The following is a 57,671-nucleotide window of genomic DNA, read 5'->3' on the forward strand; positions in this document are numbered from 1 at the left end:
TTGCTTGGTTCAGCATTGGTATTTGTCGCCACCATCACTTATTCAGTATTTTTGGTGGGTAGTGGTAAAATCATTCCAAAGGTTGGTGCGCGAAAGTTTACTGCATATGCCATGATTGTGTCGTGTATTGCTGTGATAATACAATTTGGTATCACCCACGACACAGCGAGCTTCAATCAGCCAGTAGAAGTGTATGCTTATGGATTTGCTATGGCTGTGTTTTCCACCGTGCTTCCTGCATTCATGTTGGCTGCTGCCATGCACAGGATTGGCGCAAGCAAAACATCCATCATTAGCGGCTTAGGCCCTGTAGCGACCATTGTGTTGGCTGCCATATTCTTGGCAGAGCCCTTAACCTTGATACAAGTGGTTGGCGCGGCATTGGTGATGGCTGGTGTGCATATTCTAGGCAAAAGTAAAAATAAGTAATTAGGGTTTGTAATTATTGTGGCACAGTTTCGACTGATGGCGCAATAATTACCTTGGAGTTTTCATGTTTAAAGTTTTATTCGTAACACTAATTGCGTTTGTTTCGCCTGCTATGGTAGGTGCAACAAACCTTACCTTGGGTGAGTTTTCTAAAGGTTCGCTTAGTGGTTGGGAAGAAAAAGAATTTGAAGGCAGCACCCAATACAGCTTTATATTTGATGAGCAAATCAAACAGCAAGTGCTCAAAGCTGAAAGCCATCAAGGTGCATCGGGTTTATTCCGTGAACAACGCATTGATTTAAACAAAACCCCATACCTTAATTGGTCTTGGAAAACATTTTCACACTTTCCAAACATTAATGAAAATGAGAAATCTGGCGATGATTTTGTTGCCCGTATTTATGTGGTTGTGGATGGGGGGGTCTTTTTCTGGAAAACCATAGCGCTTAATTATGTGTGGTCATCTGCCCATCAAAAAGATGAAAATTGGGATAATCCTTTTACATCTAATGCCGCAATGTATGCTGTAGAATCAGGGCGCTCCAACCTTGGTCAATGGCAATATTACAAACGTAATATCAAAGAGGACTTGAAAAATATTGTCGGCAAAGACACCCAATACATTGATGCCATCGCTATTATGACCGACACGGATAATGCGGGTCTAAAAGCCATTACATACTTTGGAGATATTTCTTTTACTTCTGAATAAACATCCTGTCATACCAACCAGTAGGAAAACATGCTTTAAGCAAGTACTGATTTATTCACTGTTTCCGTGCAATGACATTACCTTGCAAGCCATCTAAGCTTTGCCCATGAGTGTACGTATTGATAAATGGCTGTGGGCAGCTCGCTTTTATAAAATGCGTAGCCTTGCCACCGATGCATGCAAAGGCGGGCATATCATGGTCAATGGTATGCGTTGTAAACCTGCCAAACTGGTTCAGCTTGGTGATGAAATCCAAATTCAAAAAGAACAAGAGTCTTTTACTGTCATCATCACGGGCTTGGCAGAAAAACGCAGCTCAGCCAAAATTGCACAGGGACTCTATGCGGAAACACCAGAAAGCATCAAATACCGACACGATTTAAACGAACAGCGCAAATTTCAAACTTACCTTGCACCCTCCCCAGAAAAAAGACCAGACAAACGCGACAGGCGAAAGATTCAACAGTTCAAAGGGCGCTAATGTCCAGCATTAAAATATCTTAATAAAATTTCTTGTTTGTGACAAAATACCTGCTAAGAATTGCACTCGAAAAAGTAGGAACACCCTACTTTTTAATTGAACGCAAATATTTCTCGGAGGGGAACTCAATGAAACACATTTCAACTGCACTTGCATTAAGTGCAATGCTTGCAACACCAGCTTTCGCAAGCGACCACGGTAGCCATGAAGGAGGCATGCATGGTCATAAAGCAGTAGCTAATAGCGTGATTGCAGCGCAACGTGCAGCACTGGCTAAAAACACCCAAGGTAAAGGTTTTGGTCCCCAGTCACCACGTGATATCGATCATGCAGCGGGTAACAATAAACGTATCTTTAGCACAGCACCTGCCTACACCCACATGAACCTATGCAACATCCATTTCCATAAAAATGCAGAACATAAAGGTGGTGAATTCACAATTTATGCAGGTAACGGCAATGGTGAAGGTTATCAAAGTGGTTACCGCGCAGATATTTCGCACTACAGCCACGCAGAGCTAAAACCAACCAAACATGACATTTGTCCAAGCTCACACAGTCACTTGGTACCTGGTGACACCATTGAAGTTCATTATGTATACACCACTGCACAAGTAAAACCTGGTCCAACTTTGGGCGCTTGCTTGAGCGATGCAATCAAAAACCCCCAGCTTCGTGTTGAGACACAAGTTTACACTGTGGTGAATGATAAACATGCTGCAAATTTCATGGACTTAACCAAATACGGTAAAGTTGGTGCATACTACCAAGCAACCAACATCCCTAACAACACGGGTACGCCTGTAGCTTACGAAGGCTCAACAACTGGCCCTGGTTACAATGAAAAAGGTTCACCTTTTCAAGTATCTTGGAATGTTCGCCCGAAAGTGATGAAAGTAAATATCGAATCTGTTGGTGAATGGTGCAAAGGTAATGACTTTAAAGAAGACCATGCACATGGTGTTCGTAACCTTGTGAAAAACCCTGATTTATTATCTGAAATTAAATAATTCACACAAAATATATCAAAGCTGTCTTCTCATGGAGGCAGCTTTTTTATACCTGAAACATATTAGAAACGTCAAAAAACAAACATATCTTGCCAAATAAATTATCACTGTCATTATTTTGACCATCTGAACACCATCTCTGGAGGGGAAAATGAAGCAGTCGGCATATATGTTATTGGTTGATGATGAAGAAGAGCTTCGCGCCACCCTTCAAGAAACCTTAGAACTTGCCAACTACCATGTCATGACCGCCAGCAATGCAACCCGCGCCAAAGATGCTGTGGACAATGGTAAATTTGATGTTGCCATCCTTGATATTCGTTTACCTGACGGCAGTGGTTTAGACTTGCTCAAATCATTCAAAGAAAGCGACCCTGATATGGGTATTATTCTGATTACAGGTTACTCCGAGGTTGATTCAGCTGTGCAAGCCATTGAATTGGGCGCTGATGACTTTCTCAAAAAACCCTTTGAGCCTGATGAACTACTGATTCGTATTCAAGAGTTACTTAAAAAACGTGTTCTTAAGCAAGAAAACAAAAAACTCAAACAAGAAATTCGCTCTAGCAAAAGCCAACATGGGCTGGTTGGACAATGTGATGCTATCCAACGTATCCGAGATACCGCATTATTACTTGGGGATTCTGATAGCACGGTCTTAATCACTGGCGAATCGGGCACGGGCAAAGAAGTGCTTGCCAATATGTTGCACCAATCAGGCAGTCGCGCGGATAAACCCTTTGTATCCATCAACTGTGGTGCTATCCCTGAAGAACTTTTGGAGTCTGAGCTTTTCGGACATGTCAAAGGCGCATTCACAGGTGCAGTGCGTGCTCGCGCAGGACGTTTCGAAGTTGCCAATGGTGGCACCATTTTTCTTGATGAAATTGGTGATATGAGCCCTAAATTACAAGTGAAGTTACTGCGTGTACTCCAAGAGCGCACTTTTGAACCTGTAGGTAGCCACCAACCTATCCATATTGATGTACGTGTTGTTGCAGCCACCCATAGAGACTTAGAAGAAGAAATTGAACAAGGTCGATTCCGTCAAGATTTGTATTACCGTTTGAATGTTATTCCCTTAACATTACCTGCTTTACGTGAGCGTGAAGATGATGTCATTATTTTGACCGAAAAGTTTCTGGAAAACTTTAACAAGCTCAAAAATAGTAATATCACAGGTATTTCAGATGCCGCAAAAACTATTCTTCTTCGCTACAACTGGCCAGGTAATGTCCGTGAATTACAAAACTTAGTTGAACGTGTCACCACCCTAAAACGCAGTGGTAAAATAGATATTGAAGACCTTCCTTCACGCATGCTTGATGCCGCTGAACGTACCGTCCAAGGCTTTAGTATTGATGTAAAACAACATGATACCATTGATTTCAAAGGTATTGTTGATGAGTTTGAAAGCCACCTGATTACCAGTGCTTTAGACCGCTTTGGTTGGAACAAAAACCAAGCTGCAAAATTTTTATCTATGAATCGCACCACTTTGGTGGAAAAAATCAAAAAGAAAGGTCTAGTGCCCTCAAGCTAAGCAATACCATTTCACCCCCACTTTAAATTCGGCATAGCTCTTGCATTAAGCTGAATATGCCGAATATTTATCGTATCCTATTCTCATCCTTATGCATGGTGGTATTGCTACATATACCCACTTTGCATGCTGAAAATATTAAAATCACCAGAGCTGCATCCTTTTTACAACAAGGTGCCCCCAATAAAACCATCTCTTTTGCCCAGCAACTTCTCGCCACCCCTCAGCTAAGTGAAAGCGAGCGCAAACAACTCTTAGAACTTATTGCCCAAGCCGAAGTGATGATTGCATCAGCTCGCCACTATGAAGACGTTCATCGTGCTGTAGCTGCTATTGAAACCCTCATCAAAGAGTTTCCTGAGCAGGTAGATGAACCAACCCTACTAACACAAATCATTGATTTATACTGGAAACAAGATGCCCTAGAAGAAGCCCAAGCCAGTATTCTTGACTTACAAAGCAGGTTCCCTGCTTCACAACAAGCCCAAGATAGTATGCTGACCTTAGGTAAGATTTATTTTATTCATCATCGTCTAGCTGATGCTCGTCGAATGTTTTTACGTTTTGCACTTCATGTAAAGCGTGATTCAGCACAAGGTCGTGAAGTTCAGCTGTGGACAGCACTTGTCGACTACGAAGAAGGGCGATATGACCAAGCTTTGCCTGTATTCGAGAAGATTTACCGTTTAAAACCTGAGCTGATTACTGCACACGACAATATTTATGCCCGTTATATCAATTTATTAAACATCCAAGGTAAAAAACGCCAAGCATTGATTCAAACCCGAGATTTTCTCAAAACATTCAAAACCAGTTCACACTCTCCCTCCATCCGCTTATTACAAGCCGACCTATTACTTGGTTTACCCAACCCTCCTATTGAAGATGTGGCTCGGGTTTATGAGTTACTGGCAGATAAAGAAGCCAATACAGTAATAGGTAGAAAAGCTTTTATGCGTAAACTTATGATTCAAATGCGTGACAAACATACCTATTACGACATCAAACCCGCCATTATTGCTTTAAAGCGGATTGCCAACCAAAATCAAATGTCCATTGTTGAAGATGAAGCTTTTTTGCATGAAGCAGAATTATGGGAGAAAGTTGCCCAACACGACCCTAAAAATAGCCCCAAAGCTGCAGGTGATGCTGCTTTGCAACAGTTCACACGTGCATCTAAATCCATTGATCAACCCATTGCACAACAAGCCAAGGCTCTAGGGCATCAAAGCTTTAAGCGGCAAATGAATACGTTTATTCAACAGCAAGCATGGCTAAAAGCCATCACTTTATGGCAACGATTTCCCAACTTTAGACCTCCTGCACAAGATTCCACACAGTTACGTTTTGCTGTTGCCCACGGCTTGCGTTTATTGATGGAATATGAACAAGCTGAACAAATGCTCGCATCACTGCAGCAACAAGCCCAAGGCAGTGTATGGGGTGAAAAAGTGATGTTAGAACGCGCCAAACTTTGGTTGGACCGTCAAGACCCCCAAGGTATTCAAAAAGTGTTGCAATGGTTGGATAAACATGAGTACACATTATACCGACCTGAAATGTTGGTCATCGTTGCCCATATGCAAATTCAAAACAAGGATGCCACTTCTGCATCCCACACCTTAGATAGCGTTGCTCCCGAAGACTTGACAAAAGAAACCCGTGCTGAATATTGGAAGGTTCAAGCTTTAACTTCCGAAAAATTATCGCGTTGGCATGTTGCCGCACACGCATGGCGCATGTATGCCAAATACCAGCCTGATGACATCGACCAAGCCATGCTTAACCAAGCCAATGCCTTGTTTAAAGGCAAAGATTATCTACGCGCAGAACAATTATATCAGCAAACACCCCAAACCTTACAAAATCCTGAATGGCAATACCGTTACAGTGTTTGTCAACTCAAAAGCGGCAAGTGGAATCAGGCCATAGAGCGCCTCAAAACACTCAAAGCCAATCCCGATGCTGGTATTTACGCATCCATGGCATCGCTCACACTTGCTGAGCGCGAAGCCGAACGTTTAATCAAGGAGAACCCATGAACGAGCAACATCATATCGCCATTGTTGGTTTCCCTATGCAATACATCTCTGATGTACAAATCCAACTGGGCACATTGCTGCCCGATACACCTGTAGATGTACTAATGAAGTTTGAATCTGAAATGCTGGATCAATTCAGTCTTATCTTTCTTTGGGATGATGTGACCATACTTAGTGTAGTACACCGCATCTTTAAGCAACGCCCCCAAGCCAATATTGTCATTCTTGCTGAACATGGGCATGCCGAACGCGCCCAAGAACTGATGGACATGGGTATTATGGACTACCGTACTTTGCCGTGCCCTGATGAAGTCTTAGAAATTTATGTGCGCAAATCAGGGCATCAAACAGCCCTGCATTCGGTTGCCAAACAACAGCAACAGGGTTCAGATATTTTTGTCACTGAAGACATTGAAACCCGCCGTTTACTCGACCAAGTTGCACTGGTTGCCCCTAGCAACGCATCCGTGTTTGTGGTCGGTGAATCGGGCACGGGCAAAGAACGCATGGCACGGTATATTTATCAGTGTTCAGGGCGCAAAGACAATGCTTTTGTTGCCATCAATTGCGCCGCAATCCCTGAAAACATGCTTGAATCTGAATTGTTTGGTTATGAAAAAGGCGCGTTTACAGGAGCGGATAAAACCAAACCAGGCAAGTTTGAAATCGCCCACCAAGGCACACTTTTACTCGATGAAATCACCGAAATGCCCCTGCACTTGCAAGCCAAACTACTGCGTGTATTGCAAGAAGGTGAAGTAGATAGGTTGGGCGGTAATAAACCCATCAAGGTGGACGTACGCATCATTGCCACTAGCAACCGCAACTTAGAGCAAACTGTTGCTGAAGGAAAATTTCGCCAAGATTTATACTTTCGTTTAAATGTGGTGACCGTGGTATTGCCACCACTACGCTCACGTTTAACCGACATCAAACCACTTGCCGAACACTTTTTACAGCATTTTTCTACCATGTATAATAAAACAGCCCCCATACTAAGCCCTCAAGCGCTACAAACACTGATGCAACATGGTTGGGAAGGTAATGTTCGTGAGTTAGAAAACTGTATGCACCGCTCATTTTTGATGTGTACTCAGGGTGAAATCAAACCCGAACACTTGGGTATTGGTGGTTTGAGCACATCGGCTTCATCCAGAAACGAACAAAAAAGCGATGTACAAGCTGGCATGAGTATTCGCAATATGGAGCGCGCATTGATTGAGCAAACATTAGAACATGTACAAGGCAACCGCACCGAAGCTGCCAAACTGCTCGGCATCAGCATTCGAACTTTACGCAACAAACTCAAAGAATACCAAGGCGAAGCTGCGGCTTCTGTCGCTGTCTGAGGTTTTATTTAATATGAAAATTCAATCCACCAACAACAAACAACATGTAAAAAAAGCACAAAAAAAACAAACACCATCCACATCTTTTGGTGCCATGCTCAATGCTACATCCATGGACAATACACAAATCGATACCGAGCAATCCATTCAGCCCAAGGCAGACAAACACCCCGATTCAAACCCGCAACAAACACTAGAAACGCATATGCAAGCACTGGAAGATGCACTTCAGACTTTAGAAAAAGAGCCACAAAACTCAAAACATATGCAACAAACAATCGTTGATTTGCGCCAGGCGCTACAACAAAGCCAGCTCACACCACAAGCACTGGAAGATGCTGATACTTTGCTTGCCGTTGAAGCCAAACGTTTAGCCAGCTTAAACAAAAAAACACCTTAAATAACTTCAAAAACCCTATTTATTTTGTATGATTCATATTTCTTAACATAAACAACAAAATCAAGGATAAAAACGTGCCACAACAACGACTAGCAACCCGCAAATGCCCTTTAATATATAGTCTGTTATTGATGGTGACTTTTGTCATATTCAATGGTTGCTCACAACAAGAACAAACAACAGGAAACAGCAAGGAAACCATCAACATTGGGCGTTTGATTTGTGGTGGACATTTATCGCTCGCTGTGGTCGAAAACAAATACCAACAAGACTTTACAGACTTTACTTTAAAAACTGTACAAAATCATAATTGGGATGATGTGGTTCATGATATGAAAAGTGGTAAACTGGCGGGTACATTTATCTTATCACCCCTTGCCATGCAGCTGATTCGCCAAGGTTTGGATGCCAAAATTGTGATGATGGCAGATAGAAATGGCAATGGTTTCATCTTAGCCAAACAATACAAAAGCATTGAAGCACTCAAAGGGAAAAAAGCAATTATAGCCGTACCCCATTTGTATTCGCAGCATCATGTACTGCTATATTTATCGCTCCAACAACACGCTGTTCCATACACTGATGTGACTGTTGTTCCCATGCCCCCACGCGATATGATTACATCTTTATCACGTGGTGAGATTGATGGTTTTGTGGTCGGTGAACCCGAAGGCAATCGCTCTGTTTCTTTGGGTAAAGGTTGGATGGCAGCGATTTCCCCACAAATTTGGGAAAATCACATGGACCATGTGTTTCTAGCAAGCAATACTTTTATCAAAGAGCACCCACAACAACTTCAAGAACTGATGAACAGCTTAAAAAAAGCTGGTAATTTTATTGAAACACATCCCCATGAAGCTGCCATCATGGGCGAAGGTTATACAGGCGCAAGTGCTCAAGTATTTGAACAAGTGCTCACCACACCTGCCAATTGGATTGATTATTCAGACATGATTCCCAGTGATGCACACATACAAGCCATGGCAGAAGAGATGGTAGCGATGGGTTTATGGAAAGATATTCCAAATAACCTTAACTCTTATACCGATACCAGCTTTATTCAAAAAGCAACCGCACTCCACCCATAATGCCCGTTTTACCCCGTTCTATTTCTTTAAACAAAGCTTGGTATGCCCTCATCTTTGTCGCATCGCTGCTACCAGCGTTTATCATTGCGCCCTGGCTTGCCGACCAAGCACATAAATTATTACTCGAGCGCGCATTACTCCAAGAAAAAATCTACCACAAACAAATCGAAGTTTTGTTTTATGAAGAAACTAAACGCCTAATCTCTGTTTTGGTCAACAAGGCTGACCCCATCGCTTTACACCTTGATAACCCAAAAACCTTTAACGCCAATATAAACAACATGACCACTAGGTTATTACACCGTTTGATGAAACGTGAGCCCATGTTTAATACCATCTCTTTATACGATAATCATGCCAATATCATCACCCGTGTGAAGCGTAATCAACATACTCCAGCCCTCATCACTACCCAATCACCCGCATTTATTATTAGCCAACATAATCGCACATTTATTGGCTCACCACATCGCTTAGCAGATGGTCACTTCGAGTTTATAATTGCTGTGCCTCTTATTGCCCATGAACAAGTTATAGGTAGTGTCATTGCAACCATTAATATCCTTGATTTCTGGCGTAATATTCAGACAAAAGTAACAACTACAGAAGATAATATGCTCTATTTGATAGATGGGCGTGGTGTTTTACTGGCACATGAACAAAACTCTCATCTGCATCAAGGTGATTTACTAACCAACAAAGCTATTGTCCGCTCTTTGCTTGCCTATAAGAACTGGAACAGTACACAAGCATATCAAGGGTTTGAACAGCAAAATGTTTTTGGTATTGGTTCACATATCAATAATTTAAGCTGGTCAATTGTTTCTGAAATATCTGCATCGCGAATTATGCAGCCCATTGAAAAATCACTAAGTTACTTGGTCTTCATTGTGTTTTTGGTGCATATCTTCTTTGGTGTTTTTGGTATATTGATGGTACGTAGAATGCTTCAACCCATTCATAGCTTAAGCCAAGCCATACAACATGCCGAACAAGGGCAATATCAAGTTGACCTACCGCACTCAGCGTATAAAGAAGTTCAAAACCTTATCCAACACTTTACAAATCTTACGCACACCATTGCTGAGCGCGAAAGTGAGTTACGCCAGTATATGCGCACCCTAGAACACCTCGGTGAATCCATTCTGATTACAGATAAACATGGTATAGTCAGCTATATCAACCCTGCTTTCAAGAAAGATACAAGCTACACCAACAGCATTCTTGGTAAACCCATACAACACATCAAAAAAAGCACCCAAAGTAATACTGTCTACCACCGTATCCATCACTGTATTCAAACAGGTGAAGCTTGGGAAGGCAGGGTGACTGCTTTCAAAGCTGATGGTGAAAGTTTTCCTGCACGCATACATATTTCGCCTGTTTTTTCTGACCATCACATCACACATTTTGTCATGATTTTACAAAATATGACAAAACATGATTTGCTTGAAGCGCAACTGCTACAAGCGCAAAAAACAGAAAGTATTGGTACACTTGTTGGCGGTATTGCCCATGACTTCAACAACAATCTTGCTGCCATTATGGGTAATACTTATTTAGCCAAAGCTTCCATTAAAGCAGGAAGAGACCAAGATACCACCCAAAAAATAGAAAATATTGAATCACTAAGCAAACACGCAGCAACAGTTGTTGCGCAACTCATGGCATACGCTAGACAAGATATTATACAAAAAGATAAGATTAACCTAAGCACCACCATTGAAAATACCATTGGTTTATCCCATGTTGCTATACCTGAAAACATCCAATTTAAAGTTCATATCACACATAGTGATGATATTGTCTTCGCTGACCCATCACAAATACAACAAATGGTGATGAACCTACTGAATAATGCACGAGATGCTGTGGCTACGGTTGAACAACCATGTATTACGTTGCATGTAACACCTGTTTTTGTAGATGCGAATTTCCACAAACGTAACCCTGATATCTCTACATTACACTTTATGCGGCTTAGTATTAAAGATAATGGTCATGGTATAACAAAAGAAAACTTACCCCATATTTTTGATCCTTTTTTCACCACTAAGGCGGTAGGAGAGGGTACAGGGCTTGGTTTATCCATGATTCTTGGCATGGTACAAAGCCACCAAGGGGTAATTGACGTTGAAAGCACCCAAGATAAAGGTACAACTTTTCATATTTATTTACCTATTGTGGAAAACAAACAAAATAAAATACACAACATCAATGAACCACAGCATGAACATGCCCAAGGTGAAAGCATTTTATTAATTGACGATGATGATGAGGTGCGCGAAACCACTGCGGAAGTTTTGGAATCGCTGGGTTACCAGGTCATTCAAGCCAGTGACGGACTGCAAGGTTTACAATGTTTTGAGCAAGCTATACATATTTCAGCGATTATTGTTGACTTAATCATGCCCAATATGGGCGGTATTGCATTTGCCGAGAGAATTCGTCAAAGCCATGAGAATATTGGTATTATATTCCTTACAGGCTATGAAAAACCAGATGTTTTGCATAAGCTTACAATACAAAACACATGTATATTAAGCAAACCTATTGATTTTGATTTACTGCACCAAACCATACAACATATGTTTAATGTCACCCAAAAACTTAAATAAAATTTATGACTAACATCACATTATTATAATAAACCTTATGCATCATAGGCAACATCCTAAGTAAAAAAGGAGATTGTATATGAAGAATATGACAAAAAAGATTGGTAAGTTTTTATATCGTGATGGACCAGCCGTAATTGCAACGATTTTGTTTGCTGGCATCTTTGTGCAACATTATACGAATATGACAAGCTGATAAAATGCTTGTAAATCGCAAAGGCTACAAGGCAATGTCTTGTAGCCTTTTTTGTGATATATTGACAATATAGACATCGCTCCTACCCTCTGCTTAACTAAGGAAGATTCCTAAAAGGCATCTCACCGCTTAAACATTGGAGCATCTATGGCTGAACACATTATTGGCATTGATATTGGTTTTGGTTTTACAAAAGCAACCAACGGACATGATTTTCTGATATTTAAATCTATTTTCGGCGAAGCGGTTGAATTTCAAATCAAAGAAAACTTACTTCACGCCAATACTGATGATGATCACCTACAAATCGAAGTAGACAATACTTCCTATTTTGTTGGTGAACTCGCCGAACGCCAAAGTTCCGACCGTACATTCACCTTAGACCAAACACAGTTTGTATCTTCTTCCAGTAAAATTCTTGCCCTTGCGACATTAAGTAAATTGGTAAAAGACACCGCCCAACCAATCAAACTGGTGGTGGGTTTACCCATTGGTCACTATCGTGAGTACAAAGATGAATTGGCAAAAATGTTGCAAACCACACATAACTTTTTTGTGATTAATGCTGATGGCGAACGCAAACAAACAAGCATTACAGTTTCCGATGTGCGTGTATTACCCCAACCCATTGGTACAGTGATGGACAGTTTATTAAGCACCACAGGCATTGCTAAAAACAAACGTTTTGCCACCGATAAAATTGGTATTATTGATGTTGGATTTCGCACCACAGATTACACCATTTCGGATAAAGGTCGGTATTCCGAACGTGGCAGTTTAACCACAAAAAATGGTATTTCCCGTGCGTTTTCCCAGATTGGTAACAAACTTAAAGATGCTTGTGGTATTAACATTGAAATCTACCGTTTATACGATGCTGTAGACAAAGGCACCATCAAAGTACGTGGTAAATCATATGACTTGCATAAAATCACCGAACATGCATTTAAACAGCTAGCATCACAGGTTGCCGCCGATGCCAACCAAGTTTGGACAGATGACTGGGATATTGATGCCATTATGATTACTGGTGGTGGCGGTGCTGTATTACTGCCCTATATGGAAGCAGAAATCGAAGGCGCAATCATCCCTATCAAACAAGACTTGGATTATCGCTTACACAATGTACGTGGTTATTACAAATTTGGTTTATATACTTGGGCAAACCCCAAAAAGAAATGATTTAGTTCAAAATACCTGCAACTGCCAAGGTAAACATGGGTATATCCGCTTCAAAAAACACACCATCTTCCGCACGCATTTGATATGAACCCTGCATACAACCCACCTCGGTTTTAAGCACTGAATAACTGCTATATCTATGCTCCTGCTGGGGGGCAATAACAGGCTGCTCACCAATCACACCATCACCTTGTACTTCTGTAATATTACCATCAGCATCCGTAATCAACCACTTGCGTGATAAGAGTTGTGCCGCCTGCTCGCCATTGTTTCGAATACAAATATGGTAAACAAACACATACTCACCCTCTCGTGATTGCTCTGCTTGGTATTCAGTCTCAACAGTGATTTCAATATGATTTTTCATACTTTTGCCTCATACACCTTATAGCAACACACTTCATACATCACGCTTCATAACATCACAAAGGGCGACAATGCAAATATAGCCACAATTAACACTGCCAGCAACACCAAAAAGACTTGCACAGGATTCTGCTTTACCTTTTTCCAAACTGTAGGCTGCTCACCTTGTACACAAAGCTCGGCATATGTGGCTTGTGCATCCTTATATCGTTGCACTTGGTAAGTTCGAATCAAAACCTTGCCTTGTTCTAGCTGTGTTTCATCATGCAGCCAAATCGCCGCAAAACCCAACCCCCAACGCCCATTCGTTGTTTCATAAAAATCAATATCATGTGACTCCAATAAAGCTCTAATGTCATCGGCTTCATCATCTTCCACACCGCGAAGTTTGAATAACATTACAGACATGGTTTATCCGGATGTTCGATATATAAAGTACGGCTTGGGAATGCAAATTCTAAACCCAAAGTCTCCAACAACTGCATAATTTGCATGTTCACCTCTTGCCGCACTTGTAAATACACTGCCCACTCTTTGCTCTGACTGAAATAATATAAGAAAATAGACAAAGACGAATCTTCAAAATTATCAAATTTCACCAATGAAAACTCTTGATCCACGCCAGGGTGTTCTGCCAATATTTTTTCAATACCTGCAATAGCCTGCTGCATTTTTTCCGTGCTAGTATCATAGGTGATACCAATACGCATTTTAATCCGCCGCTTAGAACGCGCATCGATATTATCAATCACCATATTTGCCAACATCGAGTTGGGTACATTCACCAAAGTGCGGGAAAAGGTACGAATGCGCGTAGAACGAAAGCCGATTTCTTCAACCACCCCTTCAAACTCTGAGGTTTTAATCCAGTCGCCCACAGCAAAAGGTCTATCCACCAACAGCATCACCGAACCAAACAAGTTGGCAATGGTATCTTTGGCTGCCATAGCCACTGCAATACCACCAATACCCAATGAAGCAACTAGCCCTGAAATTGAATAACCAAGGTTTTGGGCAATCACTAGAATACCTGTCACAATCAAGAAAAGTTTTAATGTTTTGGATATAAATGGCACAAGTTGGTCATCCAATGTTGAGTCTGTTTTTTGTGCCTTAGCCATCGCATACACCGAAAAACCATCAATCAAACGCCACAAAAACCAACCCACCAAAACAATGCTTAACATACGCCCCAAACGTTCAGCAATCGCAACCAGTGGCAAAATATCTGACGGAGGATTTAACACCATCACCGAAGCCCAAATACCCAACAACAAAATCAACCAACTCAAAGGTTTTTCTGAAGCTTGCAACAAAGTATCGTCCAATGTTGTTTTGGTCTTACCTGCCAAATGTTTGGTCACCCGCTGTAAACCACGAATTAAATAGCGATGCGCCAGCACTGTCACCATCAATAAAGTCGCAGCGACCGCCCAACGTACCCAAGTATAATCACTCATCCATGTTGAAAACTGTGAAAAATCCATTGTATCTTACCCCAATCATTTGACGCTTTAAGTCATGCTTTCTACACTAGCCAAAGAAAGCCACAAGGAGAATACGTATGGGTCATCAACAATTGCAAGCACTCTTTTCTAATCTCGATGACCTGCGCGCCCTGGTTGGGCGGAAAGTTCGTTATTTAAACGATGATTATGAAATCACCGATTTACTCGCTGATGAAGATATGTTGGTTTTATCTTCGCGCTCTGATGATGTGGTGCAAGATGATTGTTATGGCAGAGCCCATCGCATGGTGCCCAAGCAACAACGCCTTCGTTTTCGTGACCCTGATGGTAAACCCACCGCCATTTGGGATGAGATTATTTTTTTAGATGGAGCTTTATAAATGGCAGAATGGATTGATGTTGCCACAGAACAAGATTGCCCCAAAGGGGAACGAATGATTGTGGATACAGATGCAGGAAAAATCGCTGTGTTTCACCTTAGCCAAGGTTTTTATGCGATTGAAGATCGTTGCTCCCACGATGGTGGGGAACTGGCATCAGGTGAATGTGATGGTGATGAAATTATATGCCCAAGACATGGTGCACGCTTTTGTATCCTTAATGGCAAAGCCTTAACCCCACCTGCCTATGAAGATATTGAAGTATTTAAAGTGCGTGTAAACAACGGCATGATTCAGGTAGACATTGACAACTAAGCAGCCCCTTCAAAAACAACCAGCCTGCCGACAATGTAAACATTATTTTATTACTTGGGATGCCAAACTCCCCTACGGATGCAAAGCCTTTGCTTTTAAATCAAGGTGTATACCTTGCTTGGATGTCTTTCGTTCATCGGGTAAACCTTGTATACAATTCACACAAAAATCAGGAGTAACAAAAACATGATTAAACATATCGTTATGTGGTCATTACAGGATAAAAATGATGCCACCATGGTTAAAAAAACCTTGGAAGATTTAAAAGGCAAAGTGCCAAGTATTATTGATATTGAAGTCGGTATTGATTTTAGTGCTACCGATACCTCTGCAGATGTGGTATTGTATTCTACATTTGCAAACCGTGATGACCTTAACGCTTATGTTGCGCATCCCGACCACCAAGCGGTGATTCCGATGATGCAGCGTGTTACAACATCACGTAAGGTGGTGGATTATGAAATTTAATCTTTTATTGCTCTTTATGTTCGCTTGCGTCAACGCGGCATGGGCTGAAGACTTTAACTTACGCGAAGAACTTAATCCCAAAGTAGAAAATAACCAAGTTGAAGTTCGCACCTATAAACATGATGGCGATAATGCCACCATCACAGAATACCGCTCAGGCGGCAAAGTTTGGATGATTAAGGTACAACCCGCAGGCGGCTTCCCACCTTATTACCTCTATGATGATGAAGGCACTGGCGTATTCGAACGGCGGGTTGCAGGCAATGAAATGCCCAAACCACCCATGTGGATTATCAAACGTTTTTAATGGCAAAACACCTTCATCCACCCATACAATTGGTACTCATCACCGACAGCAAACGTTTTGCCGACCAGCAAGCCATGTTGGCATGTATCGAGCAAGCCATACAAGGCGGTGTGGATACGGTTGTTTTACGTGAAAAACATCTGGACTCAGCCAAACTGCTAAGCCTAGCTTCCAAACTTCGCATACTAACACGCAACCAACATGCCCGTTTAATTATTCATAGCCACGCCGATATTGCCAAAGCTGTTGAGGCTGATGGTGTGCATGTTGATGCGCAATCCATTCAAGAAATCATGCAAATAAAGCAGTGGCTGGATGGTGACTACCTTGTTTCTGCCTCATGCCATAATGAAGCTGAACTAAAACACGCTGAAAAACAAGGTGCTGATTTTTGTTTTTTATCACCTGTCTTTCCTACGCGGTCTCACCCCGGCGCACCCTGCTTAGGTGCTACGCAGTTTCTTAAGCTTGCATCCTGCGTAAAAATACCAGTAATTGCATTGGGTGGCATTGAACCTGATGTGTTCGAGCAATTACAAGGTCATGGTGTCGCTACTATGGGAGGCATCTTAAATGCACCACAACCCAAACAAGCAGCCCAAGCATTACAATATAAACATGATGCCTGAGACAAGCATCACACTTAAATAAAAAACACCTGCTAAACTAACGCACAATAACGTAACAAAAAGGAAAGGGATTTATTTTATGAAATATCAAACAACAATGAAACTGGGGCTTGGCCTTATATGTGGTCTATCATTCTTTTCTTTGCATAGCAGTGCCATAGCTTCTGATGCATATAGCTCATTATATGAAGACAAATATGAACTCGCACACGCTATTCCAGACTTACGTGATGAACGTGATGTTAAAACAAAAAAACGCAAGTTCTTCAATGCGCTTCGCCCTATGGTTATTGTAGAAAACCAGCGTATTGGTGAACAACGTCAGTTTTTATTAAACATACGCAACAAAACTTCTTTAACCCAAAAAGAACAAAAAAAGCTTGAAACACTTTTAAAATATTACCGTTTAGCATATAACAAAGATGGTTCAGTACCATGGAAAGAGCTACTCAAACGCGTGGACACTGTACCCTTAGAGTTGGTATTATCCCAAGCCGCCAATGAATCAGCTTGGGGCACATCCCGCTTTGCACGCAAAGCGAACAACTTGTTTGGTCAATGGTGTTTCACCAAAGGCTGTGGTTTGGTACCCAGCCGTCGCAATGTAGGAAGCACCCATGAAGTTGCAGCCTTTAAATCACCACAATTATCTGTCCGCAGTTACTTAAGAAACTTAAACACAGGTCGTGTGTATAAAGATTTACGTGATATTCGTGCCCAAAAACGCGCTGAAGGCAAACAAGCAACAGCGCACGAACTCGCAGCAGGTTTAAGCAAATATTCTGAACGTGGTCAAGCCTACGTGAAAGAAATTCGTTCTATGATTAAATACAATGGTAAATATATGCGGGGCGAAAGCTAATAGCTATGAAACGCAGTTATTTCCTGCGCTTTCATTATACTTTTCCAACACTCATAAAGTGGCATGATTACTGCTTGTTATAAAGTATGGACACTCAGCTTACCAACAACTTACTACAGCTAGACAATGTGCACACTGACCCTGTATTAATTGTTGGTGCAGGTCTAGGTGGCACAGCCATGCTGGATATTTTCAGTGAAGACACATTAACACCTGTAGCAGGCATTGTGGATAACAACCCGCATGCAATCGGCATACAAAATGCCAAGAAACGTAGGATTCCTGTGTTTAACGACCTTAAAGAAGCCTTGGAAACATTAGGTACTTGCTCCGTTTTTAACATGACAAACAACGAGGAAGTATCCGATGTTGCCGCACAATATGTAGGTACAGGTCGTGTGATTGGCGGTCAAGAAGCCAAAATATTTTGGGATATTATTTCTCGACTTAAACTTATGAAACATGAGTTACAAGAAAACCAAACACGTCTAAAAGCTGTTATCCATAATGTTAAAGAAGGAATTATTACCATGGATGCAGATGGTTATATCGAAAACATCAATCCTGCTATGGAACAAATTTTCGGCTATGCGCAGCAAGAGCTCAAAGGAGAGAACCTCAGCAAACTCATCCCATCCATAGGCTTCTCAATGCCTGATGCCACCCAGCATAAAGAGGCCATAAACCCCCAAGGTTGCCAAGAATTAACAGGTATTTATAAAAGCGGAACGCAGTTTCCTATTGAATTAAACTTATCCGAAATGCGTCTAAATGGTAAAACACACTTTGTTGGTATTGTACGTGATATTAGTGAACGTAAAGAAGCTGAAGAGCGCATGTTGCAACTCGCACTGTATGACCAATTAACCCAATTACCTAATCGTACCTTGTTTTATGAACGTTTATCCTTTTCTATCAAACAATCCAAACGCTCAAAAGAGCCGCTTGCCTTATTATTTATTGACCTTGATGGCTTTAAAGCCGTCAATGATAACTTTGGTCATCTGGCAGGAGATCAGCTTCTCGTTGAAGTAAGTAAGCGTTTATTACACAACACACGAGACTCTGATGTGGTCGCCCGCCTCGGCGGTGATGAGTTTGTGATTATCCTTAATCACCTTAAAGACTTACACTACATAGAGCATATTACCCATAAACTCATTCAAGTGCTTGGTAAACCTATGCAATTCCAAGGACATACATTTCATGTTGGTGCCAGCATTGGTATATCTGTGTACCCCAAACATGCACATGATATCAACACCTTGATTCAACAAGCCGATTCGGCCATGTATCAAGCTAAGAAAGCAGGTAAGAATAGATACTACTTTGCCCAAGAAGATTAGTTAAGATTACGCTCTGGTTTGACCAGAGCCCAAAACAATCCATTTCTGCGTGGTCAAACCTTCAAGTCCAACAGGGCCTCGTACATGTAAACGGTCGGTTGAAATACCAATCTCAGCACCCAAACCATATTCAAAACCATCTGCAAAACGTGTGCTTGCATTCCACATCACCGATGCAGAATCAACACAGCGTAAAAACATCTGCCCCGTGGCATAATCAGCAGTCACAATGGTTTCGGTATGTGCTGAGCTGTATTGTTCGATATGGGCTATGGCTTGCTGCACATCATCCACCACACGAATAGACAACACAGGCGCTAAATATTCGGTTGCCCAATCTTCATCGGTTGCCGCAATCACTTGCTTGTTTAGCGCTTGTGTTTTGACGCACCCACGCACTTCAACACCTTTTTCAAGCAGTTGTTTGATGATTTCAGGTAAACAGTCTATTGCATTTTGATGTACCAATAATGTTTCCATGGCATTACACACACCATACCGATGTGTTTTAGCATTAAGCGCAATATTCACTGCCATTTCTCTATCAGCAGCTTGGTCAATATACACATGGCAAATACCATCCAAATGTTTAATCACAGGCACCTTAGCTTCAGCAGCAATACGTTTAATCAAACCAGGACCACCGCGTGGAATAATCACATCCACATAATCACTGGCAGTAATCAATGCACCCACCATCGCCCTATCTGTAGTATCAATAAGTTGCACTACATTTTCATCCAAACCCGCTTCTTTGATTGCAACACGCAAACACTTGGCAATTGCACGATTCGAATGAATTGCTTCAGAACCACCCCGTAAAATACAAGCATTACCTGATTTAAGACATAGTGCAGCTGCATCCGCCGTCACATTGGGTCTAGATTCATAAATGATACCAATCACACCCAAAGGCACACGCATATGTCCAACCTGAATACCCGATGGGCGGTATACCAAGTCTGAAATTGCACCTACAGGGTCAGGCAAAGCAGCAATTTGCTCCAAACCTTCTGCCATGGCCTCAACTCGGCTTTCATCCAGAGCCAACCTATCCTTAAGCGCTGCTTCTAGGCTATTTTCATCTGCTGCCAACATATCTTTGGCATTGGCTGCCAAAATATCTGCCATATCACTACGAAAATGTGCAGCCGCCAAGGTTAACGCTTTATTTTTTTTGTTTGTATCTGACATACGTAAACTTGCTGCTGAGGTCTTAGCTTGTTGACCCAATAAATTCATGATTGTACTCGTCATCTTTAACCCCTCACCACATTAAACTTTTGTATGCTTTTAAATATATTCTATGTTCTTTTAAAAGCTTAGCCAACTCGGTTTCCATCACCAATGCACTTTGTACTACATCATCCTGAGCAAGTTCAGGCTGCACGACCAAATAACCAAGATCATGTTCTGAACTACCACCATGGTAGAGCTTACTCGAAATTGGTTTACCCGTTTTATAATTCCTATTGCTTGGATAAAACAAAGAAATTAAATCACCCTTATTTGCTCTTGCACCTATATCAAAGCGTTTCATATTTATATTATCAATCAAAATAGGTTTCACAGTATGTTCAAACGTTGCAATCAGCGTTACCAAATCTTGTTTAAATGCTGAAAATGGCTGCTTATCATCAAGTTTTTGCATCTTACGCACAAACTTACGCACCACTTTCTCACGTTTATATGCAGGCCAGTCACTCACTATGCTTTGCTCAGGTGCCATACTTTTTTGGACTGAACTTTTCTTGAGTTGCTTGTAAGAAAACTTAATGCCATCCATATAAGCTAAGTGCATGCGCCTGAATGCTGTCAACTCAACATCCATCTTCAGTGCTTGTTTCACCCAAGGTGCTTCTTTCAACTCTGGAAAATTAACAAACAAACCTGCTTGCACCAACTTCTCACCAAACAAACTATCATCAATATCTTGCTGATAAGAAAAAATGCCCACAATCGGCTTTCGTGTTTTATGATTATATTTGCTAGCAAACATAAGCTTGGACAACTCAACTTTATTCATCCTAGCACCATTATCTTTACGCTTAAGTTTGATATTGTTAAGAAGAACGGGGCGTACTTTATGTGTATAAGTATATGTTAAGTCTTCAATCTCACGTTTCAGGGCAGTTAAATCATCTTGATTCTTATCTGAATGAACAGCACCCAACCCCCTGTCATCAAGCTTGATCAATTTTCTAACAAAATGTTTTACAATGTTATCACGTTGATACTCATCAGCAATAACAGCCCTATCTTGCTTACTTTCAGTATATAGTTGTTTCATCGTTGCACCAACATCATATGCTGGACTAGCCCAAAGCCATGTAGGAAAAATGAACAACAATACCAAACTAAAATAATGCAATACCGACTCCTTTAATCCTTACCAACAACCACCAAGTTATCCCGATGCACCATGCTTTTAAAGTCCACATAACCTAAAGTAGTTTCTATATCTTTGGTATGTTTACCTATTAATTTCAACATATCTTCACTATTATAATTGGTTAGACCACGCGCCATGAGCACACCATCATGCCAAATTTCAACACATTCGCCTTTATCAAATTGACCTTCAAAACTTTGGATATGTTCAAGCATTACGCTATCACCATCACCCACGCTTTGATTGAGTATGAGCTTCCCAGACACTGGAAGTAAATTGCTTATCCAGTGCTGATGCCAAGATTGTCTATCTTTGCCACAAGTAAAAAGCGTGCCTACATCTTCACCAGCAAGAAGCTTGGTTAACACGCCATCTTTTTCACCATGAATAATCGCACTCATCACACCACTTTGGGTTGATATCTTCGCCGCATCCAACTTGCTTTTCATGCCACCTGTGCCAAAGCTTGAACCAACATCACCCGCCATATTCATCACAACAGCACTTAATGTATCGACCACAGAAACACGCTTGGCATGCATATCTTCGGCAGGATTGCTTTCAAACAAACCATCCACATCCGTCATCATCACCATCAAATCAGCTTCAACCACCATGCTCACCAGCGCACCCAAAGCATCATTATCACCAAACTTAATCTCTTCTACCACGACAGTATCATTCTCATTTACAATGGGAATAACTTGCGCTGCAAACAAGGTTTTACTGGTATTACTCGCATTAATATAACGGCGCCTATGCCTTAAGTCATCTTTGGTAAGTAACATTTGCGCCACAACCAAACCAAGCTCAGAAAAAGCTGTTTGATAAGCATGCATCAATAGGGGTTGACCAATGGCAGCCGCCGCTTGCTTTTCATGCACATTGAGCTTTTTATCCACCCAACCCAATTGCACCCTACCCAATGCCACCGCACCTGAAGACACCAAACACACTTGAATATTCTTATCATGTAAGGCTTTAATATCCGATGCTAAACGTTGCACCATAGCTGTGTTAACCCCATGTTTAGCATCAGCAAGTAGCGAACTACCGACTTTGAGCACGATGCGTTTAACATGTTTAAGGTTGTCGCGTTGCTTCATCATCATAAATCGTTGGTTCTATCACTTGTTCTGGTACAGCTAACCTTGTGGTCACTGGTTTTTCTTTGTCTGCTTCATGCTCCAATTCATACTGACGAATTTTCACCACTTCATCATAAATATCACGCAATAGTTGGGTAACGCCTTCACCGCTCACCGAGGAAATAGGATAAATAGCCAAGTCATACTGCTCAGCCTCTTTAAGCACCTCGTTCCTCAATGTATCGTCCAACGCATCCATTTTTGTCAACAACAAGAAACGTTTCTTTTTCGCAATCGATTCACCATAACCAACCAGCTCACCTTCAATTTCAGTGATTTGATCATGAATACTAATGCCTTCAGGATGCGCCACATCCACCAGATGAAGCAATAAACGTGTACGTTCTACATGACGCAAGAATCGATGCCCAAGCCCTTTGCCTTCATGTGCACCTTCAATCAAACCAGGGATATCTGCAATCACAAACCCATCACCATCATCCATAAACACCTGACCCAAAGATGGGGCTAGTGTGGTGAATGGATAGTCTGCAATTTTAGGTCGTGCATTGGATACACGGGAAATAAAGGTTGATTTACCAGCATTGGGTAAACCTACAAGCCCAACATCTGCCATCATTTTTAATTCCAAATGGCAAATGCCTGCTTCGCCAGGTAAGCCTGGCTGACAATAACGTGGTGCTTGGTTGGTAGGTGTCGCAAACCTAGCATTACCTTGTCCACCAATACCACCTTTGGCAATCACAGCAGATGCACCATCTTCATTCAAATCCGCAAGCAACTCACCTTCTTCATTGCGAATCACTGTACCTACAGGTACAAACACCTCAATGTCTTTACCCATACGCCCGTGTTTGTTTTTGCCTTGTCCTTTGGTTCCATTTTCAGCAATAATACGTTTTCTAAGATAAAGTTCTTGCAAGGTGTTTTTATCACGTGTTGCTGTGAAAATTACATGCGCCCCGCGTCCACCGTCGCCACCATCAGGGCCACCTTTGGGAATATACTTTTCCCTACGAAATGAAGACGCACCACCGCCACCGTTACCCGCACGAACCTCAATTCTAACTTCATCAATAAAACGCATATCTTTTTAATCCTATTCTTCTAACCAACGTATCATACAAGTTGCAGCAACAAAAAAAAGGGGTGCCTTTCAGCACCCCTTTTCAAATCCATCAAGTATGTAGTGATTAGCTTACAACACGAACTGTTGTACGACCAGCACGTTTGTAATACTCAATATTACCGTCTGTAAGTGCAAACAATGTAAAATCTTTACCACAACCTACATTATCACCTGGGCGAATTTTTGTACCGCGTTGACGAACAATAATGTTCCCCGCTACAACCACTTCACCGCCATATTTTTTCACGCCAAGACGTTTCGCATTGGAATCGCGTCCGTTCTTGGTGGAGCCGCCTGCTTTCTTATGTGCCATGAGTTATCTCCTTAACCAATCTTTGCGATACGAACTGTTGTAAAAGACTGCCTATGACCTTTAGTCAAACGGTAGTTCTTACGACGACGTTTCTTAAAGATTACAACTTTTTGACCGCGACCAGCTTCGGTGATTACACCTGTTACAGTCGCTTTCTCAGCATCTTTACCCGCTTTGATATCAGCGCCTTCGCCAACCATCAAAACTTCATCAAATGTTACTTCGCTTCCAACATCTGCGTTCAGCTTTTCAACACGAACAACATCACCTTCAGCAACGCGGTATTGTTTACCGCCTGTTTTAATTACAGCATACATATAATTAGCTCTCCAGCCCGAGGTTTAAGCAGCTTTCGCAGGCTTCTTACCGTATTTTTTGTAGAAGCGCTCAACGCGACCTTCCGTATCTACAATCTTCTGTTTACCAGTGTAGAATGGATGACATGCGGAGCAAATTTCCACTTGTAAATCGCCCTTAGTAGAGCGAGTTTCAAAAGCGTTACCACATGAACAAGTCACTTTGGCAACATGATATTCTGGATGAATTTCTGCTTTCACTTTAACAACTCCTATTCCGACCCCTCTCAAGGTCTACCCTTCGAAAGGGCGGCGATTTATAGCTTCACTTACAAGAAAACTCAAGGAAAATATTTTTACGCACACAATATGGCACCATACCATAAAAAAACACTATATAAACAAACAAGTTATAAAAAGAACATCATACACCAACTTCCCTCAAAAAGAACAAGTCACGTTCACATCCTGTCTAAAAAACACGCATACTCCAACTAAACTTAAAATTGATAGTTTAAACTTAGCCCCACTTCATCACCAAAAACAGTGGCAAAATCATTCAACTTACACAAGTAAAAAAACTTGCATCACCCTGATTTCAAAGCACCTCTTAGTTGTAAGATATAGGATAATAGAGCAGGTGCGGGTCGCAAAGTGTGCATGACAACTTCCTTGGGCCATTTTGCGACAGCTTGCATTGCAGTAAACATAGCATCCGACTGCTGCCACGAAGTAAGCTGAAGCGCCTGTTTCTGTGCCGCAAGCAACACAACGCTGGCGATTAAGTCATGCGGTATGTTTTTGACATGGCTATCTAACCATTGCTGAATACGTCCAATATCTGACTTCGCTAAATCCTCGACCAATCCTTGCCAAGTCAACAATGCTTTTGCCTGACTATCTTCTTGCAACACTTCAATTCTACCAAGGCTTCCTTGCCCAAGCTCAGTTGCTAAAGCATGTAATTCTTGATCAAACCCTCTTGCTTTTAACACAGTTTGCATCTGCTCTGGGTCAAGCGGCGCGCAAGCTTGCAACATACAACGCGAGCGAATAGTGGTGGGCAAACGCGTTAAATCATGACACACAATCAGCAACAAACTACCCTCGGTTGGCTCTTCCAGACCTTTAAGCAACGCATTGGCAGCCTGATTATTCATAAAGTTTGCATCATCAATCATCAATACGCGACGTTTACTTTTAAGACCACTTAACGCTAAAAAATCTAAAGCCTCACGTGTTTGGGCTATATTAATATCTCGATTAAACTTTTTCTTTTTAGCATCGTACAGCAAGGAAACTTTCGAAAAATCTGGGTGTGAACCAGCATGTAACATAGCGCAATGATGACATTGACCACATGCCTGCCCCTGACTAGGACGCTCACACAAAAACAAGGCAGCCAACTGCTCTGCCACGCTTGCTTTACCAATACCCTTCACCCCATAAAGTAACCAAGCATGATGCAGGCGACCTTGCTGCACTGCTTCAGCAAATGTGTTCTGCACATGTTCATGCCCTAGAATCTTATTCATAAACGTTTCAACACCGCTTGAATATCCGCTTGCACCTGTGCAATATTTTGCCTTGCATCGATGCGCTCTACACGTTGCAAGGCACTTTGCTGAATCTCAAAAAAAGCTTGGTGTACTGCTTTATGGAACACTATTTTTTCATTATCTAATCGGTTTGCCGCCTCACCCTCAGCCTCTCGAGAAGCCATACGTTTTGCAGCATCTTCTACGGACAAATCCAACCAAATGGTTTTATCAGGTGTTAACCCCTGCTCAGCCCACACCAACATATCACGCAAGGTTTTTGTGTCTTTAAGCTGACGACCTGCCAATTGGTATGCCAGTGTAGAATCCGTATATCTATCACATATGACCCATTTACCTGCAGCCAATGCAGGTTTAATCACTTCTTCCACATGCTGGGCTCTATCCGCCAAAAAAAGTAATAACTCTGCCGCAGGTACAGGCGTATGCTCACCAGACAACAACAAACGCCGAATCTCTTTGCCAAGCGGTGTATCACCAGGCTCAAATGTTTGCAACACATCAATATCTTGCTCTTTCAACCAAGCGACAATACGTTGAAGCTGCGTTGTTTTGCCGCTGCCATCTCCGCCTTCAAATGTGATAAACTTACCTTTTTTCATGGGTTATTCGCCTGTCCATACATATTCTTGCAAGATGCAGAGGTTGAAGGACTTGGGCAAGCATTTCAACCACTCCTTGAGCGTTTCAACTTGCGCGGATGTCGTCCAAAGCTGCTGCACACCATGCACACAACGAACAAAAGCAAGCCCATCTTCACTTTGCAGCAAAGCCTGAAACAAAAGCTGCTGTTTCTTTTCAAGCGAAAACTCGACAATAATCGTTTCATACTGCTGCGGTAGTGGATTAAAAACCATCTCTTGTTGAAACAATAAACTTGCCATGCTGGTAACTTGTTTTTTTTCTCCCGAAGTCCAAAAACTTGTGTTGCCGTGTTCTGTGTGTTGATTCAAAGCATGCTGAAGCAGCAACTGATGATGCAATTGCCTAGCAACAGCGCGCCCAGTACTAATAATGTGCACTTGATCACCTACCAAGTCTCGCATCACAGGTTCAAGCAGTGGATAATGTGTACAACCCAAAACAAACGTGTCTACACCTACGTCTAACAGTGGTTGCACATACTTTGCCACCAATGCCCTTGTCCAATTCGAATACAATGTTCCCTGTTCAATGGTCTCCACCCAACCCACACAAGGCTGAATAATAATACGCGCTTGATGTTGATGTGAGTCCAAAAGCTTTGAAAATTTATCACTGGCCAGTGTATTTGACGTGGCAAGTACCGCTACCACACCAGATTGAGTTAATGCTACTGCAGGTTTAATGGCTGGCTCCATACCAATCACAGGTATATCCAAACGCTCACGCAATATATGTACAGCTGCCCCAGTAGCCGTATTACACGCCACCACCAAGGCCTTAATATGATATGTTTGAACCAGAAAGTCGGCTAGTAAACATGCCCGACGCACAATAAAGACACTATCTTTATCACCATACGGCGCAAAAGCTGAGTCTGCAATATATATCAAGTTCTCATGCGGCAGTAAGTTTTGAATCTCCTCAAATACCGTCAGCCCACCAAGCCCTGAATCAAATATACCTATTGGCATTTGTTTTTCCACGCCTCAAAACTAGCAACTGATGACATATTCTCAACAACCCTACAAGTACAAAGATGACAAAGCCTTCCGACCCATTAGCATTCGCCACTATGTTAACCTTTACTCTTATCTTCTTAACCGCATTATTTATTTCTACTGCCATTGATTTTTGGCTGGAGCAACGGCAACGCAAAGCTGTACTCACCCACCGGCACGAAGTTCCGGCACGCTTTAAAGATGTCATTTCCTTAGAAGCACATCAAAAAGCTGCCGATTATACCGCCACAAAAATAAAAGTTGGTACTTGGGCTGGCATATACAGCCTAGGTTTATTGCTCATGTGGACATTAGGTGGCGGTTTAGACGTATTGGATGAAATCATACGTCAATGGGGCTGGTCTGAGCTCACTACAGGCGTTGTTTTCATCCTTTTATTCTCCTTTATTGGCAGTCTACTCGATTTACCTTTCTCCATTTATAATACCTTTGTTGTTGAAGAAAAATTTGGCTTTAACAAAATGACTGCAAAACTTTTTATCACTGACATGGTCAAAGGCGCTTTACTGATGACAGTAATTGCAGCTCCTCTGATTTGGGTAATTTTATGGCTGATGCAAAGTGCTGGTAATTTATGGTGGCTTTGGGCTTGGGCTGTATGGGTTGGTTTCTCATTGCTTATGATGTGGGCATACCCCACCTTTATCGCTCCCCTATTTAACAAGTTTGAACCCATGAAAAATCAAGAACTCAAACAAGCCATTGAGGGTTTACTTCAACGTTGCGGTTTTGAAAGCAATGGTTTATTTCAAATGGATGGCTCTAAGCGTTCCAGTCATGGTAATGCATACTTTACAGGTTTTGGCAAAAGCAAACGCATTGTTTTTTATGACACATTATTGGAGCAACTTTCAACCAACGAAACCTTAGCCGTACTTGCACATGAATTAGGTCACTTCAAACGCAACCATATCAAAAAGCGTATGCTGGTGACATTCACTATCTTCTTGGCTGGTTTTGCCATCATGGGCTGGTTAGCAGAACAAACTTGGTTTTATGAAGGTCTGGGTGTTTCCCACCCGTCCAATCATATGCTTTTGGTATTATTTATGCTCGTTATGCCTGTATTTACCTTTTTCATCTCGCCTATCATGAGCATGTATTCACGCAAACATGAGTTTGAAGCAGATGATTATGCCAAAGAACATGCCGAAGCAAACGACTTAATCAGTGCATTGGTCAAAATGTATGAAGATAATGCTGCAACTTTAACGCCAGACCCTCTGTATTCAGCTTGGCATGATTCCCATCCACCTGCACCCATTCGTATTGCCCACTTAGAAAAATGACAACAACACAAACATGTCATTTCGACCAACATGGAGAAATCTCAAACAAAAGATTCCTCGACTACGCTCGGAATGACAATAATATATGGAAAAAACTATGAACAAAAATGTCGAACTCTTATCCCCCGCAGGCACAATTAAAAATATGCGCTATGCTTTTGCTTATGGCGCGGATGCTGTATATGCAGGGCAGCCGCGTTATTCCCTTCGCGTTCGCAATAATGATTTCCAGTTGGAAAACTTAAAAACAGGCATTGATGAAGCCCATGCGTTGGGTAAGAAGTTCTTTGTTGCTAGCAACTTATTACCGCACAACAATAAACTCAAACGTTACTTACAACATATGGAACCCATCATTGAGATGAGGCCAGATGCTTTGATTATGGCAGACCCTGGGTTAATTAGTATGGTACGCGAAAAATGGCCTGAAATGCCTATTCATTTATCTGTACAAGCTAACACCATGAATCATGCTGCTGTAAAATTCTGGAAGTCGGTAGGTGTAAGCCGTGTGATTTTATCACGTGAATTGGGCTTGGATGAAATTGAAGAAATTCGCCAAGAATGTCCTGATATGGAATTGGAAGTATTTGTGCATGGCGCATTGTGTATGGCGTATTCTGGGCGCTGTTTATTATCGGGTTATTTTAACCACCGCGATGCCAACCAAGGATCGTGCACCAATGCCTGTCGTTGGAAATATGGCATGAAAGAAGGCAAAGAAGATGTCAGTGGCGATGTGATAAAAATGTCAGACCTCAATGATATAATGAACCCACAACCCTTTACCCCCACACCTTCAAGCTGTGGTGATTTACCACGCCACCCCATGGCGGATGAAGTCTATCTTTTAGAAGAAGAAGGTCGCCCCGGTGAAGAGATTCCTATCTTTGAAGATGAACATGGCACCTATATCATGAATTCTAAAGATTTAAGGGCAGTCGAACATGTAGAACGCTTGGTTAAGATTGGTGTGGATTCATTAAAAATCGAAGGGCGTACCAAATCACATTATTATGTCGCACGCACTGCCCAACTCTATCGTCAAGCCATTGATGATGCAGTAACAGGCCGTGAGTTTGATTGGACCCTTATGCGCAAGCTGGATTCATTGGCTAACCGTGGTTATACCGATGGTTTCTTACAACGTCGTCATACCGCAGCCCATCAAAACTATGAAAAAGGTTCATCAACTTGGGATTATCAACGTTTTGTCGGTGAGATTATCGATTATGATAAAGAAACAGGTTTGGCTGAAATTGATGTGAAAAATAAATTTGGTGTGGGTGACTCTGTAGAAATGATTTGTGCCAACGGCAACCAAACATTTACCATCGAATCCATGGTTAAAGCCAAAGATGACTCTGCAATGGATTTGGCCCCCGGAAGCGGGCATATCGTGCGTATCCCCGTGCCAACAGAACCATCCAAAGTCGCCTTGATTGCTAAAAATATTAATCCTAAAAATCTATAGCAACATCATATCTAACTTAAAATATCACAGAAGAGTACTAAAAAAACTGAGTTATTCGCATTCTTTCCTCTTTTGATAAGACACTACATGGAGGACTTTATAATTGAAACCTATAAAGTCCCCCTCCCCCACCAATAATCCCCAATTGGTAGCGAAACCTACCTCTTATTTCTTCCATAACATATTAGACTTAAGTCGTATCTTTACTTTCTAGTTGCATTGTAATTCAAATAAGCGTGGGATTGGGCCATGCATATCCTCATTATAGATGACCAAGACTGTTATCGAGAGTTTCTATCTGGCCTTCTACAAGGGTCAGACCTCAATATTAGCATCGCAGAAGCAGCAACCATAAAAGTTGCTCGTGCTAAAATAAAAGCACCACAACAGCCATACGATTTCGTGCTTCTAGACCATATGTTACCAGATGGTAAAGGCTTGGACCTGCTTAAAGAAGCACGAAACCACTACCCTGATCTACCCATTGCTATGCTGTCAGCCAAAGAAGACCCCTTACTTGCTTGGCAATGTTTAGAGCTTGGCGCTTTAGGCTTTATTCAAAAAAACACCGCTTTGGCTGTGTTGCTCTCTGCTATACAACTTATGCTTGCTGGCGGTCGATATATCCCACCCCATATACTGCCACATATGCCTATGCCAAAATACAAGTCCAACACCTCAGCAAGCAACAAACATGAACAATTAACTCCGCGCCAATCAGAAGTTTTAGACCTGTTATATTCGGGACTATCGAACAAAGCGATTGCTCACCGCCTAAAAATATCAGAAGCCACTGTCAAAGCGCATATCACTGTTATTTTTAAGTTGATGGGTGTTTCCTCTCGTACCAAGCTCATCGCACAACACAACAGCACCAGTCAACAGTAAAAACAGCTAAACCTCAGCTTCTGGTGTAGCTATTGTCCACAGGGAATCAGTCTCCAATTGCCGTTTCAACCATAGTTGCACCTGCTCTTCTAACACAGCATTCACCTTATCAACCCACTCTAGTGGTGAATAAAGCTTATCTTCATCCAACAGTGCCCCTAGCTGTAACATGGCACCTTCAACAGAGTCCATACCCATACGGAACTGTACTGTGAGCTGGCGCTGTGCCCGTTGCACCATACCTGCAGGTATCTTTTGACAAACATCCGCAATGGTTTGCTGCAATACATCCAAACAAGGTTCAAGCTGCTCAGGCATGGTGCTACAACTGATACTCAACAAACCTGTATCTGTATAGGTAGAAAGGTGTGAACCGATACTGTACGCCAAACCTCGTTTTTCTCGTATTTCACGAAACAAAATAGAGCTCATACTTCCGCCTAACAGTTGATTGCCAATCCAAGCTATCGGTTTTTCTGGTGAGGTAACATTCACCGATGCCCAAGATGCCACAACTTGAGCTTGCTCCATTTGCCTAGGCATTTCATGTTTACCACTGCACATGATTGGTGCCTGTCTATTTTTCTGCTGTTTCGACACCGTGTTTCCCCATGCGCTTTGTTCAACTTCAGCCATCAAATCTTGATGTTGAATACGGCCAGCCGCAGCAATCAATACATTACCACCCCGATAATTGGCATTCAAATATTCACGCAAGTCTTGTGTTGAAAAAGATGAAAGCGTTTCCCGACTACCCAATACGGGTTTACCCATCGTATGCCCAGCAAATACTTGGCTTAAATGTTGGTCATACACCCACTCATCAGGGTTATCATCCACCATACTCATTTCCGAGAAAATCACCTCTCGTTCACGTAACCATTCATCTTCAGGCAACGCAGGGTGCAATAACATATCCGATAGCAGTGCAAGCGCCTTTTGCCAGTCTTCATACAACACATGAATGTGGAAACAGGTGCGTTCTCGGGAAGTGAATGCATTGGCATTGCCACCCAAATCATCCAAACTTTCAGCAAGCTGGTGTACATCTAATTTGTCCGTACCCTTAAACACCATATGTTCTAAAGCATGCGCAATACCTGCTTGATACTCGGCTTCATCCCGGCTACCTACATCCATAAAAATACCAATCGCTACACTTTGTGCCTTGGGTAATTCGCGCGTAGCAACTTGCACGCCATTTTGTAATGTACTTTGTTCCATAAAATGTTTGTTTTCTGTTTGCATATTTCACCTAACTATGATTTGAACGCAGTACCCTGCGTTTACTCACCCTTTGAGGCAAGCTTGACCCCACATAAACACATGGCAGCGTACTCTTAATAGGAGTTTAACCATGCAAGATGAAATACAGCCTACAACCACAGCGTCCTCCAAGCTTGATAAGCTCAAAACCATCACCACCATTGTTTACGCACTACAAGCTGTGTCCTTCTTTATCGGCATCAGCTTTATTGCGGCGGTGATTCTCAATTATGTCAAAAAAGATGATGTGCAAAACACTTGGTTGGCATCGCACTTTGATTGGCAAATTCGTACCTTTTGGTTTGGACTTTTATGGTCAATCATCGGTTTTATGAGCCTTATTCTTATTATTGGTTATTTTATCATCATCGCCAACGCCATTTGGATTGTTTACCGTATTATCAAAGGCTGGCTGCGTTTATCAGAAAACAAACCTATGTACCCAACACAAGCATGAAGCTGGTTTATGAGGCCAATCAATTGGGTGAGGCACACATTATCAAACACTTATTGGAACGCGCAGGCTTACAAGCCACCATTCTCGGTGAGTACTTGCAAGGTGGTGTTGGCGAAATTGCTGCGTCTGGCTTGCTGAAAGTGATGGTCAGTGAAACAGACTACAATGAAGCGAAAAACATTATCCAAGCTTGGGATGAGGCGGAATGGGATGAAAATGCTTGGCAAAATGAAACTTAATGGACTTTAAATTTCACCTGATTAACTACAATATCACCACTTACACTCACTGTGATTCGGCTATCACCTGATGATAATGCTGGTGTTACATCCCTCGATTTGGACATCATCGCCATTTCTCTGCGGTATACTGGCAGTGGTGAAAATGCATTACCCGTGTTCAAATGTCGAATCGAGAAGGATGTTGCATCCAATGCCTTACTCACTGTCGTAGCTTTAATGCGAAACTGTTTAATTGCCTGAATCCGCAATTGCCCTTGTGTACTGCGGCGCAGTGTATCACTAATCCTAAAGCTTAAATTTTGAAGCTTTGCCCCTGCATGTTCAATAATATCCAACCAACGCGGCACATCCTCCAAGTTTTTACTGGTAATGGTTGCTGTCTGCACCACCACCCATCCGTCACGCACACTATTGTATTGATTTGGCTTCCAAATCGGATTCACACGGCGGCTAGATGTTTTCAGCTTCACACCTTTTTCTTTGGCTAAACTTTTTTTGATGCTCGTACTCATTTGATTAACACGCTTGCGAAGTGCATCCAATTTCTTCCCGCGCTCTTCAACACGAAAATTGACCACAACTTCATCATTAGGCACTTCAGCCGTTGCCTCTGCCGATAAGGAAACAACAGTGCCTTGCACCTCTTTTGCTATCCCTTGAAAAGAAAAAGCACATACCAGCATAGATATTAACAATAATACTTTCATAAGTTATATATAGCGAAGTATCCGTATTAAGGCAACAGCTAGGGTATTGTAATAAAAGTTGCTAGAGCTTAGGTTTACACGGGAACAAATGATGATACTGAGGTGAACATGAAATATATTGTTAATTCAAATAAAAATATCGAACAAGCTGCTGCAGACTTAGAAGCTGCCGTTGCCAATCATAGTTTTGGTGTGTTACACATCCACGACCTTAAAGCAACGATGAACAAAAAAGGTGTCCCTTTTGAACCTGAATGTCGTATATTTGAAGTTTGTAACCCAAAAAAAGCTTTTGCGGTTCTATCCGAAGACATGGCGATGAATATGGCATTACCATGCCGAATTTCAGTATGGGAAGAAGATGGCAACACTAAAATAGGCATGATTCAACCTAAACCTATGCTAGAAATGTTCTCCTCATCCGAAAAACTTAGTCAAGTCGCCGATGAGGTACAAACCACACTCACCGCCATCATTGATGAGGCAGCAGCTTAAACTTTAAAGCAAAAAAGATGCGGAAATATCATCGGCAAGGCTTAAACCTTCCGATGTAAGTTTCAACTGAACCCCATCAACTTCAAGCTTACCTTGATTAACCCACTGTTTGATTAATAGTGGGTAAACATCAAGCAAGTCTTGCCCAAAGCGATGCTTAAACCATGTTAAATCAATGCCTTGGCTCTGTCTTAAACCCAGCCATACCGCTTCACCCATCGCCGCTTGATGTGATAATTCTTCTTGGCTATTCACCGCTTTTGCATCGTCTAACACTGCATCAATATAAGATTGTGGTGCACGAATATTACTGTAGCGCATCACCCCACCATCTTGTGTGTCCCATTTGCCCGCAGCGCCTGCGCCAATACCAATATAATCATCATACAACCAATAACCACAATTATGTCTGCAATGTTTTCCTTGTTTGGCAAAGTTAGAAATCTCATAAGCAGCATAACCTGCTTCTGCCAACCTTTCGCGGGTTTGCCAAAAAAACTGCAGTGCCGAATCCTCATCAGGTAAGGCAAGTTTTTGTTTTTTATGCGTGACATGCAATGCTGTATGTGGTTCAACGGTGAGCTGATAACATGACAAATGTTCAGGGTTGAGTGCAATACCTTTTTCAAGTGATACAAACCATTCATCTAAGCTTTGGTCTGGAAGCGCATACATCAAATCAAGATTGATATGCTTAAAACCAGCATCACGCGCCATATTGTATGCCTTTTCGGCTTCATCTGCCGAATGAATACGCTCAAGCCACTTTAACTCATCATTATCAAAGCTTTGTACACCAATCGACAAACGATTAATACCTGCCGCTCGGTACGCCTTAAAACGCCCTGCTTCACTAGCACCAGGATTGGCTTCTAAAGTGATTTCAATATCATCAGCCAAAGTAAAGGATGCAGCTAAGGTATCCAATACAGCAGCAAACAAACTTGCAGGGGCAAGGGAAGGTGTGCCCCCGCCAAAAAAAACACTTTGAATTTCACACCCCTGAAATTGAGGCTGCTCAGCATAATGTTTTAATTCCGCCACCAAAGCTTGCGTGTAAGTTTGCCAAGGTGGTTCAGCAAAAACATGTGAGTTAAAATCGCAATAGTGGCATTTATGCAAGCAAAATGGGGTATGAACATACAGACGCAAACCGCGTTGCGTTATAATAACACCACCTCATAACGATCTGGTTCAAGCTTTTCATCCTGCTTAAAGCTAATTTCTTTACCCAAGAAACCTTCCAGCTGCGACACCATTTCACTTTCTTCACCCAACATCAAATCAATCAAACTAGGGTGAGCAATGACCATCAATTTCTCACTAGGGTAAGCACGCGCCTCAGCCACGATTTCTCGAAACAGTTGGTAACAAATCGTTTGCATACTCTTCACAAGCCCAGTGCTATGGCAACGGGTACACTCCATTTGCAACATACGCCCTAAAGAGTCTCGGGTTCGTTTTCGCGTAAGCTGTACCAAACCCAAAGAAGTAAAGGGTAATATACAGGTTTTGGTCTTGTCCCGCTTAAGGGCTTCTTCTAAGACTTCCATCACTTTATTTTGATTTTCTTTATCCTGCATATCAATGAAATCAATTACGATGATACCACCAAGATTACGTAACCTCAGTTGATGCACTATTTCATGGACCGCTTCCAAGTTTGTTTTAAACCCTGTTTCTTCAAGGTTACGCGAACCCACAAACGAACCTGAGTTGACATCAATGGCAATCAAAGCCTCAGCTTGATCAATCACAATCGAACCACCTGATTTCAAAGGCACTTCACGTTTCAACGCTTTATTCACTTCTTCTTCAACACCATACACATCAAATATAGGTCTATCACCAGGATAATAATACAAACGTTTGCTCACCTCTGGCATAAAGCGTTTGGCAAATTTTTTCATACTATTGTAGGCTTCTTTGGAATCGATATGAATTTTTTCTACTTCATCATCCACAAAGTCACGCATCACTTTAAGGTATAAATTCAACTCCGTATGCACCATAGAGCCCGGAGCCGATGTTTTTTTACGTTTGGCAATATCTTCCCACAAACGAATAAGAAAATTCAAATCTTGCTGTAATTCTTCTTGGCTATGTCCCTCAGCAACTGTTCGAATAATTAAACCACCCTTTTCAGTCTTAATACTTTCAGCAATAGCTAATAAACGCTCACGCTCCTGATCACCCTCCAAACGCCTAGCAATACCCACATGATCCAATTCAGGCAAAAAAACCAAGTAACGCCCTGCCAAACTTACCAGCCCTGTAATCCTAGGACCTTTCGAAGAAATAGGCTCACGCGATACTTGAACAAGCATCTCTTGCCCTTCTTTTAAAAGCTGACCAATAGGTGCAATATTTTGTTTGTATTGCTCATCATTCACCTCTTCCGAAGCATCTTTATTTTCATCCTCATCGGCTTCACTCTCTAGGCTCACATTATCTTTACGCGCACCAGGCACATCACCAGCATATAAAAAGCCTGATTTATCCAATCCAATATCCACAAAAGCAGCTTGAATCCCTGGAATTACCCGCTGAACTTTCCCCCAATATACATTACCTCTTAAACCTTTGCCACGTGTTCGCTCAACATATAATTCTTCAGCCATACCATTTTCAATCCGTGCAATACGTGTCTCAAAAGGTGCGACATTTACCAATATTTCTGTGCTCATTTATGCCTCACTCGCTACTTGTTCACATCTTATTTTATGCAATAATCTAATCGTTTCCTGTACTGGCAAACCTATCACATTATCCAAACTACCCTGTATACCTGTGATGAAACCTGACGCACCGCCCTGAATAGCATAAGCACCAGCCTTATCGAGTATTTCATTATACCGTACATACACATCAATTTCTGCATCACTTATCATACGAAAGCTCACCTCAGTCGTCACCGTTTGCAGTAAATAGTCATCTGCCAAACGAACACAGACCGTTGTATGCACTTGATGTTTCTGACCTGACAGCTTTTGAATCATTTCTTTTGCCTGCTGTATATCCTCAGGCTGTCCCAATACCTCATCACCAAGCGCCACCAAGGTATCGGCTGCAATCACAGGCACTTGCAACTCATCATCTTGCAGCAAACAAGCCTTTGCCTTCGCCAAGCAAAGCCTAGATGTCATGGTTTGCACATCTTCCCCTGGTTGGGGGCATTCATCAATATGGCTAGGTCGAACATCTATTGAAAAACCAGCTGCTTGTAACAAAAACAAACGTCGTGGTGACTGCGATGCTAAAATGATTTTCATAAGCGCAATATTAAACAAATTATCACCGTTGTGATAGTGACATTAAAAAACTAACACCTTGAACATATACATATAACATATTTTTTTACACGATATTTCCAAACCAACCATGAAAGAAACATGAATATCTTTTTAGTTTTATGCTTGCATCCCTAAAAAAAGCCGTTAGCAATCTACTCTCGATAATTCCTGAGGAGGAGACGCAATGAAAAAAGTATTAATGATTGCTGCAACATCTGCATTCTTGGTAAGCGGTTTGGCAGCAACTGAAGCAATTGCTGGTGCTGAAAAGAAATGTAAAGCATGCCATAATTTTAGCGCAAAGGGTAAGGTTGGCCCTGGTCTTTTAGGTGTTTTTGGTCGTGATGCAGGCACTGCAGATTTTAAAAAATACAGTAAAGCACTAAAAGCTGGTGGTTGGACATGGGATGAAGAACATCTTCGTGCTTGGATTTGCAACTCTAAAAAAGCTGTAAAAGAATTCACTGGCGACAAAAAAGCAAAAACAAAAATGCCTCCACAAAAAATGTGTGGTGAAAAAGGTGATGAAGTCATTGCTTTCTTGAAAAATCTTAAATAAAAGGGCTTAGATAATACCAAGGCGGCTCACCATTGAGTCGCCTTTTTTATTTGAGCCGTTTAGCCTGATCCCTTTTATTTAAGAGCCAGCGGCAAACCTGCTGCTACAAAAAGCACACTATCTGCCTCATGAGCCACAGCTTGATTTAATCTGCCCTGTGCATCACGAAAATCGCGCCCAAGTGCAGTGTCAGGCACAAGCCCCATACCTACCTCATTAGACACCATCACCACAGCCCCTGTATAATCAGCCAAAGCTTCACATAAACGCTGGGTTTCATACACAACATCATGGTTTTCATACAACAGATTACTCAACCACAAGGTCAAACAATCAATCAACACAATATGCTCTTGATACATGCTACCTTGCAAAATCCCAATCAAATCCTGTTCTTCTTCAATCAATTTCCAACCCTTGGGGCGTTGCTGTTGATGTTTGTTAATCCGCTGTTGCCATTCCTTATCATCAGGAAAACGTGGTGCAGTCGCCACATACACGACCGTTTTACCACTGGCCTGTACCAAAGCTTCCGCATGCTGTGATTTTCCACTACGAGCACCGCCCAATATCAATGTTTTCATGATTCAGGGTACATGTTTTCAGCCAACACTTTCGATAAGTCTTCACGCTCGCGCCAGCCTTCTTGTTCCAACATGGGTTTTTCATAAAAATCATGTACAGGACCTAAACATAATAAAGCAATAGGTTTGGCGGCATCAGGACATTGCAACAAGTTTGCCACATCTTGCGGGTTAAAAAATGAAACCCAACCCATACCTAAGTTTTCCGCTCTTGCAGCCAACCACATATTTTGAATGGCACACGATGTTGAGCACAACGCCATTTCTTCTGGCATGGTGCGCCGCCCGAATATCGTACCATCATCAGGCGCAAGCACCACCGCTATCAACTCAGCGCACTCACGCATACCTTCAACTTTTAAACGCATAAATTCAGCTTTACGCGCATCCATCATGTTTGCCGTTTTATCTTTTTCCTGCTCAACAAGCTGAATCAACTTCGCACGCATATCACCCGATGTAATGCGTACAAAACGCCATGGTTGCATCAAGCCCACAGAAGGTGCTGCATGGGCTGCTTGTAATATGCGTAACAATACATTTTGCTCAACTTCACCTCCTGAAAAATGGCGCATATCTCTGCGTGCATCAATCACATGATAAACCGTATCACGCTCATTTTCTGTAAACACATGTTGTACCATGACTTGAATAACCCTCGCTGGGCAAAGCATAAACATAAACATCCAAAATATCACCTCAGCATAAGTGAGCCATAAATAACACTAGCCATACCCACATATCTCAAGATAATTGCCTGCCTATAAAACATACCCAAAGGATAATCACCCCATGCCTATACCCATCGCTTATTTTGGTGTTGTACTCATATGGAGCACCACGCCACTTGCCATTGCTTGGTCAGGTCAAGCTGCGGGTTTTGTGTTTGGTCTGACCAGCCGCATGCTTCTTGGGCTTGTGTTGGCATTCATTTTTGCCGCACTGCTCAATAAACGTATGCTTTGGCACAAACAAGCATTGTTGGCTTATTTGTATGGTGGTTTAGGCATTTATGGTGGCATGTTAAGCGTATATTGGGCAGCGCAATTCATTCCTTCAGGTTTGGTTTCACTCTTGTTTGGACTCACCCCGATATTCACTGCAATTCTTGCCATATTTTGGCTAAAAGATGAACTGATTACACGTTATCGTATCATCGGTATGTTTCTTGGTTTCTTAGGTTTATTGGTGGTATTTGGACAAAGCATCACATGGGGCGAACAAGCGGTGTGGGGCGTATGCGGCGTGGTTGTTTCAGGCTTGGTTCATGTCACCTCCGCCATTTGGGTCAAACGTGTTAACGCCCATGTGCCCGCCATCAGCATGACCGCAGGCACATTATCCGTTGCCACGCCTTTGTTATGCATCACATGGCTTGCCACATCACCCGATTGGCACGTTTTAAGTCAAACATTAACCACCGCACCAAGCCATACCACACTCGCCATTCTCTACTTGGCATTATTTGGCTCAGTTTTCGGTTTTTCCTTGTATTATCACGTTTTAAAACACGTCCAAGCCACCAAAGTCGCCCTCATTGCCCTGATGACACCCATCACATCACTTTTCCTCGGTTATTATCTCAACAACGAACCCATCACTCCACAAATCATACTCGGCGCAAGCCTGATTATTGGAGGGTTAGCCATCTTTGAACTGGGCGGAAAACCACTACCCAAATGGGTGCCATTCCGTCCTAATGTTTAAACATAAACGTAGTTCCACTTCTTTTGTATTCCCTTGGGCAAATTACAACAACAAAAAAGCAGCACCTTGGGCTGGATCATGATGGCTTGATTCCTGCTTTTGCTTCGGTAACGGTTGGCAAAGGTTCTGAAATGGAGCAAGCACGGCTATTTGATTTTCCTAAGGGTTCTGTTGTTGTATTTGATAAAGGTTATAATGACTATATATGGCATAACACCTTGACTTAACAAGGAATATTCTTTGTAACACGCATTCGCGGCAACGCGGTTTATGAGGTGGTTAAGTCACATCCTGTGCGAAAGAACAGCGGTGTTATTTCCGATGAAACGATTCGATACAGCAGTGCAACCAATAAAAAAAGAGGCTTAAAGGCTGTGCGTAAAGTTGTCTATAAAGACGAAGAAACAGGTAAGATTTTCACCTTTATAACCAATCACTTTCATTGGTCAGCCAATCCATTGCAGGTATGTACAAACAGCGATGGCAAGTTGAATTGTTCTTTAAATGGATTAAGCAAAATCTAAAAATAACAGCATTCATTGGAACCACTATGAATGCTGTTATCACACAAATTATGGTCGCACTTTGCACTTACCTTATGCTTGTTTGGATGAAGTTTATATTCAACTTGAAACAAAGCCCAATGCAAATTATTCGATTGCTACAAATGAATTTGTTCGTGAGTAGAAACTTGATGGAAATCTTCAAGCCTCCCGAACAAAAACTTAAAAATACGAATCAATTGGGGTGGAAATTTTGAATACAAATCTAAGTGGGACAGCAGTGGCTCTGACCCCTTTATACTCTTTTATTCGTATCTTTCTGCTTTAAATAGCCATACCATCACGAAATAAACTCTTATTAAGCAAAAAAGGTTGTCATGTCTCATTATGATATTTTAGTTATAGGTTCTGGCCCTGCGGGGCATCGCGCAGCCATTCAAGCTGCCAAACGCGGGAAACATGTTGGTTTAATTGAACGTAAGCCGCGTATTGGTGGCGCAGGTTTACAAACGGGCACTATTCCCTGCAAGGCACTACGTGAAATTGCCTATAGTGCAACCATGGGAGCCAGTCATGGCATGCGTAAAGTACATCCTAATATTACACGTCAACATAATTTTTTGTCTGAATCCGTGCGCAAAAAAAACATTGTTATCAATAAGCAAGAGTCTGTTTTCTTAAGTCAACTCATGCGTAATGGTGTTGCCTTAATTCCAGGGGAAGCTGGTTTCTATGACGCCCACACCTTACGTATCAAAACACCTCATGGTGAAGAACAAGATATCTATGCTGATAAATTTATTCTAGCAACAGGTTCCCGTCCGCGTCGCCCTGTAGATATTCCTTTTGATAAAGAGCGTGTATTAGATTCTACCTCTATTTTACACATGAAAGAATTGCCCGAAACACTCACCATTGTTGGTGGCGGTGTAATAAGCCTGCGAATTTGCTACAATTTATGCTTCATTGGGTGTTGAAGTTACCATTGTCGATTCTCACGCTAAAATTCTCAGCTTTCTATGCGCTGATGTTTCGGGTAATTTAGAAACAAGCATGCGGCATATGGGGATTCAATTCCGTATGCATGAAAATATTCAGTCGATCACACGTCAAGGTGATAAGGTGATACTAAAATTTAGCGATGGTAGTATGAAAAGTGATGTTCTGCTCTATGCCCTCGGTCGTATTCCTAATACTGATGGTTTGGGTTTAGAGGCGCTTGGCATTCAATGTCAGAAACGTGGCTGGATTGAAACCAATAAACACTACCAGACCAATATATCACATATTTATGCTGTCGGAGATTTGATTGGTGCACCTGCCTTGGCAGCCACAGGTATGGAACAAGGTCGTATTGCTGCACTACATGCATGTGATAGCAATGAAACACTCACTTCGAGCCACTTGCCCATGGCTATCTACACAATCCCTGAAGTTGCTTGGGTCGGTAAAACATCTACAGCGTTGGATAAGCAGAACCATAACTATGTCGCTGGTTTTGGTTTTTACCGTGAAACTGCACGTGGCCAAATTATAGGCGACTCCAATAGTATGTTAAAGCTGCTTGTTGATGCCCAAAGCCGCAAAATTTTAGGTGTACATATTGTTGGAGAATCAGCCAGTGAACTGGTTCATATTGGGCAAATGGTGATGAATTTAAACGGGACGGTTGATGACTTAATCTGCCATGTTTTTAATTATCCTACACTGGCAGAATGTTATAAAATGGCTGCATTACATTGCAGCAACCAACTTAAAAAGAAACAATCACCCAACAACGCTAAGGGTTCTTACATATAACCATACATAAAACACAACTATAGGGGTCAGATACCGTCTTGGCTAACTATGGGTCAGAGCCCTTTAATGCTAACCACTTGTTATATAAAGGTAAAAAATCAACCATCCCTCCTCCCTGAAATCCAGTTTCCAAACCAACAGTAGTTCGCCTCGGTTTAAACAGCAAGGATACTTGAATGATAAAGTTTAACCTAAACTTGCATACACTTCTTCAACTTCACCTGAGTATTTTTCTAAAATATGGCTGCGTCTTAGTTTCATGGTTGGGGTTAATAAACCTTCTTCAATCGTCCACGGTGATTCGCACACCACCACACCTTTGATTTTTTCATAACCCGGAAAAGCATGTAAATCTTTAGAGAATCGTTGGATAAACGCACGTTTATCCACACTTTTTCCTTGTTCACTGGGCACAATCAATGCCACCAAGAATGCTTTGCCTTCGCCCACCACCATCACTTGGTCAACCCAACTATCTTTGAGCAAAGCATCTTCAATGTCTGTTGGGGGCACTTTTTCACCATTGGATAAGACCAATATGTCTTTGATGCGACCTGTGATATAAATTTGATTATCGACAATTTTCGCCACATCACCTGAATGCAACCAACCCTCATCATCAATCATGGCACGGGTTGCTTCAGCTTGTTGCCAATAACCTAACATCACGCCATGCCCCTTGATAAGAAGCTCACCTGTCTCTGTATCTGTTTTCACTTGGGTATATTGCAAGGGTTCACCCACACAAGCAGGGTTGTTTCTATCCAAACGATTGCTAGATACCACGGGTGAATATTCGGTTAACCCATAACCCTGAATAATCGGTACACCAAAACCCAAATAACGGCGACCAATGGATGTCGATAATGGCGCACCACCTGAAACCGCGACCCGCAATCGACCACCCAATGATGTACGTACTTTGCTGCCTACCATTTTATCCAGCAATGGGTATAACAGTTGATTGATATGCCAACATTGTTTGCCTTGTTGAATTTCAAAGTGGCGAAAACCAACATCCTCAGCCAGTTTAACCAAACCTTGTTTAAACTTGGATGCCTGAGCCAACTTCTCTTCCAATCTTGCATCAATTTTTTCAAACATGCGTGGCACAGTTACCATCACCGTTGGCGCAATGTTTACCAAGTCTTCTTGCAACGTGAGAATGGAACGCGCAAATGCCACCGTTGCCCCTGAAAGCATGGGTAAATAATAACCCACCGTGCGCTCAAAAGCGTGAGATAAAGGTAGAAAAGACAAGAATGTATCGCTTGGATAAATATTGGATACCGCATACGCAGCACTGGCATTTTCCAAGATACTTTGGTGGGATAACATTACACCTTTGGGGTTTCCTGTCGTGCCTGATGTATAAACAATCGTCGCTAGACTGGCGGGTATATCTTGATGCCCAAGATCTTGGCGCTCACCATCTTTTTTCCATAACACATCTAACGTTTTCACTAAAACCACAACTTCCAGAGTATGGTCTTGCAAAGCTGGCTGCAATTTTACCCAGTGTTCCTCATGATCAACAAACAAAATGCGCGCACCTGAATCATGCAATACATACGCCATATTCTCGGGTCTATCATTATAAAAAAGCGGCACTGTAATCATATTTAATGATAAGGCTGCTTGGTCTGATACTATCCAATCAGGACAATTCTCCATCAATATGGCTGCCCTATCTCGCTCTGCCATACCCAAAGTCTTGAGCAAGTTCGCACATGCATCCACACGTGCTGCTATATCTTGCCATAATATATCCTGCCATGTTTCATGAGGTGTGTCGTAAAAACGGTATGCCAAAGCATCAGGGGTTCGGCGAACACGTTCACAAAATAAGCCGTGCAATGTTTCCACTTCGCTTTCACGATATAAAATCGGTTTATGTTTTGTGTTCATTATACACCTCCGTCAAACCACTTGCTGTGCTACATCATTAAGGAAATGCTGATGTATTGGCATCCTGCCAACCATCAGGACGAGAAAAGAAAAACGTGGTTTCCCTTTCTCTTACAAATCAATCGCTTACGCTATTGATTTGGCAGCTCGTCCATGGGCTGCACGGAAGCACTGAATAAATCAGCGCTTCCTCAAACAACTTCCTTTATAACTTTCCTTCATCTGCGGCATACTTCATCACCCCACCACGGAATGGGGCGAAACCTGTGCCAAAGACCATGCCAGCATCCAACAAATCGGCATCTTCCACCACGCCTTCATCCAAACAACGTTTGGCTTCATCAACTATCCTTGTGATGAGTCTATCCGTGATTTCCTGCTGTTCTTTGTTCGACACATTGGCTTTGCTCATCACAGGTTTACCTTTGTTATAACGGTAAAAACCTTGCCCCGATTTTTTACCCAAACGCCCTTGCTCTACCCATGTTTGCAAGAATTCAGGCACTTTATCACCCGTCACATCTGCTAAATCATGGGCAACTGCCAAACAAATATCCAAACCCACAGTATCTGCCAAGGTAATCGGCCCCATGGGCATACCAAAATCTGTAGCTGCTTTATCAATACATTCGGGCTGTTTTCCTTCATCCACCATGTTCACCGCTTCCATCAAATACGGCATCAAAATACGATTGACCAAAAAACCCGGTGAACTTTTCACAGGCAGCGGAAGTTTGCGAATTTGGGTGACAAAACGATGCGCAATAGCCAATGTTTCTTTTGCTGTTTTTTTGCCCGCAATGGTTTCCACCAGCTTCATTTTCGCCACAGGGTTAAAAAAGTGAATACCCACCAACCTTTCAGGCGCGGTGAGCACTGTTGCCAAATCATCCATGGGAATGCCCGATGTATTGGTGGCAAGCACTGCACCTTGTTTCATTTTAGGCTCAATGCTTTGATACAAGGATTGTTTGATGTCCAAGTTTTCCACAATAGCTTCAAGCACCATATCCGCTTCGGCAATACCCAAACCTGCAAGATCGGGAATCAATCTATCCAATGCTGCTTGCACCAACCTTGGCTCACGCAATTTCTTCTGGAACAAACCTGCTGCCCGTTTGATGGCTCTGGCAATCACCTGCATATCTTGGTCTTGCAATGTCACTTTAATGCCCTGCATCGCGCACCATGCCGCAATATCACCACCCATCACACCCGCACCAATCACATGGATATGATTGATTTTAGCATCACTCGCTTTGCCAAAGGATTTAAGCCTATCCTGCAAGAAAAATAGGCGTACCAAGTTCTGCGTTTGAGGCAATACCAACAACTTGGAAACCGTATCCATTTCGGCTTGAAACATACGTTTAGTGTTGTTCCCAAACCTTGCCCACATATCAATCAGGGCAAAAGGTGCGGGGTAATGTTTGGGGTTCACCCGTTTGCGCGTCATTTTACGCAAACCCATTGCCACCAATTTACGCCCAAGGCTACTGTTGATAACCTTTTGTAGCAGCGGTGTTTGATACACTCTTTTTGACCCAGCTTGAGCTATGATTTGCACAGCAGCACGTTTCATTTGCCGCTCTGGCACAGCCGCATCTACCAAACCCATACGTTTTGCACGTTTACCAACCACAGGGCGACCCGTGAGCATCATGGTCATGGCATGTTGCACACCCATCAATCGAATCGAGCGAACACTGCCACCAAAACCAGGGAATATGCCCAACATCACTTCAGGAAAACCAAGGCTTGCTGTTTCCTCTGCCACCCGATAATCACAAGCTAGAGATAATTCCAAACCACCACCCAAACAATGCCCATGAATCAATGCCAAGGTGGGTATATTCAACCCTTGCAAACGATTAAACACACCATGCGCCAATGCAATCACGGCTTTGGCTTCTTCGGCAGTTTTGACATGTGTAAATTCTTCTACATCAGCACCCGCAATAAAACCTGCCTTCTTATCCGATACAATAATCAAACCTTTGGCATCATTTTTTTCGACTTCATCCAATTGATCACCCAAAGCTTTGACTACCGCTTGCGACAAAACATTCGCCCCTTTATCGGGCACATCCAAGTGCAACCAAGCTACACCTTGTTCATCTGTTTCTAGTGTCCATGCTTGTGATTTACTCATGATTCACCTCCAGATAACAACACCGCGCCGCCTTGTCCGCCACCAATACAAAGTGAAGCAACACCACGTTTTTCACCATTACGCTGCATACTATTAAGCAAGTGCAATACAATCCGCGCCCCACTTGCACCCACAGGATGCCCAATGGCAATTGCACCACCTTCTCGGTTGAGCTTATCGAGCGGAATATTGCCCACACCCTTATCTTTCATATCCTGCAAACATGCCAAGACCTGCACGGCAAAAGCTTCGTTGATTTCCCAAGCATCAATATCACCCACGCCCAGTTTGTTTCGCGCAAGCAGTGGCGGAATGGCATAGGCAGGGCCTAAACCCATGTGTTCAGGCGCTACACCTGCCCAGTGCACATCATCAAGGGTGCCAAGCACGGGTAATTTGTATTTCCGAACCGCTTGCGCACTGGCTAAAATCAACATGGCTGCACCATCGGTGATTTGCGCCGAATTACCTGCTGTGACCATGCCAAACTTCCTATCAAATACAGGGCGAAGTTTACCCAAGCTTTCAAGCGTAGAATCAGAGCGCACCCCATCATCTTCCGTATACACATGCCCTTGTTTATCCACGATAGACACGATTTCATCTTGTAAACCACGACTTTCCATGCCCGATACCACCTTGAGATGACTTTCCACCGCAAAACCATCCATCTCTTCTCGATTGATATGGTATTTATAAGCCAAGTTTTCTGCCGTTTGCCCCATGCTTAAACCCACCACAGAGTCACTTAGTCCTTTGATGATACCAATGATGGGCGCAAAAAATGAAGGTCTGAGTTTCACCAATGCCGAAAGTTTTTGTGACAATGTTTTAGAACGCTGAAAATCACCCAACCAATCGGTCATGGCATGGCTAAGCAACAACGGTGCGCGGCTCATCACTTCCGTACCCCCTGCAAGAATCAAATTGGATTCTCCCGCTTGAATTTTAAGCCTTGCCGCATCAAGCGATTGCATACCCGATGCACAATTGCGCTGCACCGTCCACGCAGGCACTTCTTTACCACAACCCAAACGCAACGCGATAATACGCGCAATATTCATTTCATCAGGTTCAGGCATCACACAACCCATAATCACTTCATCAAAATCACTGGGCTTAAATGGCTGACGCATCAACAAACTTCGCCCTGCATACACTGCCAAATCCGATGCGGAGAATGCCCCACGTTTACCCCGTGCTTTCAAAAATGGGGTGCGCAATCCATCCACCACATATACTTTGCGTTTGCTCATACCCGCACCTCCTCTGGCGCAAAATCATCCACTGCAATCACCTGCCGCTGCAAGTCCAACCATGTTTGTACCGCACCAAATTCATCTTGGCTTATCACTTTATCTGCCAAGGCTTGTGTTAAAGTGTCATGAATGGAAGCTATGCGCGTGGCTGTACGCCCATATCTATTTTTTAACCGCGTAAAGATAGGCTCACAAACAATCGCTTGATTTAAAGCTGCTTCTAATTGCGCCATCGGTTCGTCTTTGTGTTGGGGTACAAACACACCTTCTTTCAAAGCTTGTCTCAACGCACCATTTTTCATGCTTTCTTTGGTTAATTGGTGCAATGTTTTATCCGACACTGGCTGATATTGCACGCCCCAAGGAAACAACAACTTAAGCCAAATCCAGCCTAACCATGCCATAGGGTAATTGCGTAATGCTGCCATCAAGGCTTGCTCTACACGGTGCAACTGTAGCTGCACGCTCGCTTCTGCAACCATACGCTCTGCATCAGGTTCATTGCGGTCTGCATACCATTTAAGGATAGCGGATGCTTGGTAAAGCCCGCTCAATGCATCTGCCAAACGCCCTGATAAAGATTCAGAAAATTTCAGTTTACCACCCAATACCATCATGGACATATCCGCCACATAAGAGAACTTGGCACTTAATAAGTTGATAGCATGATAGGATGCACTTAATCGACTTTCAGGCGTGTGTGATGGTAACCAAGGTAAAAACGCTGCTTTTAACATGCGCACTTTACCCATGAATAAGCTGACAAGGTGCGCCCGAAGTGTGTCATCAAATAATACCGCACCACGTGATACATCTTCATCATACAATGCCTGAATTTCAGCTAAAATATGCGGGTTACAACGAATCGCGCCCTGACCAAAGGTAATCATGCTACGCGTAAGAATATTTGCGCCTTCCACCGTAATGCCCACTGGAATCGCCATATACACATGTGCCAACACATTTTTCTTACCCACAATAATGCCCTTACCACCGACCACATCCATGGCATCATTCACCGCTTTGCGCATGGCTTCTGTGCTATTGTATTTGGCAACGGCAGACAGTACCGCAGGTCTTTCTCCCAAATCCACAGCCCGTACGGTTAAGCGGCGCATTGCATTCACTGAATACGTTGCCAATATAATATCAGCTACACGCTCTGATACTCCCTCAAACCGACCGATGGAAATACCAAATTGTTCGCGTACGCGCACATAAGCAGAGGTGACTGCACATGCCATTTTTCCCGTGCCACAGCTAAGAGCAGGCAATGAAATCGCCCGACCTGCCGCCAAACTTTCCATCAACATTTTCCAACCCTGCCCAACATAATCTTGCCCACCCACCACGAAACTCATGGGAATAAACACATCTTTGCCTTGGGTAGGACCATTTTGGAATGGCGTGTACAAGGGATTGTGCCGCTGACCAATGGTGATGCCTTGGATATCTCTTGGAATGAGGGCAACGGTGATACCAATATCTTCTTGTTCACCCAATAAATGGTTGGGGTCATACAATTTAAAGGCTAAACCAATCAATGTCGCCACTGGTGCAAGCGTGATATAACGTTTATCCCAATTTAAACGAATACCCAATACTTGCTCACCATTAAAATCACCTTTTTCAACAATACCTGTATCAACCATGCCACCTGCATCACTTCCTGCATCAGGCGCTGTAAGCGCAAAACAAGGTACTTCTTCCCCTACCGCAAGTTTACTTAAATACTGTTTTTTCTGAGCCTCGGTTCCATAATTGAGCAATAGCTCCGCAGGGCCCAGTGAGTTAGGTACCATCACTGTAACAGCGGCGACCACACTTCGACTGGATATTTTTTGAATCACTTCCGAATGCATGGTGGGTGAAAACGCCAAACCACCATGCGCTTTGGGAATGCCCATGCCAAAAAACTTTTCTTTTTTCATGTAATCCCAAACGTCCGCAGATAAGTCACCATCTTTATACACCTGCCAATCATCAATCATTGTGCATAATGTTTCGACTTGGTTGTCCAAAAATGACTGCTCTTCTTCAGTAAGCTGTGCAGGTTTTACAGTAGATAAAGCATGCCAATCGGGTTTACCACGAAACAAGCTTTGCTCCCACCACACCGTACCCGCATCAATCGCGGCTTGCTCAGTCTCTGAAATCGCAGGCATGGCTTTTTTCATCCAAGCCATAAGTGGGCGAATCAACACAAAACGGCGCACCACTGGCACAAAAAATAACAGTGCAACAGCTATCAGAAACACATACATCATACTTTTTCTCCTTGGCTTACGTCTTTAGCTTCAGCTTCGTCTACAAAACAATCCTCACCACAATTACAATAAAATGCTTCGTCTTCATCCCATGGTAAGTCCCGATAACCACCCTTGGTCACCAAACCCCAAAAGGTTTGGTCATAGTTCAAATATGGGAATTTAATAATATCAAAATATGGGGAATAATCGAAATCACGGGGCGTGTATAAACGTGGGTTACGTTTATGCACAGAAACCTGATCACCTTTTTCATGAATCACAGGAATCACAGGAAACTTCACCGACATAAATGCTTCAACCAAAACTGTTGAACATACCGCTTTGGTCACAGTACCTGCTTTATAAGTAAACAATGAAGACTTCCAGCGCCGTGGAAGAAAGGTGTATGGATACATAAACCTAGCCAAATCAAAGAGCTGACGAATATCATATTCTCGACCCACTTGTTGCACAGCATGTTGCACAACTTTCAAGGCATCTTTTTCCAGCAACCCGCGTGGCCTACACAAACGAATACTATCGTTTTCATACATCGACAATGGTGTGATCACCGTGCCTTGTCCTAATAAACTTTCTAACACCAATTGCGCATCAACATCCCCATCAAAGTGCTTACGTATTAAAGATAGTATTTCCGAATCTTTGGGGTAGTCGGAACACCGACCAATATACAATGCTGCATGTGTCCAACGGGATTGTGTCACAATACTAATCACACGACTGATTCGCGCCCTACCCTTAAATAACAATACATCTGCAAGCTGCAAAGACTCACTCATTTTATGAAAATCTTGCAAGGGTGGTGATCTTCGCGGTTCTTCATGCAACAACCAATTCGTCACCCATGTTTGTATACGTTGGGTTATGCCTTGAAACCACATCAAACGATTATTCTTCACAAAACGCCTCCTAAGATGGAAACCTTATTACACTAAAAGTTAGTTTCTCCTTCTACACTTACCGAGTCATTTTTGCAAGATAAATCTATCAAATCCATAACTTAACCTTGATAATATATGCGCTTCAGACTAACATCACATGGCTTCACTTTCATTTCGGTTAAAAAAGGGGCTGTACATGATAACGCAAACGGCATGGCAAAATCCAAGTGATACACAGCTAAAAAGTATTTTAACAACGGCTAAAAATATTGCTGTTGTAGGCTGCTCACCAAATCCTGATCGAACTAGCCACCAAATTGCATCTTACCTTATCCAACATGGTTACCAAGTATTTCCCGTACACCCCACCGCCACTACAATTCTTGGGCAAACTGTATACCCAACCCTTGCAGACATACCTCAACCTATTGATATCGTAGACGTGTTTCGCAAGCCTGAATTCACCCCTGATATTGCCAAACAAGCTGCTGCCATTCATGCAAAAACCTTATGGCTACAACAAGGCATACAACACCCTGAAGCTTATCATATCGCAAACGAACATGGCATGGTTTGCGTGATGGATTTATGCATTGCTGTAATGCATCGTTTATTATTGTCTAAGACAGCAACATGAATCAGGCATACCATATCCTCACTGCCCAGCAGATGTTTGCCGCTGACAAAGCAACCATCACCGCAAAACAAAGCACCAGCCTTCAACTTATGGAGCGTGCAGGACAAGCGATATTACCCTTGTGTCACAAGCTTAAACTCGATGCTGGCCGGGTCGTGATTATCGTTGGCCAAGGCAACAATGGTGGCGATGGTTTTGTTGCTGCCCGTTTGCTTCGTGCAAAAAATGTACCTGTCACCGTGATTCCTCTTATACCCATAGAAACATTACAAGGTGATGCTGCTATTCAGGCAAGGTTTGCCCAAGAAACAGGGGTTAAAATTCGCCCTGCAACCTGCGCTGATGATTTACCCACCTTGCAAGCATGGTTACACCGTGCGGTGATTATCGTTGATGCTATTTTTGGTATTGGTTTAAACAAACCTGTTCATGGTTGGGTTGCCCAAGCTATACAAGCGATGAATCGTATGGATAGACCTATCTTGTCTATAGATATCCCAAGTGGTATTGATGCCAATACAGGAAAAGTATTGGGTGTAGCCATTCAAGCGACAGCAACACTACCCATTGCCGCTTACAAATGGGGGCATTGGTTACAACAAGGGCATAAACATAGTGGGCACATCTTTACCCCTGCGCATATAGGCATTGATACGAAAACATTACAACATGCACAACAATTGGTTCCTGCCGATGCTAGCAACAGTTTACTTATCAATGAGTGTATGATTCAACAAGTTATAACCAAGCGTGATACACAAGCATACAAACACAGTTCAGGGCATGTATGGATATTTGGTGGCGCTATTGGTTATACGGGTGCTCCCCAGTTGGCAGCCATAGGCGCACAAAGTGTTGGCGCTGGGCTTGTGAGTATCGCATGCCCACCTGATACACATACAATCATTGCGACTTCATCTCTAGAAGTCATGGTACACCCACAAAATCATGCGCCATGGCAACATGCAGATGCCATTGTAGCTGGCATGGGTTGGGATGAATCACAACATGATACCTTACACCAGCTTTTACAACACCCTGCTCCACTCGTGTTGGATGCTGGTGCATTGCATATTTTATCAACCAGTCAAACATTACAAACAGCCCTACAACAGCGTACAGCATATACTGTACTCACCCCACACCCTGGTGAAGCTGCACAACTGCTGCACACTAATACAACAGATATTCAAGAAAACCGTTTAAAGTCTGTACTCAAACTGGCAAAGAACTACCAAGCTTGGGTTGTACTCAAAGGGGCACAAACACTTATCGCTTCACCCCAACAACAAGTATGGCTGAACCCTTTTGGCTCTGCCAATTTAGCCGTTGCAGGAACAGGCGATGTTTTGGCAGGCATGATGGGGGGCTTACTCGCCAACCAGGCACAACAAACGCTACACGCTGGACAAAAAACGATTGCCGCTGTCGCAATACATGGGATAGCGGGAGAACAGCCTTATTGGTACAAAGCTGGGCAATTACCAACACTTGTCGCCAAACAAATGACTCAGTTTCAGCAAAACACAGTCTAGGAGACTGTCGGGCTTATGGAATTGTAGCGAGAAATATCGAGGTTCTTTGATTTTCCACATGGATTTGAGGCGAATAGCAGAGCTATTCAACGAAAGTGCAGGTGAAAAAAGCATGAATATTCGATTTTTTGCAGTAGATTATCATAAGTCCAACAGGCTCCTAGAATATGTCATCTTAGTGCCTTAAACTTGTCATCATAATGTCTTAAACGTGTTGAATAGTTTGCCTCAATCTAACCCTATGGAGGTGAATTATTATGCTCAATCAAATGGACAATCCTGCAGAAATGTTAGCTTGGCTTAGCCAACGTAACCATCATATCCCTCTTGAAGATCTTGCTTTTATGATGGCAGCGCACGAATCTTCAGACTACCCAGAAGAACGTCATGCTTTTGACTTGGATGATGACTTTATCGATAACACATATTAAAAAAGCAACACCTGTTTTCTAGCTACGTAAAATAATTTGCGTGACTAAGCCAAACGGTGAAAAACTATCGTTTACAGCTTCAATGCTTAAAGCTCAACAGTTCCTGTAATATATAACCATTACATCTTGCCCTTGTATTTCACTGCAGCCGACCTTATTCTTAAACCAATGGCAAATTCAGAACAAGAACAACTACCTGCAACCTTTGACCCTAAGAATACTGCGTTAACCCCTTATCAGCGTGGTGAACTATCACCTTTGGATATGTGGTATCGCGAACTTAGGCAAATTCCCAAACTCGACAGAGAAGAGGAAGCAAGGCTGACCCAGAAGTGGACCGAAGAAAAAGACTTGCAAGCAGCGCAAAGTTTATTGCTTGGCAACTTGCATGCTGTTGCAGCTATTGCGCGGGAATATAGACATTTTGGACTCCCAGAAATGGACTTAATCCAAGAGGGTACCATTGGTTTGATGAAGGCCATACACCGCTTTGACCCAAGCCGAGGTTTTCGCCTGATGACTTATGCATCTTGGTGGGTACGCGCAGCGATTCATGATTATATTTTGAAATCATGGAGTATCGTAAAAATGGGCACCAACAAAATGCAACGTCGTGTTTTTGCAGGGTTAAAAAAAGCCAAACACGCTATTGCTGCTATTGAAGGGCGTTTGGATGAAGAAGTGGCAAATGAATATGGCATTACAGAACAAGAGTTCCAAAATATTGCCCATTCTTTTTTGCAACGTGATGTATCCTTGGATGCTGAAAGTGAAGAAGGCGGGTCAACCATGGTCATGGCACTTCCTTCTCCAGAGCTTCCTCCCGAGGAACAAGTGCTCAACGCGGATTGGGCGAGCCATCAACAAGGTTTACTCCACCAAGCCATGCAAGATTTATCTGACCGAGACCGCCTGATTATTCAACGCCGCCACCTTTCTGAAGAGCCTGACACCTTAAAAGATCTCGCCGAAGAGCTTGGTATCAGCATTGAGCGTGTGCGCCAACTAGAAGCTAGAGCCATGAAAAAACTCAAGGTTAGCCTCACATAAAACGACAACCAAAGCTCTTACTTTTAAAGCTACACTGATCAAGTCATATACTTGTCCTTAGCCAACAATATACACCACTCAAGTTGACTACTTATAATATCTACGCTATTTTATGTTATTATAAAGACTTTGTTCGGAGGAAGAACATGCATTTTTTGTTAAAAACCATCACCTCCATAACACTCATGCTATTTATGACATCCAACCTTTATGCTACTGTTATTTATAAATGGGTAGATAGTGAAGGTCGGACACATTTCACAGATAATGAAGCTAATATTCCACTTAAACAAAACAATTATGAAAAGAGAAAGCTAAAAGATACCGCTCCTCCAAAAGAAAAGATTAAGCCCGATGTTGCGAATATTGCATTAGGCAAAAAGATTTGGGAGTCAACTTGTAGCCAATGTCACTTTATTGGTCCCAACTATGAAAATAGCCAGCTTCGAAAGCTGCCCCAAGACTTACTTAATCCAGATATTAGTCTTGAAGACATGACTAAAAAGTTAGCCTTTAGCTTAGATCTCAGGGCAGTTGATATGAACGACATCAAACTTAGCGACACCGAAACACAAGCGGTTGCAAAATACATTTTACAGCGCATTACAGCGCAATAGAATATTAAAAACGAACCTTAAATATATCTAAAACAAAAGAACAGCAATGAAACCTTCATTGTCTCTAAGACAGACAAACAAACACATCCCATTGTGTTCTCTATTAAACCTAAGTCTTTTTAAATATGGATAGCTTTACCATCTGAGTCTAAAACAGACTCATGAATCATTTCAGATAAAGTTGGGTGCGGGAACATATGATGCGCCAATTCCGCTTCCGTGGTTTCCAAGGTTCGAGCAAGTTGCAAGGATACAATCAATTCAGTGGCTTCGGCGCCCACAATGTGTGCCCCCAAAAGCTCGCCCGTTTCCGCATCAAAAATGGTTTTAACCATGCCTTCAGTCTCTGCTAAACCCATAGCTTTACCGTTGGTGCTATACGCCATACGCCCTACTTTGATATCCAAACCTTCTTCTTTGCACTGTTTCTCAGTTTTACCGCATGAACCCACTTGCGGCTGACAATAGGTACAACCCGGTACATTACCATAATCCACAGGGTGCGGTGTGCCGCCATGAATTGCTTCAACACATACAATGCCTTCATGCGATGCAACATGTGCCAATGCAGGCGCACCAATCACATCACCAATAGCATAAATACCAGGGTGGTCGGTGCGGTAATAATCATCAACTTCAATTTGTTGACGTTCAATCTTCATAGATGTGTTTTCAGCACCAATATTGTCAGTATTACCTACAACACCCACTGCAACCAAACAAACATCGCCTTCAATGGTTTGTTCTTTATCTTTCACGCTATAAGTCACCACTGCTTTACCATCGACATTTTTCGCTGATGAAACCATAGCATTGGTGACGATTTTAATTTTATTTTTCTTAAATGAGCGGGCAACCACTTTCGAAATTTCTTCGTCTTCCAATGGTAAGATTTGCGGTGCAGCTTCAATCACCGTCACTTCAGAACCCATCGCTTTGTAGAAGTAGGCAAATTCCATACCAATGGCACCCGAACCAATCACCACCAAATGTTTAGGCAGCTTGGTTGGCGCTAAAGCTTGTTTATAAGTGATGATGACTTCGTTATCTACATCCATGCCTGGGAAAGACCGAGCTCTTGCCCCCGTTGCCACAATCACATGTTTGGCAGTCACTTGTTTGCTATTACCATCTGCATCTTTAACCATTAACTTGTTGTCGGCTTCAAATGATGCAAAACCTTCGATATGGGTCACTTTGTTTTTCTTAAATAAGAAACCAATACCACCATTTAACTTCGCAGAAATTTTGCGCGAACGTGCCACAGCTTTGGTTAAATCAGGTTTAGCTTCTGTGATACCTAAGCCGAGCTCATCACCACTATGCTGAATAACATTGATGATTTCAGCTGTTCTTAAAAGTGCTTTGGTTGGAATACAACCCCAGTTCAAACAAATACCACCCAAATGGGTAGATTCAATACAAGCAACTTTCAAGCCCAATTGTGCTGCGCGAATGGCTGCCACATAACCACCAGGGCCTGCACCAACCACAACCACGTCGTATTCACCATCAGGGTTATATACACCAGCTGGTTTAAGATTTAATGCATGTTCTTCATCCGCGGAAGGTGCAGCTGCCAATGTTTCTACGACTTCTTGCGGCGTTGCAACAGATGCTGCATCAGCCGATGTTTCAGCAGTTGGCGCTTCACCTGATAAATTTTCTGGCACATAGTCTGCCGCTATTTCTTCATCATCTTCGGCAATCACTGCAATCGCAGCACCTACAGGAACAAGGTCACCCTCTTTGGCGATGATTTTATGCAATATACCTTCATCAATCACTTCCACTTCCATGGTCGCTTTATCGGTTTCAACTTCCAGCATCACTTCGCCAGACTCAAGTGTATCACCTTCTTTTTTTAGCCAACGGGCAATTTTTCCTTCGGTCATGGTTGGCGATAACTGGGTCATAAATACATCAATTGGCATGGTTTACCTCTTTATGGGTTCACCACGAAGAACACGAATAACATGAAGGGTTTACCTTAATGTTTTACTGCCTTAGTGG

At 42.5% G+C, this 57,671-nt stretch carries 61 protein-coding genes (1 of these 61 cut by a window edge); 35 read left to right on the forward strand and 26 right to left on the reverse strand.

Annotation, left to right across the window (positions count from 1 at the left end):
* From DM09_RS03715 to DM09_RS03765, 11 genes are all read left to right on the forward strand, one after another.
* A protein-coding gene (locus DM09_RS03715; protein WP_038247712.1) for a DMT family transporter crosses the window boundary here: on the forward strand, positions 1-429 show its end. It extends 483 nt beyond the left edge of the window; the window shows 429 of its 912 coding nt (coding positions 484-912); its start codon lies beyond the left edge, outside the window; the stop codon is at positions 427-429.
* 64 nt (positions 430-493) lie between these two features.
* Positions 494-1,141, forward strand: coding sequence for a DUF3047 domain-containing protein (locus tag DM09_RS03720; protein WP_038247714.1), 648 nt, complete (start codon positions 494-496; stop codon positions 1,139-1,141).
* 106 nt (positions 1,142-1,247) lie between these two features.
* Complete coding sequence (locus DM09_RS03725) at positions 1,248-1,622, forward strand: RNA-binding S4 domain-containing protein (protein ID WP_038247716.1); 375 nt, start codon at positions 1,248-1,250, stop codon at positions 1,620-1,622.
* A gap of 128 nt (positions 1,623-1,750) precedes the next feature.
* Positions 1,751-2,632 (forward strand): delta-class carbonic anhydrase, encoded by an 882-nt coding sequence (locus DM09_RS03730; RefSeq protein ID WP_038247717.1) that lies wholly within the window; start codon positions 1,751-1,753, stop codon positions 2,630-2,632.
* Between the two features lie 151 nt (positions 2,633-2,783).
* Positions 2,784-4,175: a sigma-54-dependent transcriptional regulator gene (locus DM09_RS03735; RefSeq protein ID WP_038247718.1), complete on the forward strand. Its 1,392-nt coding sequence runs from the start codon at positions 2,784-2,786 to the stop codon at positions 4,173-4,175.
* Between the two features lie 56 nt (positions 4,176-4,231).
* Positions 4,232-6,217, forward strand: a complete 1,986-nt coding sequence (locus DM09_RS03740; RefSeq protein ID WP_081881073.1) for a tetratricopeptide repeat protein — start codon at positions 4,232-4,234, stop codon at positions 6,215-6,217.
* Positions 6,214-7,566, forward strand: coding sequence for a sigma-54 interaction domain-containing protein (locus tag DM09_RS03745; RefSeq protein WP_038247720.1), 1,353 nt, complete (start codon positions 6,214-6,216; stop codon positions 7,564-7,566). Before DM09_RS03740 ends, DM09_RS03745 begins: the two co-directional genes overlap by 4 nt.
* A gap of 13 nt (positions 7,567-7,579) precedes the next feature.
* Complete coding sequence (locus DM09_RS03750) at positions 7,580-7,966, forward strand: hypothetical protein (RefSeq protein ID WP_038247721.1); 387 nt, start codon at positions 7,580-7,582, stop codon at positions 7,964-7,966.
* Between the two features lie 74 nt (positions 7,967-8,040).
* Positions 8,041-9,054, forward strand: coding sequence for an ABC transporter substrate-binding protein (locus DM09_RS03755; RefSeq protein WP_038247722.1), 1,014 nt, complete (start codon positions 8,041-8,043; stop codon positions 9,052-9,054).
* Positions 9,054-11,672, forward strand: a complete 2,619-nt coding sequence (locus DM09_RS11035; protein WP_051938068.1) for a hybrid sensor histidine kinase/response regulator — start codon at positions 9,054-9,056, stop codon at positions 11,670-11,672. The genes DM09_RS03755 and DM09_RS11035 overlap by 1 nt, the downstream gene beginning before the upstream one ends.
* 343 nt (positions 11,673-12,015) lie before the next feature.
* Positions 12,016-13,050, forward strand: coding sequence for a ParM/StbA family protein (locus tag DM09_RS03765; RefSeq protein ID WP_038247723.1), 1,035 nt, complete (start codon positions 12,016-12,018; stop codon positions 13,048-13,050).
* Between the two features lies 1 nt (position 13,051).
* Here the strand turns inward: DM09_RS03765 and apaG are convergent, their stop codons facing one another.
* Genes apaG through DM09_RS03780 form a run of 3 tightly spaced genes read right to left on the reverse strand, consistent with a single transcriptional unit; the run spans position 13,052 to position 14,903 of the window.
* Positions 13,052-13,417 (reverse strand): Co2+/Mg2+ efflux protein ApaG, encoded by a 366-nt coding sequence (gene apaG / locus DM09_RS03770; protein WP_038247724.1) that lies wholly within the window; start codon positions 13,415-13,417, stop codon positions 13,052-13,054.
* 47 nt (positions 13,418-13,464) lie between these two features.
* Positions 13,465-13,824 carry a DUF6164 family protein gene (locus DM09_RS03775; protein ID WP_038247725.1) on the reverse strand — a complete coding sequence of 120 codons (360 nt, stop codon included), beginning with the start codon at positions 13,822-13,824 and terminating at the stop codon, positions 13,465-13,467.
* Positions 13,815-14,903 (reverse strand): mechanosensitive ion channel family protein, encoded by a 1,089-nt coding sequence (locus DM09_RS03780; RefSeq protein WP_038247726.1) that lies wholly within the window; start codon positions 14,901-14,903, stop codon positions 13,815-13,817. The genes DM09_RS03775 and DM09_RS03780 overlap by 10 nt, the downstream gene beginning before the upstream one ends.
* Positions 14,904-14,980: 77 nt before the next feature.
* Here DM09_RS03780 and DM09_RS03785 point away from each other — a divergent pair, with 77 nt between their 5' ends.
* The 7 genes from DM09_RS03785 to DM09_RS03815 all read left to right on the forward strand — a co-directional run bounded on the left by DM09_RS03785 (position 14,981) and on the right by DM09_RS03815 (position 19,192).
* Entirely contained in the window at positions 14,981-15,265 is a 285-nt protein-coding gene (locus DM09_RS03785) for a hypothetical protein (RefSeq protein ID WP_051938070.1), read from the forward strand.
* Positions 15,266-15,580 (forward strand): non-heme iron oxygenase ferredoxin subunit, encoded by a 315-nt coding sequence (locus tag DM09_RS03790; protein ID WP_038247727.1) that lies wholly within the window; start codon positions 15,266-15,268, stop codon positions 15,578-15,580.
* Between the two features lie 186 nt (positions 15,581-15,766).
* A complete protein-coding gene (locus tag DM09_RS03795; RefSeq protein WP_038247728.1) occupies positions 15,767-16,048 on the forward strand; it encodes a Dabb family protein in 282 nt (93 codons plus the stop codon).
* Positions 16,038-16,355: a DUF2782 domain-containing protein gene (locus tag DM09_RS03800; protein ID WP_038247729.1), complete on the forward strand. Its 318-nt coding sequence runs from the start codon at positions 16,038-16,040 to the stop codon at positions 16,353-16,355. Before DM09_RS03795 ends, DM09_RS03800 begins: the two co-directional genes overlap by 11 nt.
* On the forward strand, positions 16,355-16,984 hold the full coding sequence (locus DM09_RS03805) for a thiamine phosphate synthase (protein ID WP_051938072.1): 630 nt from the start codon (positions 16,355-16,357) through the stop codon (positions 16,982-16,984). The genes DM09_RS03800 and DM09_RS03805 overlap by 1 nt, the downstream gene beginning before the upstream one ends.
* Positions 16,985-17,063: 79 nt before the next feature.
* Positions 17,064-17,846 carry a glucosaminidase domain-containing protein gene (locus tag DM09_RS03810; RefSeq protein ID WP_051938074.1) on the forward strand — a complete coding sequence of 261 codons (783 nt, stop codon included), beginning with the start codon at positions 17,064-17,066 and terminating at the stop codon, positions 17,844-17,846.
* Between the two features lie 86 nt (positions 17,847-17,932).
* Complete coding sequence (locus tag DM09_RS03815) at positions 17,933-19,192, forward strand: diguanylate cyclase domain-containing protein (RefSeq protein WP_051938075.1); 1,260 nt, start codon at positions 17,933-17,935, stop codon at positions 19,190-19,192.
* Positions 19,193-19,198: 6 nt separating this feature from the next.
* Here the strand turns inward: DM09_RS03815 and DM09_RS03820 are convergent, their stop codons facing one another.
* From DM09_RS03820 to murI, 10 genes are all read right to left on the reverse strand, one after another.
* Positions 19,199-20,449, reverse strand: a complete 1,251-nt coding sequence (locus DM09_RS03820) for a glutamate-5-semialdehyde dehydrogenase (protein WP_038247730.1) — start codon at positions 20,447-20,449, stop codon at positions 19,199-19,201.
* A gap of 10 nt (positions 20,450-20,459) precedes the next feature.
* Complete coding sequence (locus tag DM09_RS03825; protein WP_157753591.1) at positions 20,460-21,482, reverse strand: hypothetical protein; 1,023 nt, start codon at positions 21,480-21,482, stop codon at positions 20,460-20,462.
* 92 nt (positions 21,483-21,574) lie between these two features.
* A complete protein-coding gene (proB, locus tag DM09_RS03830; protein ID WP_038247902.1) occupies positions 21,575-22,693 on the reverse strand; it encodes a glutamate 5-kinase in 1,119 nt (372 codons plus the stop codon).
* Entirely contained in the window at positions 22,668-23,780 is a 1,113-nt protein-coding gene (gene obgE / locus DM09_RS03835) for a GTPase ObgE (protein ID WP_051938077.1), read from the reverse strand. The genes proB and obgE overlap by 26 nt, the downstream gene beginning before the upstream one ends.
* A 106-nt stretch (positions 23,781-23,886) precedes the next feature.
* Positions 23,887-24,135: a 50S ribosomal protein L27 gene (gene rpmA / locus DM09_RS03840; protein ID WP_038247732.1), complete on the reverse strand. Its 249-nt coding sequence runs from the start codon at positions 24,133-24,135 to the stop codon at positions 23,887-23,889.
* An 11-nt stretch (positions 24,136-24,146) separates the two neighbouring features.
* Positions 24,147-24,452 carry a 50S ribosomal protein L21 gene (rplU, locus tag DM09_RS03845; RefSeq protein ID WP_038247733.1) on the reverse strand — a complete coding sequence of 102 codons (306 nt, stop codon included), beginning with the start codon at positions 24,450-24,452 and terminating at the stop codon, positions 24,147-24,149.
* 24 nt (positions 24,453-24,476) lie between these two features.
* Positions 24,477-24,692, reverse strand: coding sequence for a 50S ribosomal protein L31 (gene rpmE / locus DM09_RS03850; RefSeq protein ID WP_038247734.1), 216 nt, complete (start codon positions 24,690-24,692; stop codon positions 24,477-24,479).
* 326 nt (positions 24,693-25,018) lie between these two features.
* The gene (holB, locus tag DM09_RS03855) at positions 25,019-25,966 is read right to left on the reverse strand and encodes a DNA polymerase III subunit delta' (RefSeq protein ID WP_038247735.1); all 948 of its coding nucleotides are present in this window, start codon (positions 25,964-25,966) and stop codon (positions 25,019-25,021) included.
* Positions 25,963-26,592, reverse strand: coding sequence for a dTMP kinase (gene tmk / locus DM09_RS03860; RefSeq protein ID WP_038247736.1), 630 nt, complete (start codon positions 26,590-26,592; stop codon positions 25,963-25,965). Before tmk ends, holB begins: the two co-directional genes overlap by 4 nt.
* Before the next feature lie 3 nt (positions 26,593-26,595).
* Positions 26,596-27,606, reverse strand: coding sequence for a glutamate racemase (gene murI / locus DM09_RS03865; RefSeq protein ID WP_081881075.1), 1,011 nt, complete (start codon positions 27,604-27,606; stop codon positions 26,596-26,598).
* Between the two features lie 101 nt (positions 27,607-27,707).
* Between murI and DM09_RS03870 the strand changes: the two genes are divergently transcribed.
* The 3 genes from DM09_RS03870 (at position 27,708) to DM09_RS03880 (ending at position 31,305) form a co-directional block, all read left to right on the forward strand.
* A complete protein-coding gene (locus tag DM09_RS03870) occupies positions 27,708-28,943 on the forward strand; it encodes a M48 family metallopeptidase (RefSeq protein ID WP_038247737.1) in 1,236 nt (411 codons plus the stop codon).
* A 97-nt stretch (positions 28,944-29,040) separates the two neighbouring features.
* Entirely contained in the window at positions 29,041-30,417 is a 1,377-nt protein-coding gene (trhP, locus tag DM09_RS03875) for a prephenate-dependent tRNA uridine(34) hydroxylase TrhP (protein ID WP_038247738.1), read from the forward strand.
* Positions 30,418-30,666: 249 nt separating this feature from the next.
* Positions 30,667-31,305, forward strand: coding sequence for a response regulator transcription factor (locus DM09_RS03880; RefSeq protein WP_038247739.1), 639 nt, complete (start codon positions 30,667-30,669; stop codon positions 31,303-31,305).
* Between the two features lie 6 nt (positions 31,306-31,311).
* On the opposite strand, the gene DM09_RS03885 is transcribed toward DM09_RS03880, so the two are convergent.
* Positions 31,312-32,553, reverse strand: coding sequence for a M16 family metallopeptidase (locus DM09_RS03885; protein ID WP_038247740.1), 1,242 nt, complete (start codon positions 32,551-32,553; stop codon positions 31,312-31,314).
* A 109-nt stretch (positions 32,554-32,662) separates the two neighbouring features.
* Between DM09_RS03885 and DM09_RS03890 the strand changes: the two genes are divergently transcribed.
* Both DM09_RS03890 and DM09_RS03895 read left to right on the forward strand, forming a co-directional pair.
* Positions 32,663-33,028, forward strand: a complete 366-nt coding sequence (locus DM09_RS03890) for a DUF4870 family protein (protein WP_051938079.1) — start codon at positions 32,663-32,665, stop codon at positions 33,026-33,028.
* On the forward strand, positions 33,025-33,267 hold the full coding sequence (locus DM09_RS03895) for a putative signal transducing protein (protein ID WP_051938081.1): 243 nt from the start codon (positions 33,025-33,027) through the stop codon (positions 33,265-33,267). Before DM09_RS03890 ends, DM09_RS03895 begins: the two co-directional genes overlap by 4 nt.
* Here DM09_RS03895 and DM09_RS03900 read toward each other — a convergent pair.
* On the reverse strand, positions 33,264-33,977 hold the full coding sequence (locus DM09_RS03900; protein ID WP_038247741.1) for an SIMPL domain-containing protein: 714 nt from the start codon (positions 33,975-33,977) through the stop codon (positions 33,264-33,266). The genes DM09_RS03895 and DM09_RS03900 overlap by 4 nt on opposite strands.
* 108 nt (positions 33,978-34,085) lie before the next feature.
* Between DM09_RS03900 and DM09_RS03905 the strand changes: the two genes are divergently transcribed.
* Entirely contained in the window at positions 34,086-34,472 is a 387-nt protein-coding gene (locus tag DM09_RS03905) for a DUF302 domain-containing protein (protein ID WP_038247742.1), read from the forward strand.
* A 3-nt stretch (positions 34,473-34,475) separates the two neighbouring features.
* On the opposite strand, the gene hemW is transcribed toward DM09_RS03905, so the two are convergent.
* The 3 genes from hemW to DM09_RS03920 are packed head-to-tail and all read right to left on the reverse strand — an operon-like array spanning position 34,476 to position 37,762.
* Entirely contained in the window at positions 34,476-35,624 is a 1,149-nt protein-coding gene (gene hemW, locus DM09_RS03910; RefSeq protein WP_232507742.1) for a radical SAM family heme chaperone HemW, read from the reverse strand.
* Positions 35,625-35,635: 11 nt separating this feature from the next.
* A complete protein-coding gene (locus tag DM09_RS03915) occupies positions 35,636-37,159 on the reverse strand; it encodes an Rne/Rng family ribonuclease (protein ID WP_038247744.1) in 1,524 nt (507 codons plus the stop codon).
* Positions 37,160-37,762, reverse strand: a complete 603-nt coding sequence (locus DM09_RS03920; protein WP_232507743.1) for a Maf family protein — start codon at positions 37,760-37,762, stop codon at positions 37,160-37,162.
* A 187-nt stretch (positions 37,763-37,949) separates the two neighbouring features.
* Between DM09_RS03920 and DM09_RS03925 the strand changes: the two genes are divergently transcribed.
* Entirely contained in the window at positions 37,950-38,324 is a 375-nt protein-coding gene (locus tag DM09_RS03925; RefSeq protein ID WP_038247745.1) for a c-type cytochrome, read from the forward strand.
* A 74-nt stretch (positions 38,325-38,398) separates the two neighbouring features.
* Here DM09_RS03925 and cobU read toward each other — a convergent pair whose 3' ends face one another.
* Together cobU and bluB are read right to left on the reverse strand one after the other, a co-directional pair.
* Positions 38,399-38,908 (reverse strand): bifunctional adenosylcobinamide kinase/adenosylcobinamide-phosphate guanylyltransferase, encoded by a 510-nt coding sequence (gene cobU / locus DM09_RS03930; RefSeq protein ID WP_038247746.1) that lies wholly within the window; start codon positions 38,906-38,908, stop codon positions 38,399-38,401.
* Positions 38,905-39,552, reverse strand: coding sequence for a 5,6-dimethylbenzimidazole synthase (gene bluB / locus DM09_RS03935; RefSeq protein WP_038247915.1), 648 nt, complete (start codon positions 39,550-39,552; stop codon positions 38,905-38,907). Before bluB ends, cobU begins: the two co-directional genes overlap by 4 nt.
* A gap of 148 nt (positions 39,553-39,700) precedes the next feature.
* Here bluB and DM09_RS03940 point away from each other — a divergent pair, with 148 nt between their 5' ends.
* From DM09_RS03940 to DM09_RS11775, 5 genes are all read left to right on the forward strand, one after another.
* Complete coding sequence (locus DM09_RS03940; protein ID WP_038247747.1) at positions 39,701-40,615, forward strand: DMT family transporter; 915 nt, start codon at positions 39,701-39,703, stop codon at positions 40,613-40,615.
* Between the two features lie 275 nt (positions 40,616-40,890).
* On the forward strand, positions 40,891-41,139 hold the full coding sequence (locus DM09_RS11650; RefSeq protein WP_198401650.1) for a hypothetical protein: 249 nt from the start codon (positions 40,891-40,893) through the stop codon (positions 41,137-41,139).
* Positions 41,082-41,375 carry a transposase gene (locus DM09_RS11850; protein WP_051938087.1) on the forward strand — a complete coding sequence of 98 codons (294 nt, stop codon included), beginning with the start codon at positions 41,082-41,084 and terminating at the stop codon, positions 41,373-41,375. Before DM09_RS11650 ends, DM09_RS11850 begins: the two co-directional genes overlap by 58 nt.
* Before the next feature lie 120 nt (positions 41,376-41,495).
* Positions 41,496-42,095 (forward strand): FAD-dependent oxidoreductase, encoded by a 600-nt coding sequence (locus DM09_RS11710; RefSeq protein ID WP_269764223.1) that lies wholly within the window; start codon positions 41,496-41,498, stop codon positions 42,093-42,095.
* Positions 42,085-42,918 (forward strand): FAD-dependent oxidoreductase, encoded by an 834-nt coding sequence (locus DM09_RS11775; RefSeq protein WP_269764224.1) that lies wholly within the window; start codon positions 42,085-42,087, stop codon positions 42,916-42,918. The genes DM09_RS11710 and DM09_RS11775 overlap by 11 nt, the downstream gene beginning before the upstream one ends.
* Before the next feature lie 186 nt (positions 42,919-43,104).
* Here the strand turns inward: DM09_RS11775 and DM09_RS03955 are convergent, their stop codons facing one another.
* From DM09_RS03955 to DM09_RS03975, 5 genes are all read right to left on the reverse strand, one after another.
* Complete coding sequence (locus DM09_RS03955; RefSeq protein WP_051938089.1) at positions 43,105-44,826, reverse strand: AMP-dependent synthetase/ligase; 1,722 nt, start codon at positions 44,824-44,826, stop codon at positions 43,105-43,107.
* A gap of 205 nt (positions 44,827-45,031) precedes the next feature.
* The gene (locus tag DM09_RS03960) at positions 45,032-46,978 is read right to left on the reverse strand and encodes a 3-hydroxyacyl-CoA dehydrogenase NAD-binding domain-containing protein (RefSeq protein ID WP_038247748.1); all 1,947 of its coding nucleotides are present in this window, start codon (positions 46,976-46,978) and stop codon (positions 45,032-45,034) included.
* A complete protein-coding gene (locus DM09_RS03965) occupies positions 46,975-48,234 on the reverse strand; it encodes an acetyl-CoA C-acetyltransferase (protein WP_038247749.1) in 1,260 nt (419 codons plus the stop codon). Before DM09_RS03965 ends, DM09_RS03960 begins: the two co-directional genes overlap by 4 nt.
* Positions 48,231-50,504 carry an acyl-CoA dehydrogenase gene (locus DM09_RS03970; RefSeq protein ID WP_099098485.1) on the reverse strand — a complete coding sequence of 758 codons (2,274 nt, stop codon included), beginning with the start codon at positions 50,502-50,504 and terminating at the stop codon, positions 48,231-48,233. Before DM09_RS03970 ends, DM09_RS03965 begins: the two co-directional genes overlap by 4 nt.
* Positions 50,501-51,406, reverse strand: coding sequence for a YiiX/YebB-like N1pC/P60 family cysteine hydrolase (locus DM09_RS03975; protein WP_157753592.1), 906 nt, complete (start codon positions 51,404-51,406; stop codon positions 50,501-50,503). The genes DM09_RS03970 and DM09_RS03975 overlap by 4 nt, the downstream gene beginning before the upstream one ends.
* 178 nt (positions 51,407-51,584) lie before the next feature.
* On the opposite strand from DM09_RS03975, the gene DM09_RS03980 reads away from it, so the two are divergent.
* The 5 genes from DM09_RS03980 to DM09_RS03995 all read left to right on the forward strand — a co-directional run bounded on the left by DM09_RS03980 (position 51,585) and on the right by DM09_RS03995 (position 55,658).
* The gene (locus tag DM09_RS03980; RefSeq protein WP_038247750.1) at positions 51,585-52,025 is read left to right on the forward strand and encodes a CoA-binding protein; all 441 of its coding nucleotides are present in this window, start codon (positions 51,585-51,587) and stop codon (positions 52,023-52,025) included.
* Complete coding sequence (locus DM09_RS03985) at positions 52,022-53,560, forward strand: bifunctional ADP-dependent NAD(P)H-hydrate dehydratase/NAD(P)H-hydrate epimerase (protein WP_038247751.1); 1,539 nt, start codon at positions 52,022-52,024, stop codon at positions 53,558-53,560. Before DM09_RS03980 ends, DM09_RS03985 begins: the two co-directional genes overlap by 4 nt.
* 257 nt (positions 53,561-53,817) lie before the next feature.
* Entirely contained in the window at positions 53,818-53,991 is a 174-nt protein-coding gene (locus DM09_RS11535; RefSeq protein ID WP_157753593.1) for a hypothetical protein, read from the forward strand.
* A gap of 168 nt (positions 53,992-54,159) precedes the next feature.
* Positions 54,160-55,041, forward strand: a complete 882-nt coding sequence (locus DM09_RS03990; protein WP_081881076.1) for an RNA polymerase factor sigma-32 — start codon at positions 54,160-54,162, stop codon at positions 55,039-55,041.
* A 146-nt stretch (positions 55,042-55,187) separates the two neighbouring features.
* Positions 55,188-55,658, forward strand: a complete 471-nt coding sequence (locus DM09_RS03995) for a DUF4124 domain-containing protein (RefSeq protein ID WP_038247752.1) — start codon at positions 55,188-55,190, stop codon at positions 55,656-55,658.
* A gap of 119 nt (positions 55,659-55,777) precedes the next feature.
* Here DM09_RS03995 and lpdA read toward each other — a convergent pair whose 3' ends face one another.
* On the reverse strand, positions 55,778-57,592 hold the full coding sequence (gene lpdA, locus DM09_RS04000) for a dihydrolipoyl dehydrogenase (protein WP_038247753.1): 1,815 nt from the start codon (positions 57,590-57,592) through the stop codon (positions 55,778-55,780).
* Positions 57,593-57,671 lie beyond the last annotated feature (79 nt).

Origin of the sequence: Ghiorsea bivora (assembly GCF_000744415.1) — a bacterium.
Lineage (GTDB): Bacteria > Pseudomonadota > Zetaproteobacteria > Mariprofundales > Mariprofundaceae > Ghiorsea > Ghiorsea bivora.

Bases quoted from the DNA above. Each gene is read 5' to 3' on its own strand.
- DM09_RS03780 (WP_038247726.1), bottom strand. From the start codon at position 14,903: ATGGATTTTTCACAGTTTTCAACATGGATGAGTGATTATACTTGGGTA.
- DM09_RS03790 (WP_038247727.1), top strand. From the start codon at position 15,266: ATGGCAGAATGGATTGATGTTGCCACAGAACAAGATTGCCCCAAAGGG.
- DM09_RS03750 (WP_038247721.1), top strand. From the start codon at position 7,580: ATGAAAATTCAATCCACCAACAACAAACAACATGTAAAAAAAGCACAA.
- DM09_RS03900 (WP_038247741.1), bottom strand. From the start codon at position 33,977: ATGAAAGTATTATTGTTAATATCTATGCTGGTATGTGCTTTTTCTTTT.
- murI (WP_081881075.1), bottom strand. From the start codon at position 27,606: ATGCCAATAGGTATATTTGATTCAGGGCTTGGTGGGCTGACGGTATTT.
- apaG (WP_038247724.1), bottom strand. From the start codon at position 13,417: ATGAAAAATCATATTGAAATCACTGTTGAGACTGAATACCAAGCAGAG.
- DM09_RS03815 (WP_051938075.1), top strand. From the start codon at position 17,933: ATGGACACTCAGCTTACCAACAACTTACTACAGCTAGACAATGTGCAC.
- DM09_RS03995 (WP_038247752.1), top strand. From the start codon at position 55,188: ATGCATTTTTTGTTAAAAACCATCACCTCCATAACACTCATGCTATTT.
- DM09_RS03885 (WP_038247740.1), bottom strand. From the start codon at position 32,553: ATGCAAACAGAAAACAAACATTTTATGGAACAAAGTACATTACAAAAT.
- DM09_RS03800 (WP_038247729.1), top strand. From the start codon at position 16,038: ATGAAATTTAATCTTTTATTGCTCTTTATGTTCGCTTGCGTCAACGCG.
- DM09_RS03925 (WP_038247745.1), top strand. From the start codon at position 37,950: ATGAAAAAAGTATTAATGATTGCTGCAACATCTGCATTCTTGGTAAGC.
- DM09_RS03985 (WP_038247751.1), top strand. From the start codon at position 52,022: ATGAATCAGGCATACCATATCCTCACTGCCCAGCAGATGTTTGCCGCT.
- DM09_RS03720 (WP_038247714.1), top strand. From the start codon at position 494: ATGTTTAAAGTTTTATTCGTAACACTAATTGCGTTTGTTTCGCCTGCT.
- DM09_RS03765 (WP_038247723.1), top strand. From the start codon at position 12,016: ATGGCTGAACACATTATTGGCATTGATATTGGTTTTGGTTTTACAAAA.
- DM09_RS03825 (WP_157753591.1), bottom strand. From the start codon at position 21,482: ATGAAACAACTATATACTGAAAGTAAGCAAGATAGGGCTGTTATTGCT.
- DM09_RS11850 (WP_051938087.1), top strand. From the start codon at position 41,082: ATGTACAAACAGCGATGGCAAGTTGAATTGTTCTTTAAATGGATTAAG.
- DM09_RS03965 (WP_038247749.1), bottom strand. From the start codon at position 48,234: ATGAGCAAACGCAAAGTATATGTGGTGGATGGATTGCGCACCCCATTT.
- tmk (WP_038247736.1), bottom strand. From the start codon at position 26,592: ATGAAAAAAGGTAAGTTTATCACATTTGAAGGCGGAGATGGCAGCGGC.
- DM09_RS03775 (WP_038247725.1), bottom strand. From the start codon at position 13,824: ATGTCTGTAATGTTATTCAAACTTCGCGGTGTGGAAGATGATGAAGCC.
- cobU (WP_038247746.1), bottom strand. From the start codon at position 38,908: ATGAAAACATTGATATTGGGCGGTGCTCGTAGTGGAAAATCACAGCAT.
- DM09_RS03810 (WP_051938074.1), top strand. From the start codon at position 17,064: ATGAAATATCAAACAACAATGAAACTGGGGCTTGGCCTTATATGTGGT.
- DM09_RS03905 (WP_038247742.1), top strand. From the start codon at position 34,086: ATGAAATATATTGTTAATTCAAATAAAAATATCGAACAAGCTGCTGCA.
- DM09_RS03785 (WP_051938070.1), top strand. From the start codon at position 14,981: ATGGGTCATCAACAATTGCAAGCACTCTTTTCTAATCTCGATGACCTG.
- obgE (WP_051938077.1), bottom strand. From the start codon at position 23,780: ATGCGTTTTATTGATGAAGTTAGAATTGAGGTTCGTGCGGGTAACGGT.
- DM09_RS03805 (WP_051938072.1), top strand. From the start codon at position 16,355: ATGGCAAAACACCTTCATCCACCCATACAATTGGTACTCATCACCGAC.
- rplU (WP_038247733.1), bottom strand. From the start codon at position 24,452: ATGTATGCTGTAATTAAAACAGGCGGTAAACAATACCGCGTTGCTGAA.
- trhP (WP_038247738.1), top strand. From the start codon at position 29,041: ATGAACAAAAATGTCGAACTCTTATCCCCCGCAGGCACAATTAAAAAT.
- DM09_RS03820 (WP_038247730.1), bottom strand. From the start codon at position 20,449: ATGACGAGTACAATCATGAATTTATTGGGTCAACAAGCTAAGACCTCA.
- DM09_RS03725 (WP_038247716.1), top strand. From the start codon at position 1,248: ATGAGTGTACGTATTGATAAATGGCTGTGGGCAGCTCGCTTTTATAAA.
- DM09_RS03745 (WP_038247720.1), top strand. From the start codon at position 6,214: ATGAACGAGCAACATCATATCGCCATTGTTGGTTTCCCTATGCAATAC.
- bluB (WP_038247915.1), bottom strand. From the start codon at position 39,552: ATGGTACAACATGTGTTTACAGAAAATGAGCGTGATACGGTTTATCAT.
- DM09_RS03735 (WP_038247718.1), top strand. From the start codon at position 2,784: ATGAAGCAGTCGGCATATATGTTATTGGTTGATGATGAAGAAGAGCTT.
- DM09_RS03880 (WP_038247739.1), top strand. From the start codon at position 30,667: ATGCATATCCTCATTATAGATGACCAAGACTGTTATCGAGAGTTTCTA.
- DM09_RS03730 (WP_038247717.1), top strand. From the start codon at position 1,751: ATGAAACACATTTCAACTGCACTTGCATTAAGTGCAATGCTTGCAACA.
- DM09_RS11035 (WP_051938068.1), top strand. From the start codon at position 9,054: ATGCCCGTTTTACCCCGTTCTATTTCTTTAAACAAAGCTTGGTATGCC.
- rpmA (WP_038247732.1), bottom strand. From the start codon at position 24,135: ATGGCACATAAGAAAGCAGGCGGCTCCACCAAGAACGGACGCGATTCC.
- DM09_RS03990 (WP_081881076.1), top strand. From the start codon at position 54,160: ATGGCAAATTCAGAACAAGAACAACTACCTGCAACCTTTGACCCTAAG.
- lpdA (WP_038247753.1), bottom strand. From the start codon at position 57,592: ATGCCAATTGATGTATTTATGACCCAGTTATCGCCAACCATGACCGAA.
- DM09_RS03955 (WP_051938089.1), bottom strand. From the start codon at position 44,826: ATGAACACAAAACATAAACCGATTTTATATCGTGAAAGCGAAGTGGAA.
- DM09_RS03795 (WP_038247728.1), top strand. From the start codon at position 15,767: ATGATTAAACATATCGTTATGTGGTCATTACAGGATAAAAATGATGCC.
- DM09_RS03870 (WP_038247737.1), top strand. From the start codon at position 27,708: ATGTTAACCTTTACTCTTATCTTCTTAACCGCATTATTTATTTCTACT.
- DM09_RS11710 (WP_269764223.1), top strand. From the start codon at position 41,496: ATGTCTCATTATGATATTTTAGTTATAGGTTCTGGCCCTGCGGGGCAT.
- holB (WP_038247735.1), bottom strand. From the start codon at position 25,966: ATGAATAAGATTCTAGGGCATGAACATGTGCAGAACACATTTGCTGAA.
- DM09_RS03895 (WP_051938081.1), top strand. From the start codon at position 33,025: ATGAAGCTGGTTTATGAGGCCAATCAATTGGGTGAGGCACACATTATC.
- DM09_RS03915 (WP_038247744.1), bottom strand. From the start codon at position 37,159: ATGAGCACAGAAATATTGGTAAATGTCGCACCTTTTGAGACACGTATT.
- DM09_RS03940 (WP_038247747.1), top strand. From the start codon at position 39,701: ATGCCTATACCCATCGCTTATTTTGGTGTTGTACTCATATGGAGCACC.
- proB (WP_038247902.1), bottom strand. From the start codon at position 22,693: ATGATGAAGCAACGCGACAACCTTAAACATGTTAAACGCATCGTGCTC.
- DM09_RS03980 (WP_038247750.1), top strand. From the start codon at position 51,585: ATGATAACGCAAACGGCATGGCAAAATCCAAGTGATACACAGCTAAAA.
- DM09_RS11535 (WP_157753593.1), top strand. From the start codon at position 53,818: ATGCTCAATCAAATGGACAATCCTGCAGAAATGTTAGCTTGGCTTAGC.
- DM09_RS03960 (WP_038247748.1), bottom strand. From the start codon at position 46,978: ATGAGTAAATCACAAGCATGGACACTAGAAACAGATGAACAAGGTGTA.
- DM09_RS03740 (WP_081881073.1), top strand. From the start codon at position 4,232: ATGCCGAATATTTATCGTATCCTATTCTCATCCTTATGCATGGTGGTA.
- DM09_RS03970 (WP_099098485.1), bottom strand. From the start codon at position 50,504: ATGATGTATGTGTTTCTGATAGCTGTTGCACTGTTATTTTTTGTGCCA.
- DM09_RS03890 (WP_051938079.1), top strand. From the start codon at position 32,663: ATGCAAGATGAAATACAGCCTACAACCACAGCGTCCTCCAAGCTTGAT.